The sequence below is a fragment of the Sphingobium sp. FG125 genome, from assembly GCF_057809795.1.
Map to the genome: position 1 here is coordinate 1 of NZ_JBMDKQ010000024.1, position 54,725 is coordinate 54,725.

Here is a 54,725-nt window from a genome sequence, read left to right on the forward strand (position 1 = left end):
GTCGAGAAACGTCGCGAGAAGGTTTCTCGACTTCGCTCGAAACGAACGGAGGTTGGGGAACTCACCCTGCCTTAATTGCCTAATCGCAATTGTCGTAGCCAGCATCCTCGCACTGACGGCGGCGTTCCTTGTCCGCCTTCTTGCGCGCCTTGCCATCGCGCGCTTCCTGCTCGCGCATCTTGCGGCCATAATTGCGATCGGATTCGTCCTGACTGGTCGTCGCCCAGTCCGCCGCCTGCGCACCCGCGCGCACCGGCATGGTGGCAATATCCAGCGCCGTCTTGGCGATACAGCCGGGCAGAGCCAGCAGCATCAGCGGCGCGGCCAGCATCATCATCTTGTTCATCATCAGTCCCCCGACTTGGTTCGCCGCCGTCCTGGCACAGCCGACCTTAACCGTCGCCTAATCAGGATGCCAAAGACGGCGAAGCGTGTCGCGGAAAATCAGCCGCCAATCTTGTCGGCAAAGCCCTTGCGCAGTTTAGCGAGCTTGGGCGGGATCACCGCCATGCAATAGGGATTGCGGTCGCCGACCCGGTCCCAATATTGCTGATGATAATCCTCCGCCGGATACCAGGGACCGTCCGGCTCGATTGTGGTGACGATCGGATCGTCATGGTCCGCCTGCGCCCGGACGATCGCGCCCTTCGCCTCCGCCTCCTGCTCGCGCGAGTGGGGGAAGATGGCGGAGCGATATTGGGTGCCGACATCATTGCCCTGGCGGTTCAGGGTCGTGGGATTATGCGTCGCAAAGAAAATGTCGAGCAGGTCGGCATAGCTGATGACATCAGGGTCGAAGCTGACACGGATCGCCTCGGCATGGCCGGTCGTGCCGGAACAGACCTGTTCATAGGTCGGATTGGGCTTCTCGCCACCGATATAGCCGCTCTCGACGGCGGATACGCCCTTGAGATTCTGATACACCGCCTCGGTACACCAGAAGCATCCGCCTGCGAGCGTCGCGATTCCCTGCGCCATCTGTCCATTCCTATCCATGTTGGCCACACAGATAGGAACGCTCAGGCCGCCGTTCCAGCCTCCGGCGTCAACGCCGCCGCTTTCGCCCGCTCCTCGGCCACCAGCTCCTTGCGGGACAGCTTGCCGACCAGCGTGCGGGGCAGGTTCAGCCGCACTTCGACCTCGCACACCCGTTCATGCTTGCCCAGTTGCGGATTGAGCCAGTCTTTCAGCGCCGCGCCATCAATTTGCGCACCCTCGATCAGCGTCACGAACGCCTTGGGCTGTTCGCCGCGATAATGGTCCGGGATGCCGATCACCAGCGCCTCCTTGACCATCGGATGATGATAGAGGACCGCCTCGACCTGGCTGGGAAATACCTTGAAGCCGCCGACGGCGATCATGTCCTTGAGCCTGTCGACGATGCGGACATAGCCATCCTCGTCTATTTCGCCGACGTCCCCGGTGCGGATGAAATCGCCTATAAACACTTCGGCGTCGGCGTCCGGCCGGTTCCAATAGCCCTTCATGATCTGCGGCCCGGCGAACAGCAATTCGCCTGGCTCTCCGGGCGGCGGCGGTTTGGTCGGATCTTCGCGATCCACCAGCTTCACCCGCGTCCCCGGCACCGGCTGGCCTACCGTCCCGGTCTTGTTCAGACCCTCATAGGGATTAGAACAAACGATCGGGCTGGTTTCGGTGAGGCCATAGCCTTCGATCAGCTTGGCGCCCGTCGCCGCCTCGAACCGTTGCCGCACTTCCAGCGGCAGCGGCGCACCGCCCGAAATACAGGCGCGCAGCGAGGAAAAGTCGATGTTGCGGATCGCGGGATGATCCAGCAGTGCCTGGAACATGGTCGGCACGCCGGGCAATGACGTCGCCTTGACCCGCTGCACCGCCGCCAGCACCTGCGCCGCGTCGAACCGGGGCAGCATCACCATCTCGCCCCCGTTCATCACGGTGCGGTTGAGGGTGCAGGTATTGGCGAACACATGGAAGAAGGGCAGCACCGCGATGATGCGGTCCTCCTCATTGGCGTGGGGGTCGATCGCCTGCGCCTGCCGCGCATTGGCGGTCAGATTCTGGTGGGTCAGCATCGCGCCCTTGGGCGTGCCCGTGGTGCCGCCGGTATATTGCAGCAGCGCGATGTCCCGCTCCGGGTCGATCGGCGGCACGGTGCAGTCGCCCGCATTGGCGATCAGCCGGTCATAGCGCAACACGCGCGGATCGTCCGGCAGCGGCACGGATTCGCTTGCCTTGAACAGGCGGAACAGAACGGATTTGACCGGGGGCAACATCTCCGCCACCGATCCGACGACCAGTTTCTCCAGGCTGCTATGGTCCAGCACTTGCAAGGCGGTGGGCAGCAGCGCCTTGGCCGACAGGGTGAACAGGATTTTCGTCCCGCTATCCTCGACCTGATGCTCCAGTTCGGCGGCGGTATAGAGGGGGGAGAAATTGACGACGATCGCGCCCGCGATCAGCGCGCCATAATAGGCCGCGACATAATGGGGGGTGTTGGGCAGATAGAGGCCGACCCGGTCGCCCTTGCGCACCCCCATCGCCTGCAAGCCGCAGGCGATGCGGCGGATCTGCCCGAACATCGTGCCATAGCTGAACCGTCGGCCCATGAAATCGATCATCGGCGCATCGGGGTGGGCCATGGCACTGTTAGTGACCATCTCTCCCATCGACATCGGGGCGAACGTCCGGTCCCAGACGGTGGGGTGCTGATAATGCTCCCGCCAGATTTTTTCTATGCTCTCCATGCGTGAAGTCTATGGAGAATGGCTGCTTTACGCAAGCGTCAACCACAGCAAAAAGGGCCGCGTCGGTTACCCGGCGCGACCCTTGAAAATGCTGCATTGCGGCGACTTATGGAGGGTCGCCGAATGACGCTACGGCATCACACCGCGCCCTTGTTATTGCTGAACGGATCAAGGATGGTGGCGACGCCGGAAATCAGTTCCGCCTCGCTGCGCAGAGCCTCGTCAGCGCGCCGCGCATTGTCGTCACGTTCGCGCCGCAGTTCCTCGATCAGCGCCGCACGGTCGCCATCCAGGCGCGAATCGGTCGGCGCCTCGATGCCCAGCTTCTTGGCGGTCTTGGCTACCAGCGCGTCCAGCTCGCGCTGCGAACACAGGCCCAGCGTCACCGGGTCTTTGGGCGTGATGTTGGAAATATTCCAGTGGGTCCGGTCGCGGATCGCCGCGATGGTGGTGCGGGTGGTGCCGATCAGCTTGCCGATCGCGCCGTCCGACACTTCGGGATGGTTGCGCAGGATCCAGGCGATGCCATCGGGCTTGTCCTGCCGCTTGGACACCGGCGTATAGCGCGGCCCCTTGGTACGGCGGACAGGCTCCGGGCCTTTCAGCATCTTGAGCTTGTAGTCGGGGTTCTGTTCGCCCTTGTGGATTTCGTCCATGGTGATTTCATGGGCGCGCACCGGGTCACGGCCGGTATATTTGGTGCTGGCGGTATCGTCGGCGATCGCCTGCACTTCCAGGATGTGAAGCCCGCAAAATTCCGCGATCTGGTCAAAGCTCAGAGCGCTGTTGTCGACCAGCCAGCTGGCGGTCGCATGGGGCATGAGTGGCTGGGACACGGGAACATTCTCCGGCACAAAAACGATAAGGGCCGCCCAAGCAGGGCGGCCGCGACCGTCTGGAGATAGTCGATCATCCCCGCTGGAGCAAGGAAAAGCGTCAGGCGGCGCTATCCAGCCCCAACCGGTCAATGGTGTGCAGCCCCGCCAGGAACTCGCGCGCGCTGCGTTCCCAGCTGAAGCTGCGGCCATAGGCGGCGCAGGCGGCCCGGTCGCAGCTTAGCGCCCCGGCAATCGCCTGCCCCAGATCATCCGACAGCGCGCCGCTTTCCGGGGTCACAATGTCCACCGGTCCCGTGACGGGATAGGCTGCAACCGGCGTGCCGCAGGCCAGCGCCTCGATCATCACCAGCCCGAACGTGTCGGTGCGGCTGGGAAATACGAACACATCGGCCCCGGCATAGGCACCCGCCAGCGCCTCGCCGAACAATGGTCCCATGAAATGCGCGTCAGGATAACGCCGCTCCAGCGCCGCGCGCGCCGGGCCGTCGCCCACAACCACCTTGGTGCCGGGATGATCGGTGGCGAGGAACGCCTCCAGATTCTTCTCCACCGCCACCCGTCCGACAGCCAGCATGATCGGCCGGGGCAGGTCGGCAAACAGCGCGGGCGGCGGCGCGTCAGGGGTGAAGGCGCTCAGGTCCACCCCCCTGCCCCATGGCAGCACATTGTGCAGCCCATGGGCGCGGAGCTGCGCGCGCACCGATCGGGTCGATACCAGCACCGCCTGCGCAGACCCGTGAAACCAGCGAATATAGCGCCAGAACCAGGCCGCAGGCAGGCCGGTACGCTGCGCCACATAATCGGGGAAATGGGTGTGGTAGGCAGTGGTGAATGGCACATGCTCACGCAAGCACCAGCGCCGCGCGGCCAGACAGAGCGGCCCTTCCGTCGCCAGATGTACGGCATCCGGTTGGAAGGCCGCAATCGCCTGCCCCACAACGCCTGGCCGCACCAAGGCCAGCCTTATTTCGGGATAGGTCGGGCAGGGAATGGAGCCATAAAGATCAGGCGAAATCACCCGAACCTCATGCCCCATCGCCTCCAGCTCCGCCCGGATCGTCTGGAGCGTGCGCACGACGCCATTGACCTGCGGTGTCCAGGCATCAGTGACGATCATAATGCGCATGGGATCATCCCTTCTTCACCCCATCCGTTCGTTTCGAGCGAAGTCGAGAAACGCTGGCAAAGCGCGCGGCGCTTCTCGACTTCGCTCGAAGCGAACGGACGTTATTTAGGCCGCCATCCGCGCCCGTTCGCCCTGCTCGGCCTGCGTCCGCGCGGCGATCTCGTCGGCCCAGTGCAGCACTTCCATCCGTCCGCAATCATGCTCGACCAAAGCGGTGCAGCCTTCCACCCAGTCGCCATCGTTGTAATAGGCCACCCCGCCAATCTCGCGCATTTCGGCATTGTGGATATGCCCGCACACCACCCCATCAACGCCGCGCGCGCCCGCTTCATGCGCGACCACTTCCTCAAACTGGGAAATGAAGGACACGGCATTCTTGACCTTGTGCTTGGCCATCTTGCTGAGCGACCAATAGGGCAATCCCATACGCTGCCGCACTGCATTAACGACGACATTCAGCCGCATCAGCGTGGTGTAGGCCGCGTCGCCGACAAAGGCCAACCAGCGATGCGCCAGCATGATCGTGTCGAATTCATCGCCATGCAGCACCAGCAGCTTGCGTCCGTCGGCGGTGGTGTGGATCGCCTTGCGCCGGATTTCCACGCCGCCGAAATTCATGCCGGTAAACTGACGGAACATTTCGTCATGATTGCCGGGGATATAGACGACCCGCGTGCCGCGCTTGGCCCGCTTCATCAGCCGCCACACCACGTCATTATGACTGGCCGGCCAATAAAAGCGCTTCTTGAGCCGCCACCCGTCAATGATGTCGCCCACCAGATAGATGGCGTCGCTGTCCACATTGTCGAGGAAATCGATCAGCATCGCCGCATTGCAGCCGCGCGTGCCAAGATGGATGTCGGAAATCCAGATGGTGCGAAACCGGCGACGTTCGCCCTGCGTCCGTTCGGGCACGGAAAATGGCTCTGCGCCGTCCTCCGGCAGGTCCGCCAAAAATGGCAGGCGCGTGATGGCGTTCATGATGCGATCCCCAAAGACTGATGCCCTCAGGACCGGTTCCCTACCGCCGCAATGTTACAGTTCCGAAGGGATTATGACGGAAATGCTACGGTTTGCGGGGTTTTCTGCTCCCCCTCCCGCCTGCGGGAGGGGGTTGGGGGGTGGGCCAACACACCCTCAAACCACCAGCACGATCTTACCGAAATGCTCGCCCGCATCCATCCGCGCATGCGCCTTAGCCGCGTCCGCCAGTGCAAAACGCTGATCCATCGCCGGGCGCAACTTGCCTTCCTCCACAAACGACCACACCGTCCGCACCAGTTCATCGGCCACCAGGCTCTTGAAGCCCAACGACCGGGCCCGCAGCGTCGATCCGGTGATTGTCAGCCGCCTTTGCATGATCGCGGGAATGAATATGCTCGCCTTCGCCCCGCCCAGCACCGCGATCGACACATGCCGCCCATCCTCGGCCAGGCACTCCAGGTTGCGTGGTAGATAGTCGCCGCCGACCATGTCCAGCACCGCCTGAACGCCCTGCCCGCCGGTGATGCGCTTTACCTCCGCGACATAATCCTGGGTCTTGTAATTGATCGCCTCATCCGCGCCCCACGCCTTGGCAGCCGCGCATTTCTCGTCCGATCCGCAGGTGACGATGATCTTCACGTCGAACAGGTTGCACAGGCGGATCGCCATCGTGCCGATCCCGCTGGTCCCGCCATGCACCAGCACCGTGTCGCCGCCCACCGCATAGGCGCGCTCGAACAGGTTGGTCCACACGGTAAACAGCGTCTCCGGCAGCGCCGCCGCCTCGACCATGTCATAGCCGTCCGGCACCGGCAGGCATTGCCCCGCAGGCGCCACCGCATATTCCGCATAACCCCCGCCCGCCAGCAGCGCACAGACGCGCTGCCCGACCAGCAACTCCGCCCCGCCCCCGGCCGCCACGACCGTGCCGGACACTTCCAGCCCCGGAATGTCCGAGGCGCCGGGCGGTGGCGGATATTTGCCCTGTCGTTGCAGCACATCGGGCCGGTTCACCCCGGCGGCGGCGACGCGGATCAGCACCTCGTCATCGCCCGGCACCGGCACCGCGCGCCGCTGTGGCACCAGCGCGTCAGGACCACCCGGCACGGGAATGGCAATCGCCATCATCTCGCCCGGTACGCGGTTGCCGTCGGCCATCATCGCTTCCCCCAAAAACACGCCCATGCTGCACCGCACAAAAATCGACAGACAGAACGAGCGCCCTTATTGACAGAGTGGCCCGCAGGGTCAACATTACGCTTTATGGACAAGGATGATGATCTCCCCCGCCGGGCTGACGATCCACTGGCCCGGCTGCTCGCGCAGGATCTGGACCCCTTGTCCGTGGCTGAACTGGACGCCCGCATCGCCGCCCTGAAAGCGGAAATAGTGCGCACACAAAGCAAAAGAGAATACGCCGTTAACCATAAGGCAACTGCCGAGGCGTTATTCAAGCGATGAACCCGCGCCTTGCCCCACGCACCCTTTTGACGGGTTCTACCGGGCACGGTCAGTCTGGCAATTCCGCAGGTCGGGACGCACGTCTTGATCCGGCGTCGAGCAATGCCGACATAAGGTTCGATACCGCCCTCTCATCGGGCCAGGAGTAGAACAGACATGCCCTCTTTCGCACCCGCTCTGGAAACCACCCTGCACAATGCGCTGACCCATGCGTCGGAACGCAAGCATGAATATGCCACGCTGGAGCATCTCCTCCTGGCACTGATTGATGACGAACATGCGTCGAAAGTGATGCAGGCGTGCGGCGTGGAAATCGGCGAATTGGGCGACGCGGTCACCCAATATCTCGATACAGAACTCGACAGTCTCAAGGTGGAGGGCGCGTCCGACCCCTCCCCCACCAGCGGATTCCAGCGCGTGGTCCAGCGCGCTATCCTGCACGTCCAGTCGTCCGGCAAGGATGAAGTGACCGGGGCCAATGTCCTCGTCGCGCTCTTTTCCGAACGCGAAAGCTATGCCGTCTATTTCCTGCAACAACAGGATATGAGCCGTCTCGATGCCGTGAGCTTCATCAGCCATGGCGTCGGCAAGGGTACGCCCGCGCCTGAGCGTCAGGAGACCAAGGGGGCAGCCGAAGAGGAGAAGAAGGTGCAGGACGGCAAGGGTAAGAAGGACAGCGCCCTCGATCAGTTCACCGTCAACCTCAATGAGAAGGCGGCGCGCGGCAAGGTCGATCCCCTCATCGGGCGCGCGTCGGAGGTGGACCGCACCATCCAGATCCTGTGCCGCCGGTCCAAGAATAATCCGCTCTATGTCGGCGATCCCGGCGTCGGCAAGACCGCGATTGCCGAAGGCTTGGCGCGCAAGATCATCGAGGGCGAAGTGCCTGATGTGCTGAAAGAAGCCGTCATCTACTCGCTCGACATGGGCGCGCTGCTGGCCGGCACCCGCTATCGCGGCGATTTTGAGGAGCGGCTGAAAGCGGTCGTCACCGAACTGGAAAAGCTGCCCCATGCTGTCCTGTTCATCGACGAAATCCACACCGTCATCGGCGCTGGCGCAACCAGCGGCGGCGCGATGGATGCGTCCAACCTGCTGAAACCCGCTTTGTCGGGCGGCACGATCCGTTGCATCGGATCGACCACCTACAAGGAATTCCGCAACCATTTCGAAAAGGACCGGGCGCTGCTCCGGCGCTTCCAGAAGATCGACGTCAACGAACCCACGATCGAGGATACGATCAAGATCCTCGCCGGGCTGCGCACCGCGTTCGAGGACCATCACCACGTCCGCTACACGCCCGACGCGATCAAGGCGGCGGTCGAACTTTCCGCTCGCTACATCAACGACCGCAAGCTGCCGGACAAGGCGATCGACGTGATCGACGAAGTCGGCGCGATGCAGATGCTGGTCGTGCCAAGCAAGCGCAAGAAGGTCATCACCCCCAAGGAGATCGAGCTGGTCATCGCGACCATGGCCCGCATCCCGCCCAAGACCGTGTCGTCCGACGACAAGACCGTGCTCAGTTCGCTGACCACGGACCTCAAGCGCGTCGTGTTCGGCCAGGACAAGGCGATCGAAGTGCTGTCGTCCGCGATCAAACTGTCGCGCGCGGGTCTGCGCGATCCCGACAAGCCGATCGGCAACTATCTCTTCTCCGGTCCCACCGGCGTCGGCAAGACGGAGGTGGCGCGCCAGCTTGCCTCGATCATGGGCATCCCGCTCCAGCGTTTCGATATGTCGGAATATATGGAACGCCACTCGGTCAGCCGCCTGATCGGTGCCCCTCCGGGCTATGTCGGCTATGACCAGGGCGGCCTGCTGACGGACGCCATCGACCAGCAGCCCCATTGCGTGCTGCTGCTCGACGAAATCGAAAAGGCGCACCCCGACCTGTTCAACATCTTGTTGCAGGTCATGGATAATGGACGCCTGACCGATCATCATGGCAAGACCGTCGATTTCCGCAACGTCATCCTGATCATGACCACCAATGCCGGTGCGTCGGACATGGCGAAGGAAAGCATTGGCTTCGGCGAATTCACCCGTGAAGATGTGCAGGAAGATGCGGTGAAAAAACTCTTCACCCCCGAATTCCGCAACCGCCTCGACGCCATCGTGCCGTTCGACTATCTGCCGACCGAAGTCGTCGCCCGCGTCATCGACAAGTTCGTCCTGCAACTCGAACTGCAACTGGCCGACCGCGACGTCCACATCACCCTGGACGAAGAGGCCAAGGCCTGGCTCACCAAGAAAGGCTATGACAAGCTCTACGGTGCCCGCCCGATGGGCCGCCTGATCCAGGAAAAGATCAAGCAGCCGCTGGCCGAGGAACTGCTTTTCGGCAAGCTGGTCCATGGCGGCGAAGTCCATGTCCATATGAAGGACGAAGCACTGGCCTTCGAAATCACCCCGGCAGCCCCGAAAAAGGGTAAGAAGGGCGGCAAAGCCAAGGCGAGCGAAGGCACGAAATAAGGTCGATTACCGGCGCAAACGAAAAGGGCGGCCCGCAAAGGCCGCCCTTTTTTGTGTCCGCACCCGGATCAACCCCCAACCCGTCATCCCCGCGGAGGCGGGTATCCATCTCGCGTCATACGCTGAATTGGCGATGGCAGAGGAAGTAGGGTTTGCTAACGCAATATGGGTGGGTTGGAGACAGTCGGGTTTCGGAATGGATCGAGCGACTTGCGGACATTCGATGAGAATGTAACACCCATCTTCATGCTTGGTATTTCGATCAAACTTATGGCTGCTGCTATGGCCGGTGCCATCCCAGCCAATCCGCTCAATATTCATGTTGAGTTGGTCAAACCAGAAGTCGCGGTAGCGCAGGTCGCCGCGTGCGGCATGAAGAACGTCCGTTCAAAGCTTGATGGCACTCTTCAAGAGGATGTGATCGAAGTGGGAGATGTATCCGCTTCGGAAGAACAGCTAAGGTGCGTAGCCCATGCTTCGCTGGTTTCAAGCTACTATGTGGTGTTTCCGTTGTCGGTAGAGCGGGGCTACCAGACCATGTACCAGCGCATGTCGAATGAAAAAGATAAGGCTGATGCAAAGGCTTGGTTAGAGAAGAGGGGGTTACTCTCCCGGTTGCCAACTTATGACCCCAAACATTCCGATGAGGTGGCTTTCGTTCGTGAACTCGAAGCGATGTGCGGCCCTAATGCAACTGGCACAATTAAAACCATGCATGGGATGGGCACCTTCGAAGACGACGTCGTTTCGTCAGGCAAGTTAAACGACGCAACATTTTGGTGCCTCATAAATGGCGCAGCGGCGTCGGGATACCCCTTCGGCTTCATCGGAAACGAACAGTATGGCGAAAGGCCATAGGGCAATGACCTGCTACGGAAGGTGCACAAGCGTCAGGTTTCGCTCATTGCAAAGTTGCCGATGAACGGCAATTTCTGGTCGTTAACAGTCCGTCTCCTGGTCATGCCAGGCTAGGCTTTGCAACCATCCGTATATGTCGGAAACCGTCCCCAGCAAATCCCACTGGCCCCGCCCCCACATTTCCGCCACCCTCTCTCCAACCGCACCGCCAAGGAGAGCCACGCCATGCCCACCACCCTCACCCTCTACACCAACCCCATGTCGCGCGGGCAGATTGCCCGCTGGATGCTGGAGGAGGTCGGCGCGCCCTATGAGACGATCATCCTCGACTATGCGACGACCATGAAAGCCGCCGACTATCTCGCCATCAACCCGATGGGCAAAGTCCCCGCTATCGTCCACAATGGCACCATCGTCACCGAATGCGCCGCCATCTGCGCCTATCTCGCCGACGCCTTCCCCGCCGCGAACCTCGCGCCGCCCCCGCAGGAACGCGGCACTTACTACCGCTGGCTCTTCTTCGCCGCCGGCCCGGTCGAAGCCGCCATCACCAACACGGCAATGGGCTTCGTCCTGCCCGAAGGGCGTGATCGCAGCGCGGGCTATGGCTCGCTCGACGCGGTGCTGGACACGCTCGAACAGGCGGTATCAGGCGAAACCTGGATTTGCGGCGACCAGTTCACCGCCGCCGACCTCTATGTCGGATCACAGATCGACTGGGGCCTGGCCTTCGGCACTATGCCGGAACGCCCCGCCTTCACCGCCTACGCCCAGCGCCTCCGCGCCCGCCCGGCCTATCAGCGGCAAAAGGAAATAGACGGTGCCCTGATCGCCCAGATGCAAAAATAAACCCTCCGCGTCCTCTGCGCCTCTGCGCGAAATATATTTGTTCGCGCAGAGGCGCAGAGGACGCGGAGGATGAATGAAATGCATCCTGATGCTTGGGGTTGTCATATCCAAGCACAATATCGGGTTGGAACGCAATAATCGACAAAAAGGCCCGGCGGATCGCTCCACCGGGCCTTCCCTTATCTCGCTGCCCGCGCCAATCAGTCGCGATTGCCCATGAAGCGCAGCAGGAACAGGAACATATTGATAAAGTCGAGATAGAGGTTCAGCGCCCCCATGACGACCGACTTGCCCATCATGTCCGTACCTGCGACATGCGCGTAGATGCTCTTTATCTTCTGCGTGTCATAAGCAGTCAGGCCCGCGAACAGCAGCACGCCGATGAAGCTGATGACCAAATCCATCGCGCTCGATTTCAGGAACAGGTTGATCAGGCTGGCGACCAGCAGGCCGACAACGCCCATGATCAGGAAAGTGCCGAAGCCCGACAGATCCTTCTTGGTCGTATAGCCAAACAGGCTCAGCCCCGCGAAAGCCGCTGCCGTCGCAAAGAAGGTCTGGCCGATCGACGTGCCGGTATAGACCAGGAAGATAGACGAGAGCGACAGGCCCATCACCGCGGCATAGGCCCAGAACAGCCCCTGCGCCGCCGCCGTCGACAGCCGGTTGATGCCAAAGCTCAGCACCATCACGAACACCAAAGGCGCGAACATGATGACATATTTCAGGATGCCGGGACCGCCCAGCACCTGCAACGCCAGTCCGCTCGACGCAAACAGCACCGCGACGATGCCCGTCAGCAGCACGCCGCTCGCCATATAATTATAGACCGACAGCATATAGCTGCGCAATCCGGCGTCGAACGCCGCACCCTGCGCAACGCTATTGCCGCCAAAGCCCGCAATATCGGAACGGGGATCGGACCAGTTGGCCATGAAAATTCTCCTTCGTCGGCGTCATAGTCGCCGCTGCATCCATTATCGGCTGTTATGCACCGATATTCAAGCGCTCTCGTAACCATACTGGCCAAACGCGCGGTAAAGCCTATAGTCGCCGCGTCATGCACCGCCTGTTCGTCGCCATCCGCCCGCCGGCCAGCCTCCGCGCACAGCTGCTTGCGTTGATGGGCGGGGTCGCTGGCGCCCGCTGGCAGTGTGACGATCAGTTGCACCTGACGCTGCGCTTCATTGGCGAAGTCGATCGGCATCGCGCGACCGACATAGCCTATGCACTGCGCACAATCCGCTTCGCTTCGTTCGACGCCAGCGTCTCAGGCGTTGGCGCGTTCGACCGTCGCGGCGTGATCGACACGCTCTGGGCCGGGGTGCAGCCGCGCGATCCCCTCGCCAGCCTGCATCGCAAAGTCGATCGCGCCTGTGTCGCACTTGGCCTGCCGCCTGAAGAACGGGCTTACCTGCCCCACATCACCCTCGCCCGCTTTGGCCGGACGGGCGCATTGATCGACCCCTTCCTCGCCGCCCACGCCGCGCTGACCAGCCCGCCCTTCACCATCGACAGCTTTGCCCTGTTCGAAAGCCGCCTCGGCCATAACGGCGCCAGCTATCATATCGTCGAGGATTATGGGCCAGGCAGCCCGGCCTGAACGCCGACCCTAACCCGCCGACAGCACGCCGCAGGCAATCCGCCCGCCCGCATTGCCCGCCGGGTCGCTCATATTGTCGTCGGCCTGCGCATGGATCACCACCGCCGCGCCATCGGCATCCAGCAAGGGCATCGTCCCGCTGCTGATCGTCCCGCCCGCAATGACATATTCGATTCCACCGGTGCCGTCCGTTCCCACCGTCATATTGGGCATGTCGCCCATATGCGCGCCCGCCGGATTGTCCATGCCATGCTTGCGCCCGGTCGGGTTCCAATGGCCCCCGGCGCTGGCAAAATCGGGCGCGGTACAGGTGCCGGTCATATGCACATGCACCGCATGAATGCCGGGCGTCAGCCCCTGCGCCTTGACCAGCACATGCAGCCCGTCCGCCGCTTCGGTCACGCTGGCCGTTCCGCGCGCCGATCCATCGCCTGCCATCAGCTTCGCCCCGGTCATGGGTGCAGCCGCATTCGATGAGGCTGCATCGGGCGAAGTTGTGGCACAGGCCGAAACCGCAACGGTCAGTGGCAAGGCAATCAGCATGGACACAAATTTCATGATAAACTCCAGGAGAACGGCGGACATGAAAGCGAACGCCGCAACGCTGCTTTTGTTGCCGATCTCCATCCATTTGTCATCGCCATTATACCCGGCAGAAAGCAACCGATACAGCCGGAGCCGCCTCTTATCACCCTCCGTTCGTTTCGAGCGAAGTCGAGAAACGGCAGCGCGCGGTTTCTCGACTTCCCTCGAAACGAACGAATATCGGGACAGGCACCACCAAATCATCATCGCCAACGAAAAAGGGGCCGGTCTTTCGACCAGCCCCTTCATCTGCTTTCCATCCTTGCGGACAGAAAAGTCTCTTACATGCCCGAACCCGGACCGTAGGTGATTTCCACGCGACGGTTCTGCAGTTCGCGAACGCCGTCGGCGGTTTCGACGCGGGGGTTCGATTCACCGAACGCCTGGGTCGTCATGACGCCATCGGGGATACCCTTCGAAGCCATGTAAGCCTTGACGGCGTCAGCGCGACGCTGCGACAGGCCAACGTTGTACGAGGACGAACCCGACTTGTCCGCATAACCCGCCAGCATGACCTGGGCGCTGCCGCAGTTGCTGTAGGCCGAAACCGCGTTGTCCAGGATGGTGGCGGCGTCAGGCGTGACGTCCGACTTGTCCCATTCGAAGAACACGATGTACGGTCCGGGGCTGCACTCTGCCACTGGCGGCGGAGGCGGCGGCGGGGGAGGCGGCGGGGGAGGCGGCGGCGGCGGGGGAGGCGGCGGAGGAGCAGCCGGTTCGCCGAAGTTGTAGGTCAGACCGAGCAGCAGGCTGTGGGTACGCAGCTTGGTGTCGGCGGTCGAACCGGCGGGGCCACCGATGGTGGTGTAAGCCGGGATCAGCTTGATGTCGTCCTGGTTGAAGAAGCGATACTTCAACGAAACATCGACATTGCTGGTCACCGGATAACGAACGCCAGCGATTGCCTGCCAGGCAAAGCCCGTATCGCTGTCATTGACCAGGTCGTTGGCCAGCTTGCCACGCGAAACGCCGACACCACCGCCAACGAAGCCCTGCAGGCCGTCATCGGGACCGAAGTCGAGCAGGCCGTTCAGCATGAACGACAGGGCCGAGGCCGCGCCGCCGAAGCCGCTCTTGTCGAGATCAACCTTTGCGCGCTTGTAGGCCGCTTCGGCTTCCAGACGGAAACCGCCGAAATCATAGCCGATATTGGCGTCGAAATCATAGCCCTTGTGGTAGTCAACACCAGAGATGGTGTTGCTGGCCGCACCGGCATTGCCGGGGGTGAAGGTAATGTCCTGGTCTTCGACCAGCAGCACACCGGCGTCAACGCCGACATACCAGCTGTCGTCACGTGCCATGGCCGGGGTGGCCAAAGCAGTGGTAGCAAGAGCAGCCGCGAGGGCAAGCTTCCGCATCTGAATTCCCCTTTCAAAAGTGTCACGAAGGACTGCTGAAACCCTGTATCGGGAAGAAAGTTTCATGGCAAGTCCACAAATAGTGAAACCGTTGCAAAAATAACGCAGTAGGGCTCCTCGGAACCCCCTGTGAGGCTATTTGCATGGTTCACTCAGCTAATAGCGAGACGACATGACAAGAAAAAGTAAATTCGGACAAATTTAGCTTTCGATCAGCCCATGTGTCCTTAAAGCAACGAGTATGGCCGCCAGTGTAGTGCGCGCCTCTGCGTCAATCGTTGCGCCGCCCGTTGGCGCGGCAATCGCCCCCTGCCGCCCGCCGACCACTTTCTCCCCGTCCAGATACAGCCCGTCATTCCGCACCAATGCGTCCCGCCACAGGCTTCCGTCATGAAAAAGCGCATGGCCCCTGTCCGCCACATCCATAGACAGCCCGGCACGCGGCGCCACAAAGCGCCAGCCGCCCTCGCTCCAGCTGGCAATGCATCCCTCCTGTCCGGTCCAGGCCCCACCCGCGCCAGCCGCCACGATCCAGCATTGCCCCACCGTCGGCGTCGCTGGCGGCGTCGCCACATCCGCGCTCTCAACCCTGCCGTGCAGCAGCGCGTCGATCCGCACCAGCGCCTCGTTGTGGAAAATTTCCTTCTGCGCCTGCCCTGCAAACAGCATCGGCATCGCCCATCGCACCGTCATGTCCATCCCATCGCTCCCGTCTAAAATCAAATCGTGATCCCGATCACCCCCGCCCACCCGGTCGCAAAGGTGCCGACCTGCCGCACCTCCACGCTCAGCGCGCCGTCATGCCCGGCACCACTATCCGCCGCGATCATCGCCGCGTCATAGGTCCAGCCCGGGGCCACCACCTCAGCACTGCGCACCACCACATCGCCGTCCAGCACCCGAACGACATAGCGCTCGCTCTCTTCGCCCAGCGGCACATCGCCCCCGCTGCTCCAGCGCCATCCCGCCCGGCTGCGCCGGGTCCAGCCGATCACCCAGCCACCGCCCTCCGCCCGCGCCGTCAGATGCACCGGCGCTGGCGGCATCAATGCCTCCCCCGTCACCGCCACTTCGACCGCCACCGGTTCCACATCGCCCAGCCCGATCGCCGATAGCTGCACCGTCCCGCCAACCTCACCAGCCACGCCCAGCATCGCCAGCGGCTCGACCAGCCGCTCCGCCTCGATCAGCAGGAACGCCTCGCCCGCTTCATGGTCCGCCATCGCCCACTCCGTCCCGCGCAGCCCCCGGCGCAAATCGGTCAGCCGATAGCTCGCCTCTCCCGTCTGCACCGCCGCGCCAAACTGGATCAGTTCGCGCCCGACCAGACACAGGTTCCGCCCCTGCGCCAGCGCCGCCTCATCCGCCGACAACAAGTCCATATCCGCCGCCAGCAATGTCACCAGCAGCGCGTTCTGCCCGTCCACCACCGTCACGCTACCCGGCGGCAGCGCATTATCCGCCACGCCCATCACCGCCCGCGGCGCGCTCCGGCCGATCGGCACCGCCTCGCCCGTCCCGCTCATCGCAAACAGCGCCGCGCTGCGCCAACCCGCCCCACCGCTCGCTGCCGCCAGCACCAAAGGCGCACTCGCCACCCCCTCGGTCAGGCGCGGCAGGTCCGCCAGCACAAGCGTGGTCACCCCATGCGGCGCATCCACCTGCCGCACGATTATGCCGGACGAAGCCCCGCCCGGCATCGCCCCGCCAGCCCCCGGCACCCGCCGCAGCGACAGCCGCACCGCCATCGCTTCCCATTCACGCCCCTCTATCCGCCAAAGCCCCGGCGCATCGACCACCCGCACCACCAAGCCCGGCTCCAGCCCCAGTGCCGCCCAGCCGCAACGCAGCACCATCGTCGCGCGCCCGGTCCAGCCACTCGCCAGCCGCTCGCCAGCCAGCCCCCGCGCCGCATCCGCGCCCAGCACCGCAGGCAGCTCGATCCCGCGCTCAGCCCGCCCCGGCCCCGGTCGCGTCACCCGCTGCACACCCGCCTGATAATCACGCGCCGCATCATAGTGCCGCAGCGACAGCGCCACCGGCACCCCATCCGCCGCCCCGCCGGACTGCTCGATAGCATCGACCGCCCGCCCGTTGACCCGCGCCGCCAGCGCGCCGGAACCAATCTCGTCCACGCTCTCGCCCACTGCCGCCAATGTCAGCCCCTGCAACGCCAGCCCATGCGCCTCGACCAGCGGCGTGATCGCCTCCCGCACATCCGCCCCGCTCGCCGCATAGCCCTCGACACTGGCCAGCCCGGCCCCGCCAATCCGCCCCCCGCTCACTGCCGCCGCAATCGCACCGATCGCCACCGCCCCCTCGTCCGCTTCAACCTCGAACGTCAGTGACGGGATGCGATTGCCATAATCCTCCAGCGCCAGATCCTCGAACAGGGCATAGGCGATGCCGCGATGCGCAGGCGTCTCCCCCACGCCCTGCGCCGCTGCGATCAGCGGATCGACCGGCTGATCCTCGCCACCATCATGCACCCGAAACGCCGACACCGCGCTCTTGAAGTCCCCCGCCGCCCCGCGCAGCAAATTGCCATCGGCCCAGATCCGCCCGATCGACCGGATCGCCCGCGCCGACAAAGCCACCGCAAAACTCGCCGAATAGCTGTAACTGGTCACGCTCGGCCGCCCCTTGCCGCCGCCGCTCTTGGTCTTGGTTTCGCGCAGGTCGGTTGCCCAGATCACCGTCCCGGCCACCCGCATCGTCCCGAACAATTGCGGCACCTGTGTCCCGTAACTCGAAGTTTGCACCTGCAATTCCGTCAGGCGCGACCCTTCCCGCCCCTTGGGCTTGAACAGCACGGCATGGTCAACCGCATTGCCGATCAGCGCCCCGATAGCCCCGCCGATCGGCCCGCCAATCACCGTGCCCACCGCACTCAGCACCACCGTCGCCATAAATGTCCCCCTTGAAAATCCTCCCCTTGCAGGGGAGGTGGCTGACCGCAGGTCAGACGGAGGGGTGTCGCCCTATCGGCGCGCACCTCATATCGCCCGCCACCAGCCCATCACCGGCCAGGGCGACACCCCCGGCATCTCGACCACGCGCCGCAATCCGGCATGGGCATGAATAAAGCCCCCCGGCACACAGATCATCAGATGCAGCTGCAACGGTCCCGGTCGCACCAGCGCCACATCGCCCGGCGCGCCGCCCGCTACCTGCACAAGTCCCGCCGCCCGCAGCCACCCCTCGGCCCGCCCGACATCGCCACTGCGCAACCCATAAGCACAGGGCGCATCCCGCCCCAGCGCCAGCGCTACCAGCCCGACACAATCCACCCCCGCGCTACTGCGCCCATGCAATCGAAACGGCACGCCCACCAGCGCCCGCGCCTGCTCCACCGCGCTCATGCGCCGGGATAGCGGGTCAGCAAATCCATCCCCGGCAGATAGGGTTCGCCCCGAAAATTCACCCCATTGCTAAAGCGCCCCGCGCAGGTCGCCATCTGCCGGTCGCACCCTTCCGTCAGCAGCGCCAAAGTCCCCGCCGCCACGGCAAAGGCGGGCGGATCGGCCAGCGTCACCCCGTCCGCCCCATTATCCACCACCGCCTGCACCAGCCCCGCATTGGCGCCGCCCAGCCAGCGCAATGTCCCGAACGCATAATCGCCAGCCACCAGACCGCCGACAGCAGCCTCGGCACCCTCGACAGCAGCCACCGCCACCACGCGCCGCCGCGCCGCCAGATCAACCCGGCACGCCCGGTCGCCCAGGGTCGCGCGACAATCGGGCGAGGTAGACGGCGCCACCGCCGCCCCCAGCACCGCCGCCGCGCCGATCAGTTCGGCGCTGAACGCCGCCCCCTTGCGCGCCACCGCGCCGATCTCGCCCCGCGCCAGCGACAGCCACAGGTCGCCCGGTGCCTCCCACTGCGTCAGCCATAATTCCAGCGCCGCCCCGTCCCAGCGCCCCGCCATCAAATCCGCCTCGCTGATCGCATCGCTCGACAGCGCGCCCGCCAGATCGCTATCCTCCCCTTCCAGCCCGATCCCGCTGCGCACCGCCGATGGCGTCATCCCCGGCGCGGCGCGGTAGGTCAGCCCGTCAATCACCAGATCGCGATCATGGCTCGTCAGGCCAATCGTCACCCCGTCCCGCCGCTCGATCCGCCAGCAAAAGGCCAAAGTCACCAGCGGCTGCTCCAGCGCCTCGATCATGCCCATTCGCGTATCTCCACCAGCGGCACTGACGGCGCTTCCCCCGCTGCAAAGGTGGCCCGGTTGATGTCCAGCCGGTCCTCGGCAAAGCGCACCGGCACATCAAAACGGAACCCGGCGGTCAGCAGCACGCCTTCGTCCGGCGCATCGTCAAAGGCGATGACCCCCATCCCCTCATGGCTCCACCCGCCGACCATCTCGACCCCATCCGCCGCCACCCGGATCGTCCCCGCCACCGGGCGCGTGATGACCCGCCCCTGCGCATCCTCCCCGACACCATAATAGCGCATCAACTGAAACGCGGCCTGCACCCCGTCCCCCACGCCCAGCCTTTGGTCCAGCGGTCCCGGTGCCTGCCCCATCGCCCCGCTGCGATCATCATAGGGATCGGCAAAGCGAAACCCCCGCGCCGCCCCGCGCCGCGCCCGGAAAAACGCGATCAGCGTCGATATGTCGGCTTCGGACCGCACCCCCGGCCCCGCATCGAAGGACAGCCGCGCGTCGGCCCAGTCGCTGCTCCGCCGCTCATGCCCCGACGGGCTTTCGACAATCTGCGTCGAAAAGGTCGGCGACAGGCTCGCCTCCCGCCCGATCGACAACGGAAAACTAAGATCATCAAAGGCTTGCATCCCATCCTCCCCATTGATCCTGAACGCAACAAAGCCATCGCGGCACACCTGCGGCAGCGCCCACATAAAGGTCGCTGCCGTCCCGCGCGCCACCGACGCCTGCGCCGCCGCTACAATCTCGCGCCATTGCGCCGCCTGGCTCCCCAACAGCACAAAGCCCGCCAGATAATGTTGCTCGTCAACCGGATAGCCCAGCCGCGCCGTCGCCAGTTCAATCCCCCGCGCGGTCAACCCAGGCCGCCCCTCGGTCACCCAGTCATAATCTTCCAGTTGCAGCACATCGAAGGCAGGCGAAGCCCAGCCCACCGGCATATTGGCCCGCTTGGCCTCCGGCGCGCGCGGGTCCAAAATCGTCGGCAGATAGGCCAGCAAATGCGTCACCGCCCCCGGCGCCACCGCCTTCACCGCCGCACACAAGGCCGCCGTCGATGCCGCCAGCACCGCCCCCGCCTGATCCAGCAACGCGCATTGCGCCCCGTCCAGCGGCTCCCAGATGCTCGCAATCGACACCGGACTGCCACCAAAGGCCGCCCGCGCCGCATCATCATAAATGCAGATCCGCCCATCGCCCGGAATGACCCACCACCATGGCTCACCGACCTGAAACAGGATCGGCAGATCCGCTTCCAACCCAATGAAAACAAAGGCACCAGCCACCGCCTGCAAATATCCCATCGCCCCGCCATGCGCGGGCGACAGTAATGTCGAGGGCGGCACCCACCCCGTCAGCGCCGGATCGCCATTCTCCGCCCGCTGCTTCCAGTCATTCCAGCAATGCGCGTCGAACAGTTCATAGGACAGCGACCAGATCACATCGAAGCCCAGCGCCTTCGCCCTAACGGCAAAATCCCGATGCCACGCCGCGCACGGCCCGTTCAGCACGCCCCCCGCCAGACTGACGTAAAGCCCTGCCCCAACCCGTTCGAGCCGGAAATAATGGCTCATGCCCACATAATGGTTGATCGCCCCGCGATAGCCCAGCGCATGGATTGCCGCGACCACCCGTTCGGGCGTCTGGTTGAAACAGTCATCATAGCCGGTCGCCATCGCCAGCCCATGTTCCGGCACCATGACGTCACCCACGGCCAGCACCGATCCCGCCCCGTCGCACGCCATGTCGGACAGTTCGGCCCAGCCCTCGACCGCCGCGGCAAACGGCATATCCCCCGCATCATAATCGGGCGGCACCAAAGATATGAACATCCGGTCCACATCCCCCGCCCACACCGGATCGGCCTCGCCAGGCAGCAAAAACCCGCCATCCATCGCGGCAAAATCCAGCGTAATCATCGCATCTTCCGGCCCGCCGCTCGCATAGTTCCACAGCCGCACATACCAGGCGCGCGGATTCCCCGCCGCGTCCCGCCCCTCGATCGTCAGCGTCGGCCCATGCGTCTCATCGAGCTGTCGCAGCCCCCCGCTCCGCCAGCGAAACCGCAACACGCACGCGCGAAAATCCCGTGTCGTCTCATAGGCCAGCAACGGATGGCTCCACCCGTCAGCCGCCTCCCAGATCAGCCCCGCCAGATCGCCCGACCCGTAAAAGGTCGCATCCACCCGCAGCGAGTCCGGCCCGGTCGTGACCACACTCGCCATCATCGGGCGCGGGAAATTGACGGTCCAGTGGGTCGGGGCAAAGCGCTTCATCCAGCGCACCTCCTGCCCCCGCCGCGCATCCGCCAGCCAATAGTCGATCCCGCCCATCAGCCCAGCGCCCCCCTCACCGCCCGCGCCACCTGCCGCGCACTGCGCGCCAGCAACCGTGCCTCGCTCTCCTGCCCGCGACCATTCACCGCGATGCTCACCCGCACATCCCGCGCGCCGCCACCGTTGGCGACCACCTGCCCGCTGCTCGTCGGCACGAACATCTCCGGCCCGCGTTCGCCCACCATATAGGCCCGCCCCGGCGCCACCGGCCCGCCCGTCGCCCGCCCCGGCAGCCCCAATGCCGACGTCAGCAGCGACGCGCCCAGATTGACGAGGCCACCGCCAGCACCGCCGATCGCCCCCCGCAACGCACTCGCCGCAATCTCGTCCAGCACCGACAGCGCAATCCGCTTCAAATCCTCAAAACCGAACTTGCCGGTCCGCACCGCGCGCAACAACCCTTGCTCGATCCGCCGCCCGGCCCGCTCGGCCCCCTCGCCCAGCGGTCCCTCAATCCCCGCCCGCATCGCCTCCACGTCCCGGCTCAACCCCTGCGTATCCGCCCGAACCCGCACCACCAGCGTCTCGATTTCCTCGTCCACCAGCGCCTCCCATCAAAAAAATACCTTCTCCCGGTGGGGAGAAGGATACGAAGCCTTGGCAGCGTGCTGCCTAGGCGCAGTTGGAAGAGGGGGTTCGACGCCAGATCAATCCGGGAACATCGCCCGCAACCGATCCAGAACCGCCCCATCCACCCCCGCATCCACAACCTCATCCCCCCGCGCAGCCCCCAGCACCGCCGCCAGCTCCGCGGGAGTCGCGCGCCAAAATTCATCGGGTCGCCAGCCCAGCAGCCACCCGGCCACCCCCGCCAGCCGCGCCGCACCCTGCGCAAAGCGTGTCATTTTCCCGCCAATATCTGCTGCAAAATCGCCTTCAGCACCGGCGTCACCTTCGCCAGCCCGACCGCCAGGATCGCCTCGCCCAGCGTCTCCCGGTCCATCCGGTCGCGCTCCACCAGGCAATGCCAGAACAAAGCCACCAGATCGCCCAGCGACAATTTCCCGTCCGCCGCCCGTTCCACCAGTGCGAACAGCGGACCCAGTTCCGCCTCCGCCGCCACCAGCGCGCCAAAGCTCGGCCGCAACGCCAGCACGTCCCCGCCAATCTCCAGCGCCGCCTCGCCCCGCGCCTCATTCACGCCGCTCATTCGGACACCACCGCGCCGGAGCTTTCCAGGCTCAACGCATAATTGCGCTCGCCATTATAATCCCCGGCATAGTCCAGCCGCGTCACCAGAAAGCGCCCGCGCATCCGCTCGCCGCTCTCGAAACTCAGCTCATAATCCTCGATCGTGCCCGACAGCGCATGGTTGCGAATACGCACCTCCGCCGCAGAGCCAGTGAACAACCCCGCCGCCGATACGCTGACCGATCGCACCCCCGCGCCCGACAGCAATTCGCGCCAGCCGCCCGAATCCTTGGACGTTATGTTCACCGCCTCGCCATTCACGGACAATTGCGTAGTGCGCATCCCCGCCACCGTCGCATATGTTGCCGGAATGTTGCCATCCCCGACTTTCAACAGAAACGCACTTCCCTTTTCGACGCCCATGGCGCATCCTTTCTTCCGATAAAGCGTGCAAAACGCTGGTTAAGGAGAGTCTCAATGATCTTCATCGCACCGCTCATGTTGCTGGCCGCAGCCGCTCCCGCCGATGCCGTCGGCACCGGGCGCAAAGCCTATTCCCAATGCCTGGCCGACCAGATCAAACCGGGCCTGGAAAAGAAGCTGACGCTCGGCGATTTTCAGTCCGACATGAAAAAAACCTGCGCCGCCAAGGAAGCCGCCTTCCGCAGCGCCATCGTCGCCGCCGACAAGGCCGACGGCATGTCGGAAAAAGCCGCGCAAGCCGACGCCGACGACCAGATCGCCGAATATATCGACAAGATCACCGCGGAATATGAGGATTATAACAAGCCGGGCTGACGCACAGTCGGCCAGCGGTACGCAGGGTCTGCTTCTCACCTGCAAGGGTCGTTATTGCTCAAGGAGGGAGAGAGAATGGTCTGCGAAATCGTGTCAGCGCAAAAGCAGTGAGCGATAAATCGATACAAGAGAAATTCATTCGGGAGATTTCGTTAAATCTCTTGGGTTCTCAATCGGTTTTCAAGCCTTCACATTATGGCATGGGAAAAGAACCGGCTGACCTTGTTTGGGCGGCGGGTCGCTGCGTTGCCATCATGTACATGACCTCTGGCAAATCCGACTTCGAGAAAAAGCGCAGGCACAACCATGCGCAGATGCATGGTTGGATTCGAAAGTGGCAGCAAGGACAGGTGCTTCGGGGACCGAAAACTGCTCTAAGCTACGCTGATGTCGAATACATCATTGGCATATCGATTGTTGGCGGATTCCAAAGCGGGTCAATGATAGATGACGCGCAGGTAAAGTATGGAGAATATAACCATCGACATGGAAAACAAAAGCTTTATGCTTGCGCTACAATCTCAGACTCCGTTTTTTTGCGTTTATCCAAGAGAAGTGTTGGCATCCGCGACATAGTCCATTTCTTCGATTATCTACGCGGTCGAGGGGATTTGGTGAGCGATGATGACGCTATTGCATGGATTGACCACTGGGAACAGGGGCAGGCGGCTCAGGCCCGGAATTGCTTTGGGCCGATACTGCCATCAAGTGAATCTCTAAATGAAGCTTGGCAACAGACCCGAATGTTGTTCCATGCGATAAGAACCCAGGTTATTGATGATGGATATGTGAACCAGGGGATAATGTCGGATTTATCCATGGGCGATGCAGTTTGGCTAAGTGTTGCGGAGCGCTCACTTGCTCTGCAAATCGCTCTTCCTGGAGACACCGGGCCTTTATGCCTAGGATCTAGAAGAGCAATAAATGGATATCATCTGAGCGTTTTCGTTGCCGCACATAGAGGTATACTCTTGCAAAATACGACCACTACTTTTGCAATGCCCGGAATAATAATGACGTCTTCACTAGAATTTGGTCGCGATAATCCCGTACGTCTTTTTTTGATCGGCGCGAAGTCTTTTGGTAGTGGCATTCATAGTGCGCTGGATGAGTTCCGTAGGCAGATGACCTCAGCTTAAGAATGCTACCACGCCCACACCTTTTTTCAGTGGCTTCGACCCATTTATGTGGACTGCTCACCCCTCCCACACAGCCCGCACCCGATAATCCACCACCGCCGTCCAGCCGCCGCCCTGCCGCACAGCCCGCGCCACACGCGATCGCACCAGCCGCGCCGTCACGATCCGCCACCCATCGCGCACCGCGACCCCCGCCAGCACCGGGTCGATCCGCGCGATCATCCCTGCCAGCCGCCCCGGCGTCTCGCCGCCATCATGCAGCCCGATCGTCAGCCGCAACTCGCGCCCCGCCACATCCTTGCCGCCCCAGTCCGCGCCGATACAGTCGCCGACCACGCCATAGGGCAGGCTGGCCCGCACCGGCTCGCCATCCAACAGGCCGTTCAGCCCGTCCATCAACGCGCTATCCGCCCGCAGCGCATCGATCACCGCCGCGCGCACCGCCACTTCCGCGCTCATAACCCGCCCCTTCCCGCTTCCCGCAGCGCCAGATCGCGCCACCAGCGCGCCACAAGTCCGCGCCCCGACGCCCGCACCGCATCGCCCTCAACCGCCACGACCAGCCCAGCCTCGTCCCACGCCGCCGCCACAGCCGCCCGCCGCCGCGCCGCCCGCTGCTCCACCAGCCGCGCCAGCGCCGCCCTCATCGCAACCGCATCCGTCGCCACGGGCGCCACAGCGCGCTCACCACCGCAGGCGGCGCAGCCCCGTCGGTCCCGCGCGCGGCAAAATGCTCCGCCGCCAGCCGCACGATCCCCTGCCGCAATGCTTCGGGCAGGCCGTTCATCTCACTCGCCATCCCCGCCGAATAGCGCACCAGCAACCGCCGCCGGTCGCCCGCGCGTGTCGATCGCACCCACCCCTCGCCCGCCGCATCAATGTCGATCGCATAGCCGTCGACCGGCAAGGCCACCGCCGTACCATCCACCTCCACCGCCTCGACACTCTCGATTCCCACGACAGGCCGCGCCGTCAGCCTCTGCCAGCTCCCGTCGCCCGCCACCGTCTCACGCGCGCCCCGCACGATCAGCCATTGCCCGACAAATTGCTCGCACAAGGCCGCCGCGCTCCGCAGCAACCCCGCCAGCACCCCATCCTCGCCGCTCGTCTCGATCCGCAAATAGGCTTTCAGCTCGGCCAGCGACGCCGCCAGCGCCCCGCTCTCATCCTGCGCCAGCATCAGCGTTCCTCCACCCGAAATGTCACCGACCGCTCATCCACCTGCCCATCGGACAAAGTGACCCGGTTGGTCAGCCGATACAGCCGCCCGACCACACCCCCGCTCACCCGCACGCTGGTCCGCGCCGCCTCGAAAACCGACGCCCCAACGCTCAACCCGCCCGCCTCGACCGGCGCCACGCTCCACGCACTGGCAAGGATCGTCTGCCCCGCCAGATGGGCCGACCAGTCGATGCCATGATCGATGCTGCTATCGGCATCCTTCAGATACAGGCTCATCGCTGCTTGCTCCCCACAAACAAAAAAGGGGGAAGGCAAACGCCTCCCCCCAATAAAATAGCCCCTCCCCTTCAGGTTCAAACGAGGCACGTGACTCGTTTGAAGGGTTGGGGTGGGGCCGCGTCCCACGCCCAACCTTTTCGTTTACGAAGCCGCAAACTTCATCAATTTAATCGCCTCGCTATTGGCCACAGCCCCGCCGATACGCTTGACCGCATAGAAATGCACGAACGGCTTGTTGCTGAACGGATCGCGCAAAATGCTGGTGTCGCTGCGTTCGGCGATGACATAGCCCGCCTGGAAATTGCCGAACGCGATCGACAGGCTGCCCGCGCTGATGTCCGGCATATCCTCGGCCTCGACCGTGGCAGAGGCAATCGTGGCCGACGACATGCCGGAGTGCTTTACGCCTAGGAAAAAGGTGCTTCCACTTTTAATGAGGAAACTGGAGGCTCACTATGGAAGACGGCATCAGGCAAATCTATAAGGAAACACACGCGAAGGTACTGGAGCAGGCGCTCGCTCTCCCGCTTCCAGACGCGGTGTTCAAACTCATCCAATACAATGAAAAATACCGAACGATGGGGCCACGTCCGCATTGTGATCCAATCCCACTTTCGGTTCTCCACGCAGATAATGATCCTGACGATGCAGAGGAATGGCGCGTTAGGGCGAGAAAACTCAGGAATGATGCTATTTTGGTAGGCGATGCGGCACATCGGAAGGACGGTTCCTACCAACGACTGAGAGCCGAGTTCGAAATCAAACATCCTGGATTTTTGTTCAAGACGTATGAAGACGCGGTGAGCTGGGGCATGTTCGTTACAAGGTAAAATCGCAAAAAACCGCAGTTTTGCGTGATTTTTGTTCTCTACAATTTATGCGGCTTGCTCGACCACCGGATAGCCCAGCAAGGTCGCGGGCTGCCCGGCACTCAGCGACGGCTGCCACAGAAACGCGCCATCGCTTGTTTTCATCTTGCGAATAGCGCTCAGCGTCGCACTGTTCATCACGAACGACGCCCCCTGTCGATAGGGCGCACGCAGGCTCTGCACCAGGTCGATCAGCCTGTCCTGTGGGTTCGACGCCGCAAAAGCCCCCGCCGCGCCCGACGCCACATATTGCAGCGACCCGAACGCCCGCACAGCGTCCGCTTCGTTGGTGGTCGTATAGGTCAGGAAGCCCTTGGGCTTGTCCGTGCCATTGCCGTTGACGAAGGCCGCGCCCTCCGCCACCGCAAACTCACGGGCAATCTCGCCCGCCAGCCATCCCTCGACATCGAACTGCGCATCGTCGAGCATCGCCTGCGACGCCGCCGGATTGGCGAACAATTCCCCCGACGGCGGCGCAATCTCGTTGAAGCTCGGCGTCCCCGTCTCGCCCCGCGCGCCCGTCTCGCTGGCCCAGCCCGACACGATCCCGCCAGCCGTCACCAGCTTGCGATAGCCCGCCGTCCCGGTCCGCACGACATTGGCGATCGTGCGAATGGGCGAAATGCTTTTCAGCGTCGCATCGATCAGCTGATCAATCTCCCGCGGCACCGCATAACCACCGCTTGCCCCCGAAGCACCCGAAAAGCTCTTCAGCTCCACCCCCGCTTCCTGCCCCTGCCGCAAATAGCGATCGACAAAGGCGCTACGAGCCGGATCAACCGCCCCACCCTTCACTCCATCCAATGCCGGCCGCTGCATCGCCACCCGCATCGCGCTAATATCCGCCTCCAAAGCCGCAATCCGCTCCCCCTGAAGCACCACATCAAAGCTCCCCTCCAGAGCATCCACTTGCATGTCCGTCATGTCATTCTCCCGCTAGAAAACACGAAAAAGGGCGGCCCCGATGGGACCGCCCTGAAAAAATCCTTCTCCTGTGGGAGAAGGATACGAAGCCTTACCGGCACAGCCGGTTAGGCGAAGTTGGATGAGGGGGAAGCGCCGCTTGCGTCGCTCACCCCGCAACAGCATAAAGCCCCATGCCCCTGACCCTCGCCACCGACGGCGCACATCATATCCCCGCCGCGCTCCACCCGCTCACCCTGGCCACCATCGAAGCCGCCCTCGCGACGCTACCAACCGACCGCCCCGGCCAGCGCCTGACAGCCCTCGCCGAACTCGCGCCATTTCTCGCGCCAACCGGCCCCATCGGCCGCCACGCCGTCGCCCATCTGGGCAACGCCGCAAAGCCGGTGCGCGCCATCCTGTTCGACAAAAACGAAGCCACCAACTGGGCGCTCGGCTGGCATCAGGACCGCACCATCGCCGTGCGTCAACGCATCGAAACACAAGGCTTTGGCCCCTGGACGATCAAATCCGGCCTCCAGCATGTCGCCCCACCGCAATCCCTGCTGGACCGCATGGTCACGTTGCGCCTCCATCTCGATCCGGTCGACGCCGACAATGCGCCTTTGCTCATCGCCCCCGGCTCCCACCGCCATGGTCGCATCGTGGAAAGCGATGTCCCAGCCATGGTCGATCGCTGCGGCACCTTCGCCTGCCTCGCGGCACGCGGCGACATCTGGCTCTACGCCACGCCCATCCTCCACGCCTCAGACGCCGCCGCCAATCCCCGCCAGCGCCGCGTCCTTCAACTCGACTATAGCGCCGACGCTCTGCCCGGCGGACTGGAATGGCTGGGGATATGACCGAGCAAAGCTTCTCTCTACGGGGGAGAAGGATACGAAGCCTTGCCAGCTTGCTGGCTATGCGAAGTTGGATGAGGGGGAGCTGCGCTTGCACCTCAAAATGCCTTATCCAGTCCCGCGTCTTTCAAAATGCCATTAGCTGTATGCCGCATTTTGACTCCACGATCGAATACAAAGCTGCGGCCAGTTATCGGGCTGAACCAGATCTGATGATCGCCTTTGCCCTGGCGGATGATATGACAGCCAGCATCCAGCAATAATCGCTCAATTTGCCGTCCATAGCCCCCCGACATGGATTATGCCGCAGCGACCGATAAGGGAGTATCGAATACCGGCAGGATACTGAGTGGTGGGCGGGGCATCTTGCTCTTTTGAGCACCAATATAAGGTGCCAGGATTTCCGCACTGTTCAACTCGATCAGGTCAGGCGCAACATCCTCCACCTTACGGATCAGATCATGCACCGTCTCGGCCTCAAGCCGCAATCCTGGTATATCGGACGCGGCAATATACCAACAACCGGTCTCTTCATCCTGCGCAATATGAACCTTGAGTTCGATTTTTTTTAGCACGTCAAATTCCATCCACCGGTGCCCCCGCTGCATGGTTACAAAAATCCGTTTAATTCTCGTAAGCAATTGCCTGTCGCCACGGATCATATGGCAATTGTCCCGACGCATTCAATCTGCTCCATGCGCCTGCCCCCTATGTGATTTCGACCATGCTGTCACCAAAGTTTGCAAAATGCAAACTCACAATGGCTCACCCTCCACCGCAATCACCCGCGCCCCATCCTGCATCGGATGCGTCACCAGACTCACCTCCACCAGCTCCAGCGCCAGCAATTCGCGCGGCCCCGCCCCGCGCGCCTCCCGCACGCGATACCCAAAGGACAGCCCGTCCAGCGCCCCCGTCTTCAACCCCGCTACCGCCTCGCGCCCGGCTGCGGTGCGAGCCGACACCCGCCCGATCACGCGCAGCCCCCGCGCATCCTCCTCCAGCCGCTCGACCGCGCCGATCACCTGCCCCGGCCCATGCTGCCACAGCAACGGCACGCCTGCCGCACGCACGCCACCAAAGGCGCCCGCCCGCACCACATCCCCGCCCCGGTCCACCCGGTCGAAAATCGCCGCATAGCCGGCAAAGCGCACGTCTTGAGCCATATAATCTCCGTTCGCCCTGAGCCTGTCGTAGGGCTTGCCTGAGCTTGTCGAAGGCTTCTGACCACGCTCTGCTCGGCCAAGGGCTTCGACTTCGCTCAGCCCGAACGGAACAGGCGCCACATCGCCACTCACGCCCGCACCAACCCAACCAGCCCGGTCTTGACCGCAATCCCCAGCAACACCAGCGCCAGCGCGATCCGCACCATCCAGCCGATCACCGCCCCGCGCGCCGCCTTCTTCGCGTCGCGCCAGGCGCGCAGCAGTTCGCGCAACTCCCGCACATCGCCCTCCGCCCGCCGGTCCGCCAGCCCCAGCCGCTCCAGCGCCCGCCCCGCGCCCAGCTCGCTCGCTTCCTCCACCAGCGCCCGGATCATCACCATATCCGACCCGCCCGGCGCGCCCTCGGCTTGCGCCACCAACCGCGCCAGCATCTCGCCATCCTGTTTCATGGCCTCACTCCCTCTTCCGTTCGGGCTGAGCCTGTCGAAGCCCTGCCCTTTATCTTTGCACGATGGTAGGTTACGCCATGCGCCGCCTGTTCATCCTGACCGCCGTCATCATCGCCGCGCTCGCGATATGGCTCTGGCGATCGGATTCACTCGCCATCGACGCCTGCCTCGACAGCGGTGGCCGCTGGGCCGCATCAACGCGAAACTGCGAACGCTAGGCTCCAAAAAATCTCGGCGTCCTCTGCGCCTCTGCGCGAAACCCCCTACAATCCCAACAAAGCCTTCTTCTCCTCCGCCGACAGGAAATCCGCCCCCGCCACCCGCTCCCACAAAGCCGCCCGCTCATCGCTCAGCGCCGCCACGCCATCCAGGTCCGGCTCGATCCGCAGCCCCGGCCACCAGCCGCCCAAACCCTGCCCCAGCCCCGCGCATATCTTGCCCACCAGCGGCAATATCGTCTGCCGCCACAGCGCCTTGTTCGCCTCGCGATAATTGGCGTAGCTATTGTCGCCGGGCAGCCCCATCAGCATCGGCGGTACCCCGAAAGCCAGCGCAATCTCCCGCGCCGCCGCCGCCTTCAGGCCGACAAAATCCATCTCCGCCGGTGTCAGGCTCAAAGCCTTCCAGCTCAATCCGCCCTCCAGCAGCATCGGCCGCCCCGCATTGGCCGCGCCCGCAAAGGCGATCTCCATCTCCCGCTTCACCCGCTCATATTGGTCGGGCGCCATCACCGATCCGTCACCCGGATCATAGACCATCGCCCCGCTTGGCCGCGCCGCATTGTCGAGCAGCGCCTTGTTCCACACCGTCGCCGCATTGTGGATCGCCACCGCCCCCGCCGCCGCGCCGACACAGCCCAACCCATAATGATCGTCCAGCGGATGCAGGCTTTTCAAATGCAGCACATTGGTCCGCCCCGCCCCATCTTCGGGCGACAGCCGCGTCACGCTCTCCCCGACGCGATAGAGATAGGCCGCGGGCCACCCGCGCGCATCGGCCTCCACCGACACCCGTTCGGGCCGCAGCGCAAACAGCTCGGCGGGCATCCCGTCCGCCCCACCAATCACCTGCACATAGGCATTGCCATGCAGCAGCAAATGGCAAGCCAGCGTCTCCACCAAACCCTGCCCCGCCGAAGCCCGCGCCACCAGCGCCAGCACCCGCGCGCCATCCTCCACACCCGCGACTTTCAACGCCGTCGCCCCCGCCCCCTCCGACACCAGCCGCATCGCCCGCTGCGCCACCGGATTGCCAATCACCCCGGCGCGCAACTGCGCCTCATAGCTGGCAGGCCACTCCCCCAGCGCCACCGCCCCCGTCCCCCAGGCCCGCGCCAGCACCGGCCGCACATCCGCCTGCACGGCCTTCATCCCAAAGAATTTCATGCTTGCCTCCCGCACAACAAAAAACCCTCACCCCGACGGGGAGAGGGCCAAAGCGATTTCCAATCAGATAGAATAACTGATGACCCGGAAATCGCGCTAAAACTAAAGCGAAGGTTGACGGCGAAGCCGCCTACCGAAGCTGGGAGAGGGGGAACACTCCCCTCTCACGTCAAACCAAGATAGCGCCGTTTGCTCTCAACCGCCGTTCGTTTCGAGCGAAGTCGAGAAACCGCGCGCTGCCATTTCTCGACTTCGCTCGAAACGAACGGGTCAAGGTCACGCCACTCTCCATTTACGGATTACGCCGCAACACCCGGTCGCAGGTCGAGTTCGTCCCCTCGCTCTTGCCGATCACCCGGCCCGCCAGCGCACCCGCGCCCGCGCCCAGCAAAGTCTCGCCCAAACCACCGCCCGCGATCAGCCCGACGCCAGCCCCACCAGCCGCGCCGATCACCGTACCCTTGTCGCGGCCCTTCTTCGCCTGGATCAGGCAGTAGCGCACATCGTCACGATCCCGCGGCACCGCCCGCGCCACCCGCGCCCGCTCCTTGGCGCTCAACGTCACCGCCAGCACCGGGTTCGCCACCAGCGTCGCCCCGACCAAAGCGCCCAATATCGTCACCACCTTCATCTGAATCACTCCGCAATCAAAATATGATGCGCCAAAAACGGACCAAGCTCATCGCTTGTTCCAATCCACTAGCCGACATCATCCGGCACGCGCGCGGGCCAACTTGCCCAGCTTCCCATGCCCAACCACAAAATCCACATGATCCAGTAAAGGATAAAGGGCGCCGTTACCCACGCCAGCGGATACGAGACAAGATGCACCGCCGCCCACAGCACAGCCAACACCACGAATAGATGCAAGCTCGGATAATAATCCGCGCCTCCGCCGTTTCGCGCCAGCCACCATCCTGCCCGCTTCCGCCATTCGACCGGCGGCGCATAGAGCGTAAAGGCAAATCGCAAAAAGGGATAAGTCAGCAGCAGCATGACCGGAAACGCCATGACTTCCAGGACCGGAATATAATCATTGAAACAATCGTCGAACGCACCGGCGAAAGTCCGCCCACCACAGCGCACCTGCCATTTGGCACCGGCACCAAACCAGAATATGAACGGATAGGCGATCCACAGCGGCGCACCGACTACCGCCATCCAGAACCGTTGCCGTTCGCTCATATGATGCCTCCGATCAGATGCAGGGCTATCGCATATGGCTTTTCGTCATCTCTACAACGTCATCCTGAATTTATTTCAGGATCCATCGTGCGCCAAAAGCCGCCGCTGGGGACGAGAAATGGATGCTGAGCCGAAGCCCAGCGCAGCTAAACAAGATGATATGAGATAGCCCTGCGATCAGATGATGTAACGCGCATCGAAACAAGCGCCACCCCTCAAAACCCCCGCACCCGCGCCTCACCCCTCTTCCCCAGCATCAGCTCCGTCAGCGCCCACACCAATGCATCGGCGCGATCGGGCGATCGTCCCGGCCCGACATAGCCGCCACCGGTAAGCAGCCCGCACATCTCATCCTCCAGTGCCGGAAAAGCCCCGCGATGCGCCACCCGCCCGGCCTCGTAGAGCGCCGCCACCGGTTCGGCCCGCGCCACCTTGCCGCGCGACGCATGGACCAGCTTCACCGGCAGCCTCTCGTCCGCCGCGCGCAGCACGCTTTCCACCATCGCCCCGCCATTATTCGCCTCGGCCACCACCTTGTCCGCACCATGCACGGTCGCCGCCGCTGCCACCGCCCGCGCCCATTGTTCGGGCGAGCAACCCTCGACACTCGCGTCCGCAATCACATAAGCGCGCCCGTCACCACCCACGCCCGCCACCACGATACCGCACGCATCGCCATGCGCCGACGCAGGCGGATCGACCGCTACCACCACCCGGCCCAGCGCCGCCCCATCTTGCCCGCCCGGCACATGCGCCACCCGGCACCGCTCGATCAGGTCGCGGCTCCACAAAGCGCCCTCCACCTCCTCGATCAGTTCACCGTCCAGCTCCTGCCGCCCCAGCCGCGTGCCGCCATAGCTGCGCTCCATCGCCTCGACGAAGCCGTCAGCCAGATTGGCGCGATTGTCCGCCGTCCGCCCGCGGGTCACCACCACGCTCCCCGCCGCCGCATCCGCCACCAGCCGCCGCACCAGCGCCACCGGGCGCGGCGTCGTCGTCGCCATCACCCGCGGCCGCTTGCCCAGCCGCATCGCCATCATCAGATTGTCCCACGCCCCTTCCGCAAAGGGCCATTTGGCGATCTCGTCGGCCCAGCCATGGCTGAACTGCGGCCCGCGCAGACTTTCCGGTTCCGCCGCGCCGAACAACGTCGCCACCGCACCATTCTGCCAGACCAATTTGCGCAGCGCCGGGTAAAAGACCGGGCGGCACCACCAGGGCGCAATCGCCAATATCCCCGACGCCCCTTCCACCATCACCCGCCGCGCCTCGCCCAGCGTCGCGCCGACCAAAGCGATCCGCGCCGCCGGATCAGCCTCCGCAATCCCGCGCACCCACTCCGCCCCGGCCCGCGTCTTGCCAAAGCCGCGCCCGGCCATCATCAACCAGACGCGCCAGTCACCCTGCGGCGCCATCTGCCCCCGCCGCGCCAGCCAGTCCCAGTCATGCTCCAGCGCCTCGCGGCCCGCCTCTTTCAGCAGCCGCCGCATCTTGGCCTGCTCGCGCGGCCACGCATCCAGCCACTCGATATGCGAAGTCTCCATCGCCCTCCCCTTGCCGGGGCAGCGACAGCCACGCCCCTATTTGCGCGGCGCCATGCCCCCGAACGTCACGATGCTCTCGCTTCCGTCCCTGGCCACCGCCGCCACGCCGATGAAATGATCGTCCACCACCACATCTTTCAGCAGCAATTCGGTCGCGCCTGTCACCAGCCTGCTATCGGTCCAGTCCTGCGCATCCGCCCGCCGCCAATACACATGATAGGCCGCCGCCCCAGGCACCGCGTCCCAGAAAACCCGCGTATCCATCGACAGCGCACCATCCAGCGACACGCTCGCAGGCGCCGCCGGCGCGCTGGCCAAAGCCCGCAATGCCGCGACATTCAGCGCCGTCACCTTCGCCAGATAGGGAAAGTCCATGCCGACAACCGTGTCGCCATAATCGCGCCCGCCCTCGACCCGCAAATCCTGATGCTGCCGGTCGTAATTTTCGATCCCCACCGAAAAACGCACCGCCGGATAGCCCGCCTCCAGCAGCGGGGTATGATCCCCGCCCCGCCCGAAACGGTCAGGCCGCCGCACCGCAAACACGTCCAGCCCGATCTGCGGATTGACCTCGGCAATATCGTCGATCGCCTTGGCCAGCGCCCGCGACGGCCCGTCATCCTCGCCGCCAATCCCGCGCCGGGTCAGCCCCGCCTTGGCATCCTCGGCAGAGCGTATTCCTTCGGAAAACACCCGCACCCGGTCCGCCACGATCCGCCCGTTCAGCCCGGTCGTGTTGCCGACAATATCATTGTTCAGCATCGCCCTTACCTGCCAGCCGCGCGCCCTGGCCGTATTCGCCAGCAACTTGCCACCCAGCAACCCCTGCTCCTCGCCGGACAGCAGCGCGTACACGATCGTCCCGTCAAACTTCTCACCCGCCAGCACCCGCGCCGCCTCGATCACCAGCGCGCTGCCCGACCCATTGTCATTCGCGCCCGGCGCATCGCTGGTTGCATCCATGACGTCGCTCACCCGGCTGTCGATATGCCCCGCGACGATCACCACCTGACTGGGATCACCCGTCCCGGTCTGGATCGCCAGCACATCGACAATCTCCGCGCCATTGGGCACGCGCGGCGCGGTAAAGCGCTCCGACACGCTCTCGACCTTCAGGCAGCCGCCGCACCCCTTGGAAATCCGCGCAAACTCTGCCGCCGCCCAAGCCCGCGCCGCGCCAATCCCCCGCTTGGGGTCAGTCGCCGACGACAATGTATGCCGCGTCCCGAAACTCACCAATTTTTCGACCGTCGCCTTCAAACGATCGGGGTCGGGGGCAGGTGCCTTCGCCATGGCTGATGTGGACAGCATCGACGCCGCGGCGAACAAAATCTGATTTTTCATGGACATCAATCTATCGCACCCCGGCGCCCTGTAAAGGCGGCGATTGGCAAGAGCGACAACCTCCAAATCGGATCAAACAAAAAATTCATCTGCTGCGACAGGCTTGCTAACCCTATAAAAACAGACATCGTTTCGAAATCGATTCAATCACGAAGGGAAACTCGATGCCCCACCGAATGTACGAGATCGAGCGCCACATGACAAAATTAGGCATCAGCCCGGACGTCGTCGCCCATATAATGACGGTCATCCGCAGCCACGCCAAACCCGACCTGGCCCATGATCCGAGCATCACCCCGACGGCAACCGAAGCGGAAATCGGAGAGATTGCGCGACAATTTCACCGCTTCTCGCTGCGCCGTAGCGAAGCGCTTGGTCAACCGGTGTCAGACCCTGGCTGGAACATGCTGCTGGCGCTTGTCGCGGATATGGCCGAATATCGGTCATCTTGCGTCACCTCACTATGCTATGCCAGCGGCGTCCCGATGACCACCGCGCTGCGCCACCTTGCCCGCATGGAACGCAACGGCATGATCCACCGGCGGGAACATCGTCATGATTCCAGAAAATCCATTCTGGAAGCCGCGCCCAGGACAAGGGCGGTGATGAACGACCTCATCCTCAGCTTTTGCGTCTCGCCGCCGTTCAATCTGGACGTTGGGCATAACGCATCTCCGTCGACCGCCATCCACCCGCGCAGCATCCGTCACGGCGAACTTGATCCCGACGCCCCGATGCGATCGCTCGGCCCGGACCATCCCGGCAAATCGACGCAAAACCATCGCAGGCCTGACTGATCGGCCATGCATGACTATCGGGCGTTGCGACCGTGCAAACGCCCGCTTTCCTTTTGTCCGGCGAAGAAAGTTTTAGCGGCCAGCCCCCGGACAACTACCTAGAGACCATAGCGCCACCCCGCCGCATAATCCGCTCATACCCTTCCTCCTTATGGAGACGACAGAATGAGCGAACATGGCCACGATCTCCACAGCCTGTTTCCCCACGCCATCGACCGGCTGCACCATCTCAAACTCACCGACGCCTATTTTCGCGGGCTGGCCGATCGCCATCATGATCTGGTCGGCGAAATCAGCCGGATCATAGAGGGGCTTAGCGCCGCATCGGACGCGCGGCTGGAGGATCTCAAGAAACAGCGACTGGCCCTGCTCGACACAATCGGTGCGATGATCGCGCCCGGACGCACGGTCTGACAGCGCCTCACGTCCCCGTCACCGCCCGCATCCGCTCCACTTCGGCCCGTGCGCGCCGCACCCGCCGCACCACCGCCGGGCTATCGGGTCGCTCCTTCCCCGCCGCCGTGCTCGCGCGATAGGCCAGCACCCGATCGCGATGCCGGGTCAGCAGTTGCAGCGCCAGTTTCAGGTCATGCCCGCGCTTGACCTTGCGGCTCTTCACCGCGCCTTCGCCGTCCAGCAAAATCTCCTCGCTCTCGCTGCCAAACAAGGCCTCGCGCATCAGCATCGCCTCAATCTCGGCATAGCCAATATCCATCGCCCGTTCCCAGTCGGCGGCAAAGCGGCGGTTACGCTGCCTGCGGTCATAGGCGCTTGTCCGGCTCACGCCCGCCACGCGCGCCGCCTCGCTGGTGTTGCAGGTCGTCGCCAGCGTCTGCAAAAACAGCCGCTCCTGATCTTTGGTCCAGCCATCCTTGCGCGGCGCGCGCATCTGCATCTGATCCTTGCCCGCGCTGGTCCGGCGCGCCGGTTCCAAGTCGCGCCCCTGCGCCTCCACCCCGTCCGCCATGTCTATGTCCCCCGCCCGCGCGCCCCAGGCCCAACGCAAAAAGGGCCGACCCGCCCGGATCAGCCCCTGCTGCGTCGCGCCTTGGCGACTCACATTTTTCCACTGTGCCTATCTCTGCCAGAACAGCGTGACGCTGTCAAGGGAAATGTTCCATATGGGTTAGTTTCTTGCAATCATCCCCGCCACGATCGGCGCTTCCTCAGCCAGCGCCGCGGCCACGCTGGGCCGCGCCTTCACCGCATCGACCCACGCCGCAACCCTGGGCCAGCGCGCCGCATCCAGCCCGTCCGAACAATAGGCCACATTGATGATCGGGCACGCCGCCGCAAGGTCCGCCAACGTAAAACGATCCTCGACCAGCCAGCCGCTGTCGGGCAAAACTCCCTCAACATAGTCATACAGGCGCGGCATCTCGTCAGCCTCCGCCTTGTCCGCCGCGACCAGATCCTGCGGCGCTTTCAGCGCCCTCGCCACGACCCGGTTGAAAAATATCTTCGCCCCCGCCGGCTGCACGACGGTATCGCCAAATTCCTCATACCATATCGTCCGCGCCCGCGCTTTCGGCTCAGCCGGGATCATCTCCGTGCCCGGACGCAGCGCATCCATATAGGTTATGATGGCGGTCGAATCGCACAGCAGGAAATCGCCATCCTCCAGCGCCGGAATCTTGCCGAATGGCGACCCCTTGAAATAGCCCTCCGCCCCGCGCCCGAACCCGGCTGGCTGCACCTCTACATCAATCCCCTTTTCCGCTGCATAGACGATGACCTTGCGCACAAAGGGCGACGGCCGCGCACCATGGATGATCATGCAATCTCTCCCTATCCTGCCAGCGCGGCAGCATGACAAAACAGTCTCAAAATGCAACTTTTTTATGCGTTCAGGCTCACTCGCCGCCCGCGCCAGCCCCGGCACTCACCACGGTCCGCGTATAGTCGATCCGTATCCGCACCCAGCTGCCGACCAGAACCTTGCCATTTTCGCGCGGGGGCAACACCAGAAACTGCCACGCCGCCAGCCGCACCGCGCGGGCAAAGCCAGACCCCAGCGGCGATTCGCCCAGCGTCTGGCAATTATCGACATGATAATGATCGACCGTCTTGCACGCGACCATACCCCATCCATTGGGCGGCGCATTGGCGGGCAGGAAGGGGGAAAGCTCGGCATTGGTCGGTCGCCGATACCATTCGGCGTTGAACAATTGCACACCCCCCGGCCCCTCGCCCGGCCCCGCTACCGCCGCGCTATTGCCCTGCCCCGCCGCACTCGCCCCCTGCGCCGCCTTGGGCATCCGGCCAATATCGGCCGAAGCCATCTGCTCTCGGTCCAAAGTCAGGAAGGGGAAGGGCGATGGCGGCTGCTCGGCGGGCTTTGCCACCGGCACCGGGGGCCGCACCACCGCCTGCGCCTGTTTGGGCGCCGCCGCATCCTCTTTCTCGCGCCGCTCCGCCTTGGGCGCGCGCTTCTGTTGCTCTACGCTTTTCTGTCCGGTCTCGACGTCGAACGTCACCGGCATCCGGTCCTCGACCCGCTTGGGTTCAGGCTTGGGCGCCAACGTAAACAGCGCAAGCAGCAGGATAGCGTTCAGCACCAGCGCAAACGCCATGCCGCCCGCGCGTTGCCGCAATCTGGCCCAGGAAATGGTAGAAAATGTCAAACGCGCCGACCGAACAGGACTGAAGTGGGGTCATGCCCAGACGACGCCGCGACGTCAACGCCGTCGCGTCAGACTGATCGAATGTGCCGTCGTACATTCCGGCAGGTGCGGACTTCAAAATCCTCCCCTGCAAGGGGAGGGGGACCGCCGCGTAGCGGTGGTGGAGGGGTGTCACCCTATCGTTAGGGCGACACCCCTCCGTCTGGCCTGCGGCCATCCACCTCCCCTTGCAGGCAGGGCTATCGCATATGAAAATTCCGTTCGTCCTGAGCCTGTCGAAGGACTGTCCTTTTCTTGGCGCGGACGCTCGGAACAAAGAAAAAACGGCCCTTCGACAGGCTCAGGGCGAACGGAGACTTTGCCAAATCCTTCTTCACACCAAGGGCAAATTCCATATGCAATTCCCCTGCCCTTGCAGGGGAGGATAGTCTTTGTTCAACACGCCAATATCGACATTGCAGACTGCATAATCGCCCAAAAACACGCGATCCTTCAGCACACATCTTCCTCACGCACCACCGGCCTGCTCTCGCGCGTCGCGCGCATCCGACTGGCCTTGTCCTCGACATCGCTGGTCAGCACGACATGATCGTCATGCACCTCCAGCAGCACGCCCGCGAACGGAAAGCCCTCCAGGCTCCCGGTCACGCGATAGCTTACCGAATCGCCGACCTTGAACGTCGCCGGATCGGTATTGAACTCGAACGGGCAGCCGCCCTCACCCATGCCCTGCATCTGTCTCTCCTCGATCGGCCGATCCTATCGCCACGCGCACCAACCGATCAAGCGCCGCAAAGCCCCCCACCCTCACCTATCGCCCGACCGGCAAAAGGCGCTGGCGACCGGCCTTCATCTCGGCTAGGGGTCAGGTCGAATTTCCGGTCAGGCCGAGGCGAAAATGATGTTTTTTGAGAACCGGAGCGCAGCGTGCTGCCAGCACGTGAGCACCGGAAGCGGAAAAAGGCATCATTTGCAGGCCGGCATCACCGGAAAGTCGGCCTGACCCCGCCCGATGCTGACACGCCTTTACCAATGGATGCTGGCGAAAGCCGCCCACCGCCACGCCGAACGCTGGCTGTTCGCCTTCAGCTTCATGGAATCCAGCTTCTTTCCCATCCCGCCGCACCCGCTGCTCGGCCTCATGTGCCTCGCCCGCCCGGAACGTGCGCTGCGATTCGGGGTCATCTGCACCCTCGCTTCGGTGCTGGGCGGGTTGCTCGGCTATGCGATCGGCTATTTCCTCTATGAGACGGTGGGCCAGCAACTGCTCGCCGCGCTTGGCCTGGCTGCCAAATTCCCGGTCGCGGCCTGCTATCTGCGCGAGTTCGGGGCGGAGATCATCCTGATCAAGGGCGCAACGCCGATCCCGTTCAAGCTGATCACCATCACGGCGGGCTTCATCGGCCTGCCGCTCTTCACCTTCATCTGGGCCAGCGTCCTGTCCCGCGCCTTTCAGTTCATGCTGGTGGGCTTCCTGTTCTGGAAATATGGCCGCCCGATCAAGGCGTTCATCGAAAAATATCTCGCCCTTCTGTCGGGCCTGTTCCTTGTCCTCATCGTCGGCGGCTTCATCGCTGCCTCCATGCTGACCGGCGGCCCCGGCAAGAGCGACAGTTGCAGCGCCGCCACCATGGCTACGGTCCGCTAGCCAACTAATGTCCGACCTAGTAACCCGCCATCCCCGCCTCGCCGCGCTGCTGGCGGGCCTGCTCAGCGCCACCGGTTTCGCGCCCTTAAACCTCTGGCCCGTCACCCTCGCCAGCCTCGCGCTGCTCATCCACCTGGTCCAGCACGCCCCTGACCGCCGCGCCGCCTTCACCTGTGGCTGGCTCTTTGGCGTCGCCCATTTCACCCTGGGCCTCAACTGGATCGCCCACGCCTTCACCTTTCAGGACAGCATGCCCCATTGGCTGGGCTATCCCGCCGTGGCACTGCTGTCGCTCTACCTGGCGGTTTATCCGGGCCTCGCGACGCTGGGGACATGGTGGTTAGCCCATTCCTCCCCTGCAAGGGGAGGTGGCAGGCGAAGCCTGACGGAGGGGGCGCGCACCATACACGACGCATCGCCCGAAGGCGCCCCCCCTCCACCACGCTTCGCGTGGTCCCCCTCCCCGTTCCGGGGAGGATATATCCTCCTCTTCGCGGCCCTCTGGCTGGCCACCGAATATCTCCGCGCCACCATATTCACCGGCTTCGCCTGGAACCCGCTCGGCGTCACCCTGCTCCCCACCGGCATCGCCATCGCCGCCACCCTCATCGGCACCTATGGCCTTGGCGCGCTGACGATCCTCGCGGCAGGCGCGCTCCTCCTCGCCCTCCAGCGCCACTATCGCCCCGCCGCCGCCCTCGCCGCGCCGCTCGCGCTCCTCGCGCTCTGGGGCCATCTCGCCCCCGCTCCGCCGACCCCGCCCGGCGCGCCGCGCGTCCGCATCGTTCAGCCCAATATCGGCCAGGACCAGAAATATTCGGTCGAAAACGAAGTCGCCAATTTCCGCAAGCTCGCCGCCCTCTCCGGCCAGCCCCGCCCCGCCCCGCGCCTTATATTCTGGCCCGAAGCCGCCATCCCCGCCTATCTCGACATGGAACCGGGCTGGCGCGCCCGCCTCGCCAGCCTGCTTGGCCCCGGCGACCTGCTGATGACCGGCGCGGACAAAGTCTATTTCAAGCCGGTCCAACAGGACGGTTTCATCACGCAAAAGCTCGCAGGCGCGAACAACAGCGTGTGGATTGTCACACCCGACGCCCAATTGCTCGGCCGCTACAGCAAGGCGCATTTGGTCCCCTATGGCGAATATCTGCCGATGCGGAACATCCTCGAACCGATCGGCCTCTCGCGCCTTGTCCCCGGCGACGCCGATTTCTGGCCCGGTCCCGGCCCGCAAAGCCTGCCCCTCCCCGCAACCCTCGGTCGCCCGGACCTCAAAATGGGCGTGCAAATCTGTTACGAGATCATCTTCTCAGGGCAAGTGATCGACCGCGCCAACCGCCCTGCCTTCCTCTTCAACCCCTCCAACGACGCCTGGTTCGGCAGTTGGGGACCGGTCCAGCATCTGGCCCAGGCCCGGCTGCGCGCGCTGGAGGAGGGGATTCCGATCATCCGCTCCACCCCCACCGGCGTATCCGCCATCATCGACGCGCACGGCCATGTCGTCCATGCGCTCGGCCTCAACCGCGCGGGTTTCCTCGACTCCGGCCTGCCGCCCGCCCTGCCGCCGCCCCTGTTCGCGCGGCTCGGCAACTGGGCGTCCCTCGCCTTCATGGCGCTACTGGCCGGACTGGCCATTGCCATGCTGCGCAGCAAAAGCTAATAGCCACATAAACTATTCTTTATATCGCTTTTCGGCCCAGCCGTTTATGGGAGTCCCATGCGTAACCAATTCCTCTTCACCTCGGAATCCGTGTCCGAAGGCCATCCCGACAAGGTTGCAGACCAGATTTCCGACGCCATCGTCGATCTCTTCCTGTCCAAAGACCCCGAAGCCCGCATCGCCTGCGAAACGCTGACGACGACCCAACTCGTCGTGCTGGCCGGCGAAATCCGCTGCAAGGGCGTCTATGAAGATGGCGCATGGGCACCGGGCGCGAAAGAAGAAATCGAAGCCACCGTCCGCGCCACGGTCAAGCGCATCGGCTATGAGCAGGACGGCTTCCACTGGCAGACCTTCCGCTTTGAAAACAACCTCCACGGCCAGTCCGCCCACATCGCGCAGGGCGTGGATGAAAGCGGCAACAAGGATGAAGGCGCAGGCGATCAGGGCATCATGTTCGGCTATGCCTCGGATGAAACCCCCGACCTGATGCCCGCCACCCTCTATTACAGCCACAAGATCCTGGAACGGCTCGCCCATGATCGCCACAATAAGGTGGTCGATTTTCTGGAGCCGGACGCCAAGAGCCAGGTGACGCTCGAATATATCGACGAAAAGCCGGTGCGCGCCACCGCCCTCGTCGTCTCGACCCAGCACGCCGCGGGCATGGACAATGACGACAGCCGCGCCAAGCTGCGCACCTATGTCAAGGGTGTGATGGCCGATGTGCTGCCAGAAGGCTGGCTGCCCGGCGACGACGCCATTTACGTCAACCCGACCGGCCTGTTCGAAATTGGCGGCCCGGACGGCGACGCAGGCCTGACCGGTCGCAAGATCATCGTCGACACTTATGGCGGCGCATCGCCCCATGGCGGCGGCGCGTTCAGCGGCAAGGACCCGACCAAGGTTGACCGCTCGGCCGCCTACATCACCCGCTATCTCGCCAAGAATATCGTCGCCGCCGGCCTCGCCCGCCGCTGCACGATCCAGCTGAGCTACGCCATCGGCGTCGCCGAACCGCTCTCCCTCTATGTCGACCTCCACGGCACCGGCACCGTCGAAGCCGCAGCGATCGAAGCCGTCCTGCCAACGCTCGTGCGCCTGACGCCCAAGGGCATCCGCACCCATCTCGGCCTCAACAAACCCATCTACCAAAAAACCGCCGCCTACGGCCATTTCGGCCGCACCCCCGAAGGCGACTTCTTCCCCTGGGAAAAGACCGACCTGGTGGATGCGCTGAAAGCGGCACTGGCCTGATATCCCAATGATGCAGCAAAAAGGGCGCCGCGGCATGTGCTGCGGCACCCTACCGCCTGCGCATAGAGGACAAGTCATCCCATGCTTTGCAGAGCCTCATTATGTTATTGGTTCAACTTAAAGCCCCATTGCGGATTTGAATAATCGGGAGCGACATTGACTTAAAAGCGCGCTGACCTGAGAAGCCTCTGGTCGTTGATTAATCGCAACGAATGGTGGGGGCATTTATGAATACCGAAATTGATACTTTGCCGCGGTTTGGCGCGCGGATGAGCGCAAGTCTGGACGCCATCGAAAAGGCCTATCTGCGTATTTTGCGCATGATCATTCTTGTAATTGCTACGTTAATGATCGGCTATGCGAGTTGGCTCGCGTTGTCAGGCATATACCGCACGATGCAATCACCCACGTCTGTCATCGAAGAGACCGCAACGGTCAATGCTAGCGACATCACATCTGCCGACACATCACCACAGGCCGTTGGTTTGCCAGTTGAGCAGAGCGATCCCATTGATCCTCAGGTCCGCAAATTTTACACAGCATTCGTTAGCCGATACTATAATTTATTCAGACAAAAGTTTGAGCCATATCGTCAGTCTGATGACAAGCGCCTGTCAAAGGAGGAGTTCGATGACGCATTCTTGCAAACGGGTGCTCGACTCGATGCTATAAAGAAAGGTGACTTGGACTTTTCCAAAGATAAAAGCGACCTAGAATTGCTTTTCAAAGTCATGTCGGAGAACGCGAGTTTGCCTCCCACAGTAAACCGTTTGGTCAAATATAAATCCGCCAAACGCATTGAGGTAACACGCAAGGTTCAAAAAACCCGTTCTGAAACACGGCGGGGATGGGATTCATACAGTACGGCGTGTGCCAGTTGGTATGTCGAACCTATAGGCTGTGCGACGAGTCGCCTTGTCGATGTCCCTTACACGGAAACAGTGCGGTCAATGCAGTTTCCTCAGGGAACGGAGTCCCACTCTCAACTTTTTCGGACCTTTCAGGATCGTTTTTTCTCTTTGCTTTCTGAACGCCGAGAGAGTGCAGCGAAGGACGCACAATCCAAGCGAGACGACATAATTGCGGGGCAATATACTGGAAAGGCGTCTCTGCTACTCGCGCTACAAATCGCCGGTGGATTCCTGATGCTCATGTTCTTCTTCTTGTTGATCGCAATAGAAAGGCACCAGCGCCGTCTCTCGCAACTTGCTGCTACCGTGCGTAGTACACAGAGTGAACAACAGTAAGTTTCTCGTTTTTTAATGCGATTCCAGACCTAGACCGCAATTCGCCAGACAATCCAGATCTCGTTTCTGTTCAAGCTTCACGTATTCGGAGGGAGGGTGATCAACGCCCTCCCACCCCCTTGCCCCCACTCCCCACGCCCGCTATCCGCGCACCCCATGACAGCGCATAAATCCGGCGATCCAACCACACTCAACCGCCTCTATGGCCGCCAGTCAGGCCACAAGCTGCGACAGGGGCAGCAGGAACTGGTCGATACCCTCCTCCCCGCCATCTCCGTGCCGGAAGAGGGCGACGTCACCGCCGCCTCGCTCTTCGGTTACGACCGCCCGCTCCATTTCGAGATCGGCTTTGGCGGCGGCGAGCATCTCGCCTATCGCGCCGACATGCTGCCCGATCATGGCTTTATCGGCTGCGAACCCTTCCTCAACGGCGTCGTCACCGCGCTCGGCCATATCCGCGAAGGCGCGCTCGGCAATATCCGCCTCCATATGGGCAACGCGCTCGAAGTGCTAAGCCGCCTCCCCGACGGCAGCTTGAGCTTCGTCTACCTCCTCCACCCCGACCCCTGGCCCAAAGCGCGCCATGCCAAGCGCCGCATGATGAACCCAGGCCCGGTCGCGATGATCGCCCGCAAACTCAAGCCCGGCGGCGAATTTCGCTTCGGCACCGACCATCCCATCTATCTGCGCTGGGCGCTGATGGTGATGAACGGCCATCCCGATTTCGACTGGCTGGCCAGCGATCCCGCCGACTTCCTCACCCGCCCCGGCGGCTGGCCCCAGACCCGCTACGAAGCCAAGGCCCGGCAAAAAGGCCATGAAGTCTGGTACTTCCGCTACCGGCGTAAATAAGTCCTCCCCTTTATGGGGAGGTGGCTGGCCGCAGGCCAGACGGAGGGGTGTCACCCTCTCGATAGCGCGCCACCCCTCCGGCAAACGCGCCTACGCCCGATAACTTTACCAACGTCCGTTCGTTTCGAGCGAAGTCGGGAAACCGCCATTTGCAGGCCGTCAGGGCTGAATGTCGATTGGGCCTAAAACGCCTCCGCGCCCAGCGCCATAATCACCCCCTCACCCGCCGCGATGCTCGCCGCCAGCCCGCTCGCTTGCGGCAACACCCGCCGCGCATAATAGTCCGCCACCGCCAGCTTGCCGCTATGCAGCGCCGTATCACCCGCGCCAGCCGCCACCGCCATCCGCGTCCACATCCATCCCATCGCCACCAGCGCGAACAGCCGCAGATAATCGACCGCCGCCGCCCCGGTCGCGTCCACGCCCGCCCCGCGCAACGAAGCCGTCGCCTCGCGCAACAACGCCAGCGCCTCGCCGGTCCGCACCGCAATCACCCGGTCGCCCGCCGCCGCGACATCGGCCGCGATCCCGTCGAAAAAGCCCTCGACCACCGCGCCGCCCGCCATCGGCAGCTTGCGCCCGACCAGATCCATCGCCTGCACCCCATTGGTGCCTTCGTAAATCTGCGCGATCCGCGCATCGCGGACATATTGCTCCATCCCCCATTCGCGAATGTAGCCATGGCCGCCAAACACCTGCTGCGCCTGCACCGCGCTCTCGAAACCGAAATCGGTGAAAGCCGCCTTGATCACCGGCGTCAGCAGCGCGACCAGCGCATCGGCTTGTCCCCGTTCGCCCGCATCCTCATGGCCCTTCGCCCGGTCGAGTTGCAGCGCGGTCCATCCCGCCAGCGCCCGCCCGGCCTCCACGAAGGCGCGGACATTCAGCAGCATCCGCCGCACATCGGCATGGTCGATGATCGCCACCGGCCCGCGCGTCCCGTCCGCGCTGCGCCCCTGCACCCGGTCGCGCGCATAGGCCGCCGCCTGCTGATAGGCGCCGCCTGCAATGCCCAGCCCCTGAATGCCCACCATCAACCGCTCGGCATTCATCATCGTGAACATCGCCGCCAGCCCGCGATGCGCCTCCCCCACCAGCCAGCCGGTCGCGTCGTCATAATGCATCACGCAGGTCGGCTGCGCGTGAATCCCCATCTTCTTTTCCAGCGACCCCACCGACATGGCGTTGCGCACGGTAAAGCCGCCATCGGCATCGGGCAGATATTTGGGCACCAGAAACAGGCTGATCCCCTTCACGCCGGGCGGCGCGTCGGGTAACCGCGCCAGTACCAGATGAACGATATTGCCGCCAAAATCATGGTCGCCCGACGATATGAAAATCTTGGTCCCCGCCACCGCATAGCTGCCATCGCCATTGGGCGTCGCCCGCGTCTTGAGCAGCGCCAGATCGGTCCCCGCCCCACTTTCGGTCAGCGCCATCGCCCCGGTCCATTCCCCGCTCACCAGCGGTCCCAGATAGGCGGCTTTCAAATCCTCGCTGGCATGGGCGGCAATCGCCTCGCACGCCCCGCGCGACAGGCCGGGGAACAGGCCGAAGGACAGGTTGGTCGCCGACATCATCTCGTCAAACCAGAGTTGCAGGATGAAGGGCAGCCCCTGCCCGCCATGCGCCGGGTCCGCCGACAGCGATGTCCAGCCCGCATCGGCAAAATCGCGATAGGCCTGCGCGAAACCATCGGGCGTCTGCACCGCGCCATCGACCAGACGGCTGCCTTGCTCATCACCCTCACGGTTCAGCGGATGCAGCCGCTCGGCACAGAGCTTCCCCGCCTCCTCCAGCACCGCCAGCGCCAGATCGGCGTCCACCGCCTTGCCCAACTCCGCCATCGCCCGGTCGAAACCCAGCACCTCGTTCAGCAAAAAACGATAATCGTCGATCGGCGGGACATAGCTCTGCATGACGGTTCCTCTTCTGTCGTCAGCGCATTACACCAAACATATGTTACAGTCAATTTTCTGCCACCTATGCCTGTGTACGGCTCATCGTCGGTGGCTAATCCCTCGGCTTGTGCGACGACAACAAATATCGCCACACCCCGACCAGATTGATCCCCAGCATGGCGACATTCTGCCAGCCAATCCCCTCGCTGTCCTGCGCCAGAAATCCCCACGCGATCAGCGCGATCGAACTGGTGACGAACAGCACGAACGCCCATCCCGTCACCCGTCGCCCGATATTGAGCGACACCAGCAACGCCGCCAGCACCGCCACCCCCGCGCCATAATATTGCAGCCCTGTCAGCACAGCCTCATCCATCCCACCCCAACGCCGCATCACCGGCCAAGGTTGCAGCCACGCCCCGCCCCCTCTAGGCAGGCAGCATGATCGCCAGCATTGACCCGTTCCACGCCATCGCCATCAGCCGGCAAGCCCACCGCCTCGAAGCGGCAGGGCGCTCGATCCTCCACATGGAATTTGGCCAGCCCTCGACCGGCGCGCCCGCCGCCGCCATCGCGGTGGCGCATCATGTGCTGGACACCGACCCTATGGGCTATTGGGAAAGCCAGCCGCTGAAAGACCGGATCGCCCGCCACTATCGCGACGCCTACGACCTCAGCATCGACCCCGAACGCATCTTGCTCACCTGCGGCGCATCCCCCGGCCTCGTCCTCGCCCTCACCAGCCTGTTCGCGCCGGGCGCACGGGTCGCCACCGCCCGCCCCGGCTACGTCGCCTATCGCAACACATTGAAGGCGCTCTATCTCGAACCCCTCGAAATCGCCTGCGGCCCGGCGGAACGCTATCAGATCAGCGCCGACGCGCTGGCCGCGCTCGATCCCGCGCCTGACGGCCTGATCCTCGCCAGCCCCGCCAACCCGACCGGCACCATCATCCCGGCGAAAGAACTCGCCCGCATCGCCGCCACCTGCGCCGCGCGCGGCATCGCCATCATCTCGGACGAAATCTATCACGGCCTGTCCTTCGGCGACCCGGCCCGATCGATGCTGGAATTTGCCCCGGACGCGATCATCGTCAACAGCTTCTCCAAATATTTCAGCATGGCCGGCTGGCGTCTGGGCTGGATCGTCGTGCCGCCATCGCTGATCGACGCCGCCCGCGCCCGCATGGGCAATCTCTTCCTCACGCCCCCCGTCCTCGCCCAACAGGCCGGGCTACAGGCGTTCGAGGAACGTGCCGAACTGGACGGCCATGTCGCCACCTACCGCCGCAACCGGCAATTGCTGCTCGACGCCCTGCCAGCCCTGGGCCTCGCCAGCATCGCCCCGCCCGACGGCGCTTTCTACCTCTATGCCGACATCGGCCACCTGACCAACGACAGCCTCGCCTTCTGCCACCGCCTGCTCCAGGACACCGGCGTCGCCACCGCGCCGGGCATCGATTTCGATCCGGTCGAAGGCCACCATTTCATCCGCTTCAGCTTCGCCGTCTCCACCGACCGCGTAGAGGACGCCATCGCCCGGATGGTGCCATGGTTTCAGGCTCAAGGCGGGCGTTGACGCTCTGAAATCCTCCCCTGCAAGGGGAGGGGGACCGCTGGCGTAGCCAGTGGTGGAGGGGTGTCACCCCATCGTGAGGGCGACACCCCTCCGGCTGGCCTTCGGCCATCCACCTCGCCTTACAGGGGAGGATGCACATTGATCTGAACGCAATGACAGAAGCGGAGTCTGGCCAATCAAAAGTGGTGCGGGCGGTCGGAATCGAACCGACACTCCTTGCGGAACCGGATTTTGAGTCCGGCGCGTCTACCAGTTTCACCACGCCCGCACGGCCTGGGTGCCGCCAAATGACAAAATCCGGCTCCCCCGTCCAGCCGAAAATCAGTCCGCGCCACATTCATCGCTTATCACGCCCACAACGTCCGATTTTCGCTGCATCACAGCAGAGCCGTTGCAGCATGGCCGTCGGCGCTATAGCCTCCTTGCGCTATCATCCGCGTGCGCTATAAGGGCGTCATCGTGCAGATATAGATATGTTCAACGGAGAAGGACCATCCTTTGACCGAATCGTCTGCTACGTTCCTGTTATTCGGCGCCACCGGTGATCTTGCGCGGCGCATGATCTTCCCCTCGCTCTACAATCTCCTGTCGGACGGGCTGCTGCCCGACGACTTTCTGATCGTCGCCTCTGGCCGGTCGGACATGGACGATGATGCCTTCCGCGACGATGTCGACGCGGCGCTGCGTCAATTCCTGGCCGCCGACCGCTACGACCCGCAAGTCGCCGCCACCTTCCGCACCATGATCTGCTATCAGCCGGTCGAGGCAGGCAACGCCGTCCAGTTCGCAGCGCTCGCCGAACGGATCGACGGGCGGCTGGAGCGCGGCCTCTCGGTCTATCTCTCCACCCCGCCCTCCCTGTTCGCCCCCACCGCGCAGGGTCTGGCCGACGCGGGCCTCATCACCCCGCTCACCCGGATCGCGATGGAAAAGCCGATCGGCAAGGATCTCGCTTCCTCCAAACAGGTCAATGACGGCATCGGCGCGCTGTTCGCCGAGGATCAGATTTTCCGCGTCGATCATTATCTGGGCAAGGAAACCGTCCAGAACCTGCTGGCGCTGCGCTTCGGCAATCTGATGTTCGAACCATTGTGGAACGCCACCGGCATTGATCATGTCCAGATCACGGTGGGTGAAACCGTGGGGCTGGAAGGCCGCGTCTCCTATTATGACGGCGTCGGCGCGCTGCGCGACATGGTGCAGAACCATATGCTCCAGATCCTCTCGATCATCGCGATGGAACCGCCCGCCCGCATGGACCCCACGTCGGTGCGCGATGAAAAGGTGAAGGCACTTCGCTCGCTCCGCCCGATGACCGCCGAAACGGTCAAGACCCACAGCGTGCGCGGCCAATATACGCCGGGCGCTGTCGGCGGAAAAATCGTCACCGGCTATGCCGATGAACTGGGCCAGCCATCGACCACCGAAACCTTTGTCGCGATCAAGGCGCATATCGACAATTGGCGCTGGCAGGGCGTTCCCTTCTACCTGCGCACCGGCAAGCGGATGCCCGCGCGCCAGTCCGAAATCATGATCCAGTTCAAGCCGGTGCGACACAGCATCTTCGGTCGCGACGGCCATGGATCGGGCCTTGAATCCAACACGCTCATCATCCGCCTCCAGCCCGAAGAATATATCCGCCTGACCATCATGTCGAAACGGCCCGGCCTTGAACGGCAGGTGCATCTGGACGAAGTGACGCTCGACGTGTCGCTCACCGCCGCCTTTGCCGGGCAGCGTCGCCGCATCGCCTATGAACGGCTGATCCTCGACCTGCTGGCCGGTGACGCCACCCTGTTCGTCCGCCGTGACGAGGTGGAGGCACAATGGGCGTTTATCGACTCGATCATCGACGGGTGGAAGGAAGCCAATATGAAGCCTGCCCCCTATTCTTCCGGCAACTGGGGTCCATCCTCGGCCATTGCCCTTATCGAACGTGACGGAGCCAGCTGGCATGACTGACCTCAATCCCACCATCGCCAAGGTGACGGAGCGCATCGTCGCGCGCAGCGCCAAAAGCCGCCGCCACTATCTCGACCTCATCGAACGGGGCCGGGACGCAGGCACCAATCGTGATCAGCTGAGCTGCGGCAACCTCGCCCATGCCTTCGCCGCGAGTGGTGAGGACAAGCCGGTCATCCGCACCGGCGCGGCCATGAATATCGGCATCGTCACCGCCTATAATGACATGCTGTCCGCGCATCAGCCCTATGGCCGCTATCCCGAAGCGATCAAGCTCGCTGCCCGCGAAGTCGGCGCAACGGCACAGGTCGCGGGCGGCGTCCCCGCCATGTGCGACGGCGTGACCCAGGGGCAGGCGGGCATGGACCTCTCCCTCTTCAGCCGCGACACGATCGCGCTCTCCACCGCCATCTCCCTCTCCCACGCCATGTTCGAAGGCGTCGCGTTGCTGGGCATTTGCGACAAGATCGTGCCCGGCCTGCTGATGGGCGCGCTGCGCTTTGGCCATCTGCCGACCATCCTCATCCCCGCAGGCCCGATGCCGTCGGGCCTCGCCAACAAGGAAAAGGTCCGCATCCGCCAGCTTTATGCCGAAGGCAAGGTGGGCAAGGATGAACTGCTCGAATCCGAAAGCGCCAGCTATCATGGCGCTGGCACCTGCACCTTCTACGGCACCGCCAACTCCAACCAGATGATGATGGAAGTGATGGGCCTTCACATGCCCGCCGCCGCCTTCGTCAACCCCGGCACGAAGCTGCGCCAGGAACTGACCCGCGCCGCCACCCACCGCCTCGCCAGCATCGGCTGGGACGGCGATGACTACCGCCCGCTCGGCCATTGCGTCGATGAAAAGGCGATCGTCAACGCCATCATCGGCCTGATGGCCACCGGCGGATCGACCAATCACGCCATCCATCTGCCCGCCATCGCCCGCGCCGCCGGGATCAGCATCGACTGGACCGATTTCGCCGAAATCTCCGATGCCGTCCCGCTGCTCGCCCGCGTCTATCCCAATGGCTCCGGCGACGTGAACCATTTTCACGCCGCTGGCGGCATGAGCTATATCATCCGCGAGCTGCTCGACAGCGGCCTGCTCCACCGCGACATCATGACCGTCGCGCGCGGCGACCTCACCGATTATGGCAAGGAACCGGTGCTGGAAAATGACGCGCTGCAATGGCGCGATGTTCCCGCCTCACGCGACGACAATATGCTCCGCCCCGTCTCCAACCCGTTCAGCGCCGATGGCGGCATGAAGCTGCTGGCGGGCAATTTGGGCCGTTGCGTCATGAAGGTCAGCGCCGTCGACCCCGCGCTCTGGACTATCGAGGCGCCCGCCGCGGTATTCCACGATCAGGACGATGTCCTGCGCGCCTTCAAGGCGGGCGAACTGGAACGCGACGTCGTCGTCGTCGTCCGCTTCCAGGGACCAAAGGCCAACGGGATGCCCGAACTGCACAAGCTGACCCCCGCGCTCGGCGTGCTACAGGATCGCGGCTTCAAGGTCGCGCTGGTGACCGACGGCCGCATGTCCGGCGCATCCGGCAAAGTACCCGCCGCCATCCACCTGTCGCCCGAAGCGCTGGGCGGTGGCCCCATCGGCAAGCTGCGCGATGGCGATCTCGTCCGCGTCTGCGCCCAGAGCGGCACCATCGACGCGCTGGTCGATGCCGCCATCTGGGACGCCCGCGACATCCCTGCCGCCCCGCCCCCGCCCTATGATACAGGCCGCGAACTTTTCGCCCTGTTCCGCCATCATAGCGACCTGGCCGAACAGGGTGCCTCCCCCCTCCTCGCCGCCATGGAAGCCGAGCTTTAACCCCTCACCTCCGTCATCCCCGCGAAAGCGGGGACCCATCTCCCGATCTCGCGGTTTCAGCCGTTGGCGGAAACAACAACAACAAGAATATGTTTTGAGGCGCCTGACCATGACCCATATCATCGCCGCCGACATTGGCGGCACCAATGCCCGCTTCGCGCGCGCCTCGCTCGACGATCGCGGCGTGCCGACGCTCGGCACCGTGCGCAAATATAAGGTCGCCGACTATCCCAGCCTGCAAGCCTGCTGGACCGCTTTTGTCGAAGACGACGCCGCAAGCGGCGAAGGCGACCTGCCCGACGCCGTCTCGATCGCCTTCGCCACCGCCATCGGGCGCGAAGTCATCAAGCTGACCAACTCCAGCTGGGTCATCCGCGCCGATACGCTGGCCGACGATCTGGGCGTCCGCACCGTCAAGCTGGTCAATGATTTCGAGGCGGTCGCCCATGCCGTCTCGCGCCTGCCCGACGAAAATCTCCCCCTGCTGTTCGGCGAGGACCGCCCCTTCCCCCGCGACGGCGGCGTCACCATCCTTGGTCCCGGCACCGGGCTTGGCGTGGCGATGATCGCCTATGACAATGGCCATCCCCATGTCATCGCGACCGAAGGCGGCCATCTCGACTTCGCCCCGCTCGACCAGTTGGAGGAAAAGATCCTCGCCTATCTGCGCGACAAATTCCTGCGCGTCTCGACCGAGCGGATCGTGTCCGGGCCTGGCCTCAATTATATCTACAAGGCGATGGCGACCATCGGCCATGACCGGGTCATGCTGATGGAAGACCCCGAATTGTGGCAGGCCGCGCTCGACGGCAGCGATCCCTTCGCCCGCGCCGCGCTCGAACGCTTCTGCCTCTGCTACGGATCGGTCGCAGGCGATCTCGCGCTGGCCCATGGTCCCCATGCGGTGGTGCTGGCCGGTGGCTTGACCCAGCGGATGCGCGATTTCCTGCCGCACAGCGGTTTCCACACCCGTTTCAAGGCCAAGGGCCGGTTCGAAAGCCTGATGGCGTCCGTCCCGATCCGTATGGCCATCCATGACGAGATCGGCCTGTTCGGGGCCGCCGCCGCCTACAGGGAGCAAGAAGCATGAGCAAATTGACCGTCGAAAAAGTGATGGACCTCGCCCCGGTGATCCCGGTGCTGGTGGTCGACCGGGTCGAGGACGCCCTCACCATCGCCCGCGCCCTCGTCGCCGGTGGCCTGCCCGCGCTCGAAGTCACGCTGCGCACCCCCGCCGCGCTCGACGTGATCCGCGAAATGAGCCAGGTCGAAGGGGCGGTCGTCGGCGCAGGCACCGTCCTCAACCCCGAACAGCTCGACGCCGCGATGGAGGCAGGCGCCCGCTTCATCGTCAGCCCCGGCCTCACCAAGCCATTGGGCAAGGCCGCGATTGCCGCCAAAATCCCCTTCCTGCCCGGCACCGCCACGGCGGGCGACATCATGCGCGGCATGGACATGGGCCTTACCCATTTCAAATTCTTCCCCGCCGAAACATCGGGCGGCCTGCCAGCGCTCAAAGCCCTCGCCGCCCCGCTCCACACCGCCCGCTTCTGCCCCACCGGCGGCATTACGCTCAAAAGCGCCCCGGAATGGCTGGCCCAACCCTTCATCAAATGCGTCGGCGGCAGCTGGGTCGTGCCCAAGGGTCCGGTCGATGGCGCCAAGATCGAGGAACTCGCCCGCGCCGCCGCCGCCCTCCCGCGCGGATGAAAGTGGGCGGATAACGTAGGGCGGGGCCATTGCGCCCCGCCACATCGCGCCCTAGATGCAGGCTCATG

At 63.7% G+C, this 54,725-nt stretch carries 61 protein-coding genes, 1 tRNA gene and 2 pseudogenes (1 of these 64 running past the window's edge); 23 read left to right on the forward strand and 41 right to left on the reverse strand.

Annotated elements, in window-relative coordinates; all coding sequences use genetic code 11:
• Positions 1–79: 79 nt before the first annotated feature.
• The 7 genes from ACODSR_RS18100 to ACODSR_RS18130 all read right to left on the reverse strand — a co-directional run bounded on the left by ACODSR_RS18100 (position 80) and on the right by ACODSR_RS18130 (position 6,860).
• Entirely contained in the window at positions 80–346 is a 267-nt protein-coding gene (locus tag ACODSR_RS18100) for a hypothetical protein (RefSeq protein WP_489078061.1), read from the reverse strand.
• Positions 347–444: 98 nt separating this feature from the next.
• On the reverse strand, positions 445–978 hold the full coding sequence (gene msrA / locus ACODSR_RS18105) for a peptide-methionine (S)-S-oxide reductase MsrA (RefSeq protein ID WP_489078004.1): 534 nt from the start codon (positions 976–978) through the stop codon (positions 445–447).
• A 41-nt stretch (positions 979–1,019) separates the two neighbouring features.
• Entirely contained in the window at positions 1,020–2,726 is a 1,707-nt protein-coding gene (locus ACODSR_RS18110) for an AMP-binding protein (RefSeq protein ID WP_489078005.1), read from the reverse strand.
• Between the two features lie 137 nt (positions 2,727–2,863).
• Positions 2,864–3,547: a DUF1013 domain-containing protein gene (locus ACODSR_RS18115; protein WP_119744336.1), complete on the reverse strand. Its 684-nt coding sequence runs from the start codon at positions 3,545–3,547 to the stop codon at positions 2,864–2,866.
• A gap of 115 nt (positions 3,548–3,662) precedes the next feature.
• Entirely contained in the window at positions 3,663–4,691 is a 1,029-nt protein-coding gene (locus ACODSR_RS18120; protein WP_489078006.1) for a glycosyltransferase family 4 protein, read from the reverse strand.
• 105 nt (positions 4,692–4,796) lie between these two features.
• Positions 4,797–5,672, reverse strand: coding sequence for a UDP-2,3-diacylglucosamine diphosphatase (locus ACODSR_RS18125; protein ID WP_489078007.1), 876 nt, complete (start codon positions 5,670–5,672; stop codon positions 4,797–4,799).
• A gap of 156 nt (positions 5,673–5,828) precedes the next feature.
• Positions 5,829–6,860 carry an NAD(P)H-quinone oxidoreductase gene (locus tag ACODSR_RS18130; RefSeq protein WP_489078008.1) on the reverse strand — a complete coding sequence of 344 codons (1,032 nt, stop codon included), beginning with the start codon at positions 6,858–6,860 and terminating at the stop codon, positions 5,829–5,831.
• 78 nt (positions 6,861–6,938) lie between these two features.
• Between ACODSR_RS18130 and ACODSR_RS18135 the strand changes: the two genes are divergently transcribed.
• The 4 genes from ACODSR_RS18135 to ACODSR_RS18150 all read left to right on the forward strand — a co-directional run bounded on the left by ACODSR_RS18135 (position 6,939) and on the right by ACODSR_RS18150 (position 11,318).
• Positions 6,939–7,136, forward strand: a complete 198-nt coding sequence (locus tag ACODSR_RS18135; protein WP_489078009.1) for a DUF1192 domain-containing protein — start codon at positions 6,939–6,941, stop codon at positions 7,134–7,136.
• A 156-nt stretch (positions 7,137–7,292) separates the two neighbouring features.
• Positions 7,293–9,611: an ATP-dependent Clp protease ATP-binding subunit ClpA gene (gene clpA / locus ACODSR_RS18140; RefSeq protein ID WP_489078010.1), complete on the forward strand. Its 2,319-nt coding sequence runs from the start codon at positions 7,293–7,295 to the stop codon at positions 9,609–9,611.
• Between the two features lie 210 nt (positions 9,612–9,821).
• On the forward strand, positions 9,822–10,469 hold the full coding sequence (locus ACODSR_RS18145) for a hypothetical protein (protein WP_489078011.1): 648 nt from the start codon (positions 9,822–9,824) through the stop codon (positions 10,467–10,469).
• A gap of 225 nt (positions 10,470–10,694) precedes the next feature.
• Positions 10,695–11,318 (forward strand): glutathione S-transferase family protein, encoded by a 624-nt coding sequence (locus ACODSR_RS18150; RefSeq protein ID WP_489078012.1) that lies wholly within the window; start codon positions 10,695–10,697, stop codon positions 11,316–11,318.
• A gap of 200 nt (positions 11,319–11,518) precedes the next feature.
• Here the strand turns inward: ACODSR_RS18150 and ACODSR_RS18155 are convergent, their stop codons facing one another.
• The gene (locus ACODSR_RS18155; protein ID WP_489078013.1) at positions 11,519–12,253 is read right to left on the reverse strand and encodes a Bax inhibitor-1/YccA family protein; all 735 of its coding nucleotides are present in this window, start codon (positions 12,251–12,253) and stop codon (positions 11,519–11,521) included.
• 125 nt (positions 12,254–12,378) lie between these two features.
• Between ACODSR_RS18155 and thpR the strand changes: the two genes are divergently transcribed.
• Positions 12,379–12,921, forward strand: coding sequence for an RNA 2',3'-cyclic phosphodiesterase (gene thpR / locus ACODSR_RS18160; RefSeq protein ID WP_489078014.1), 543 nt, complete (start codon positions 12,379–12,381; stop codon positions 12,919–12,921).
• A gap of 9 nt (positions 12,922–12,930) precedes the next feature.
• Here the strand turns inward: thpR and ACODSR_RS18165 are convergent, their stop codons facing one another.
• From ACODSR_RS18165 to ACODSR_RS18215, 11 genes are all read right to left on the reverse strand, one after another.
• Positions 12,931–13,479 (reverse strand): superoxide dismutase family protein, encoded by a 549-nt coding sequence (locus ACODSR_RS18165; protein WP_489078015.1) that lies wholly within the window; start codon positions 13,477–13,479, stop codon positions 12,931–12,933.
• 308 nt (positions 13,480–13,787) lie between these two features.
• The gene (locus ACODSR_RS18170; protein WP_489078016.1) at positions 13,788–14,864 is read right to left on the reverse strand and encodes an OmpA family protein; all 1,077 of its coding nucleotides are present in this window, start codon (positions 14,862–14,864) and stop codon (positions 13,788–13,790) included.
• A gap of 201 nt (positions 14,865–15,065) precedes the next feature.
• Positions 15,066–15,563, reverse strand: a complete 498-nt coding sequence (locus ACODSR_RS18175; RefSeq protein ID WP_489078017.1) for a DUF2793 domain-containing protein — start codon at positions 15,561–15,563, stop codon at positions 15,066–15,068.
• Between the two features lie 20 nt (positions 15,564–15,583).
• Positions 15,584–17,773 carry a phage tail protein gene (locus ACODSR_RS18180; RefSeq protein WP_489078018.1) on the reverse strand — a complete coding sequence of 730 codons (2,190 nt, stop codon included), beginning with the start codon at positions 17,771–17,773 and terminating at the stop codon, positions 15,584–15,586.
• An 87-nt stretch (positions 17,774–17,860) separates the two neighbouring features.
• Positions 17,861–18,226, reverse strand: a complete 366-nt coding sequence (locus ACODSR_RS18185) for an NlpC/P60 family protein (RefSeq protein ID WP_489078019.1) — start codon at positions 18,224–18,226, stop codon at positions 17,861–17,863.
• Positions 18,223–19,038 (reverse strand): DUF2163 domain-containing protein, encoded by an 816-nt coding sequence (locus tag ACODSR_RS18190; protein ID WP_489078020.1) that lies wholly within the window; start codon positions 19,036–19,038, stop codon positions 18,223–18,225. Before ACODSR_RS18190 ends, ACODSR_RS18185 begins: the two co-directional genes overlap by 4 nt.
• Positions 19,029–21,365, reverse strand: a complete 2,337-nt coding sequence (locus ACODSR_RS18195) for a DUF2460 domain-containing protein (RefSeq protein WP_489078021.1) — start codon at positions 21,363–21,365, stop codon at positions 19,029–19,031. Before ACODSR_RS18195 ends, ACODSR_RS18190 begins: the two co-directional genes overlap by 10 nt.
• Positions 21,365–21,910 carry a tail tape measure protein gene (locus ACODSR_RS18200; RefSeq protein ID WP_489078022.1) on the reverse strand — a complete coding sequence of 182 codons (546 nt, stop codon included), beginning with the start codon at positions 21,908–21,910 and terminating at the stop codon, positions 21,365–21,367. Before ACODSR_RS18200 ends, ACODSR_RS18195 begins: the two co-directional genes overlap by 1 nt.
• A 105-nt stretch (positions 21,911–22,015) precedes the next feature.
• Positions 22,016–22,213 carry a phage tail assembly chaperone gene (locus tag ACODSR_RS18205; RefSeq protein WP_489078023.1) on the reverse strand — a complete coding sequence of 66 codons (198 nt, stop codon included), beginning with the start codon at positions 22,211–22,213 and terminating at the stop codon, positions 22,016–22,018.
• Complete coding sequence (locus ACODSR_RS18210) at positions 22,210–22,518, reverse strand: gene transfer agent family protein (protein ID WP_489078024.1); 309 nt, start codon at positions 22,516–22,518, stop codon at positions 22,210–22,212. The genes ACODSR_RS18205 and ACODSR_RS18210 overlap by 4 nt, the downstream gene beginning before the upstream one ends.
• Entirely contained in the window at positions 22,515–22,922 is a 408-nt protein-coding gene (locus ACODSR_RS18215; RefSeq protein ID WP_119744352.1) for a phage major tail protein, TP901-1 family, read from the reverse strand. Before ACODSR_RS18215 ends, ACODSR_RS18210 begins: the two co-directional genes overlap by 4 nt.
• Positions 22,923–22,976: 54 nt before the next feature.
• Between ACODSR_RS18215 and ACODSR_RS18220 the strand changes: the two genes are divergently transcribed.
• Complete coding sequence (locus ACODSR_RS18220; RefSeq protein ID WP_489078025.1) at positions 22,977–23,297, forward strand: hypothetical protein; 321 nt, start codon at positions 22,977–22,979, stop codon at positions 23,295–23,297.
• Between the two features lie 107 nt (positions 23,298–23,404).
• Positions 23,405–24,436: a hypothetical protein gene (locus tag ACODSR_RS18225; RefSeq protein WP_489078026.1), complete on the forward strand. Its 1,032-nt coding sequence runs from the start codon at positions 23,405–23,407 to the stop codon at positions 24,434–24,436.
• 57 nt (positions 24,437–24,493) lie between these two features.
• Here ACODSR_RS18225 and gp17 read toward each other — a convergent pair whose 3' ends face one another.
• From gp17 to ACODSR_RS18250, 5 genes and pseudogenes are all read right to left on the reverse strand, one after another.
• Complete coding sequence (gene gp17, locus ACODSR_RS18230) at positions 24,494–24,895, reverse strand: tail completion protein gp17 (protein WP_489078027.1); 402 nt, start codon at positions 24,893–24,895, stop codon at positions 24,494–24,496.
• Positions 24,892–25,083 (reverse strand): hypothetical protein, encoded by a 192-nt coding sequence (locus ACODSR_RS18235; protein WP_489078028.1) that lies wholly within the window; start codon positions 25,081–25,083, stop codon positions 24,892–24,894. Before ACODSR_RS18235 ends, gp17 begins: the two co-directional genes overlap by 4 nt.
• On the reverse strand, positions 25,080–25,616 hold the full coding sequence (locus ACODSR_RS18240; protein WP_489078029.1) for a head-tail connector protein: 537 nt from the start codon (positions 25,614–25,616) through the stop codon (positions 25,080–25,082). The genes ACODSR_RS18235 and ACODSR_RS18240 overlap by 4 nt, the downstream gene beginning before the upstream one ends.
• A complete protein-coding gene (locus ACODSR_RS18245; RefSeq protein WP_489078030.1) occupies positions 25,616–25,894 on the reverse strand; it encodes a phage fiber-tail adaptor protein in 279 nt (92 codons plus the stop codon). The genes ACODSR_RS18240 and ACODSR_RS18245 overlap by 1 nt, the downstream gene beginning before the upstream one ends.
• Positions 25,895–26,038: 144 nt before the next feature.
• Positions 26,039–26,260 (reverse strand): annotated as a pseudogene (locus ACODSR_RS18250) (phage major capsid protein); the annotation flags it as partial.
• A 92-nt stretch (positions 26,261–26,352) separates the two neighbouring features.
• On the opposite strand from ACODSR_RS18250, the gene ACODSR_RS18255 reads away from it, so the two are divergent.
• Positions 26,353–26,727 carry a hypothetical protein gene (locus ACODSR_RS18255; RefSeq protein ID WP_489078031.1) on the forward strand — a complete coding sequence of 125 codons (375 nt, stop codon included), beginning with the start codon at positions 26,353–26,355 and terminating at the stop codon, positions 26,725–26,727.
• Positions 26,728–26,784: 57 nt separating this feature from the next.
• On the opposite strand, the pseudogene ACODSR_RS18260 reads toward ACODSR_RS18255, so the two are convergent.
• Positions 26,785–27,690: pseudogene (locus ACODSR_RS18260) on the reverse strand (phage major capsid protein); the annotation flags it as partial.
• A gap of 173 nt (positions 27,691–27,863) precedes the next feature.
• Between ACODSR_RS18260 and ACODSR_RS18265 the strand changes: the two are divergent.
• Positions 27,864–28,532: a phytanoyl-CoA dioxygenase family protein gene (locus tag ACODSR_RS18265; protein WP_489078032.1), complete on the forward strand. Its 669-nt coding sequence runs from the start codon at positions 27,864–27,866 to the stop codon at positions 28,530–28,532.
• 95 nt (positions 28,533–28,627) lie between these two features.
• Here the strand turns inward: ACODSR_RS18265 and ACODSR_RS18270 are convergent, their stop codons facing one another.
• From ACODSR_RS18270 to ACODSR_RS18285, 4 genes are all read right to left on the reverse strand, one after another.
• Positions 28,628–28,825 (reverse strand): type II toxin-antitoxin system HicA family toxin, encoded by a 198-nt coding sequence (locus tag ACODSR_RS18270; RefSeq protein ID WP_489078033.1) that lies wholly within the window; start codon positions 28,823–28,825, stop codon positions 28,628–28,630.
• Positions 28,826–28,828: 3 nt separating this feature from the next.
• A complete protein-coding gene (locus ACODSR_RS18275) occupies positions 28,829–29,191 on the reverse strand; it encodes a DUF1902 domain-containing protein (protein ID WP_489078034.1) in 363 nt (120 codons plus the stop codon).
• Between the two features lie 93 nt (positions 29,192–29,284).
• Positions 29,285–29,695, reverse strand: coding sequence for an HK97 family phage prohead protease (locus ACODSR_RS18280; RefSeq protein ID WP_489078035.1), 411 nt, complete (start codon positions 29,693–29,695; stop codon positions 29,285–29,287).
• A gap of 128 nt (positions 29,696–29,823) precedes the next feature.
• A complete protein-coding gene (locus tag ACODSR_RS18285; protein WP_489078036.1) occupies positions 29,824–30,144 on the reverse strand; it encodes a DUF6127 family protein in 321 nt (106 codons plus the stop codon).
• 77 nt (positions 30,145–30,221) lie between these two features.
• On the opposite strand from ACODSR_RS18285, the gene ACODSR_RS18290 reads away from it, so the two are divergent.
• The gene (locus ACODSR_RS18290; RefSeq protein WP_489078037.1) at positions 30,222–30,362 is read left to right on the forward strand and encodes a hypothetical protein; all 141 of its coding nucleotides are present in this window, start codon (positions 30,222–30,224) and stop codon (positions 30,360–30,362) included.
• 45 nt (positions 30,363–30,407) lie between these two features.
• On the opposite strand, the gene ACODSR_RS18295 is transcribed toward ACODSR_RS18290, so the two are convergent.
• The 5 genes from ACODSR_RS18295 to ACODSR_RS18315 all read right to left on the reverse strand — a co-directional run bounded on the left by ACODSR_RS18295 (position 30,408) and on the right by ACODSR_RS18315 (position 35,602).
• Positions 30,408–31,529, reverse strand: coding sequence for a phage portal protein (locus tag ACODSR_RS18295; protein ID WP_489078038.1), 1,122 nt, complete (start codon positions 31,527–31,529; stop codon positions 30,408–30,410).
• Between the two features lie 292 nt (positions 31,530–31,821).
• Positions 31,822–32,160 carry a hypothetical protein gene (locus ACODSR_RS18300; RefSeq protein WP_489078039.1) on the reverse strand — a complete coding sequence of 113 codons (339 nt, stop codon included), beginning with the start codon at positions 32,158–32,160 and terminating at the stop codon, positions 31,822–31,824.
• 68 nt (positions 32,161–32,228) lie between these two features.
• Positions 32,229–32,714 carry a hypothetical protein gene (locus ACODSR_RS18305; RefSeq protein WP_489078040.1) on the reverse strand — a complete coding sequence of 162 codons (486 nt, stop codon included), beginning with the start codon at positions 32,712–32,714 and terminating at the stop codon, positions 32,229–32,231.
• Positions 32,715–32,929: 215 nt separating this feature from the next.
• Complete coding sequence (locus ACODSR_RS18310) at positions 32,930–34,258, reverse strand: DNA-packaging protein (protein ID WP_489078041.1); 1,329 nt, start codon at positions 34,256–34,258, stop codon at positions 32,930–32,932.
• A gap of 36 nt (positions 34,259–34,294) precedes the next feature.
• The gene (locus ACODSR_RS18315; protein WP_489078042.1) at positions 34,295–35,602 is read right to left on the reverse strand and encodes a M28 family peptidase; all 1,308 of its coding nucleotides are present in this window, start codon (positions 35,600–35,602) and stop codon (positions 34,295–34,297) included.
• Positions 35,603–35,799: 197 nt separating this feature from the next.
• On the opposite strand from ACODSR_RS18315, the gene ACODSR_RS18320 reads away from it, so the two are divergent.
• Positions 35,800–36,399, forward strand: a complete 600-nt coding sequence (locus ACODSR_RS18320) for a hypothetical protein (protein ID WP_489078043.1) — start codon at positions 35,800–35,802, stop codon at positions 36,397–36,399.
• 165 nt (positions 36,400–36,564) lie between these two features.
• Entirely contained in the window at positions 36,565–36,813 is a 249-nt protein-coding gene (locus ACODSR_RS18325) for an HP1242/YdcH family protein (RefSeq protein WP_489078044.1), read from the forward strand.
• 7 nt (positions 36,814–36,820) lie between these two features.
• On the opposite strand, the gene ACODSR_RS18330 is transcribed toward ACODSR_RS18325, so the two are convergent.
• The 4 genes from ACODSR_RS18330 to ACODSR_RS18345 all read right to left on the reverse strand — a co-directional run bounded on the left by ACODSR_RS18330 (position 36,821) and on the right by ACODSR_RS18345 (position 39,758).
• Positions 36,821–37,459 carry a hypothetical protein gene (locus tag ACODSR_RS18330; protein WP_489078045.1) on the reverse strand — a complete coding sequence of 213 codons (639 nt, stop codon included), beginning with the start codon at positions 37,457–37,459 and terminating at the stop codon, positions 36,821–36,823.
• Positions 37,460–37,525: 66 nt separating this feature from the next.
• The gene (locus ACODSR_RS18335) at positions 37,526–38,176 is read right to left on the reverse strand and encodes a glutathione S-transferase family protein (RefSeq protein ID WP_489078046.1); all 651 of its coding nucleotides are present in this window, start codon (positions 38,174–38,176) and stop codon (positions 37,526–37,528) included.
• Positions 38,177–38,252: 76 nt separating this feature from the next.
• Positions 38,253–38,972, reverse strand: coding sequence for a hypothetical protein (locus ACODSR_RS18340; protein ID WP_489078062.1), 720 nt, complete (start codon positions 38,970–38,972; stop codon positions 38,253–38,255).
• A 543-nt stretch (positions 38,973–39,515) separates the two neighbouring features.
• A complete protein-coding gene (locus tag ACODSR_RS18345) occupies positions 39,516–39,758 on the reverse strand; it encodes a hypothetical protein (RefSeq protein WP_489078047.1) in 243 nt (80 codons plus the stop codon).
• 277 nt (positions 39,759–40,035) lie between these two features.
• On the opposite strand from ACODSR_RS18345, the gene ACODSR_RS18350 reads away from it, so the two are divergent.
• The 5 genes from ACODSR_RS18350 (at position 40,036) to trmB (ending at position 45,687) form a co-directional block, all read left to right on the forward strand.
• Positions 40,036–40,671, forward strand: a complete 636-nt coding sequence (locus ACODSR_RS18350; protein WP_489078048.1) for a YqaA family protein — start codon at positions 40,036–40,038, stop codon at positions 40,669–40,671.
• A gap of 7 nt (positions 40,672–40,678) precedes the next feature.
• On the forward strand, positions 40,679–42,331 hold the full coding sequence (lnt, locus tag ACODSR_RS18355; RefSeq protein ID WP_489078049.1) for an apolipoprotein N-acyltransferase: 1,653 nt from the start codon (positions 40,679–40,681) through the stop codon (positions 42,329–42,331).
• A gap of 57 nt (positions 42,332–42,388) precedes the next feature.
• Positions 42,389–43,588, forward strand: a complete 1,200-nt coding sequence (metK, locus tag ACODSR_RS18360; protein ID WP_489078050.1) for a methionine adenosyltransferase — start codon at positions 42,389–42,391, stop codon at positions 43,586–43,588.
• Between the two features lie 227 nt (positions 43,589–43,815).
• Complete coding sequence (locus tag ACODSR_RS18365; protein ID WP_489078051.1) at positions 43,816–44,835, forward strand: hypothetical protein; 1,020 nt, start codon at positions 43,816–43,818, stop codon at positions 44,833–44,835.
• A 156-nt stretch (positions 44,836–44,991) separates the two neighbouring features.
• On the forward strand, positions 44,992–45,687 hold the full coding sequence (trmB, locus tag ACODSR_RS18370; RefSeq protein WP_489078052.1) for a tRNA (guanine(46)-N(7))-methyltransferase TrmB: 696 nt from the start codon (positions 44,992–44,994) through the stop codon (positions 45,685–45,687).
• Positions 45,688–45,869: 182 nt separating this feature from the next.
• On the opposite strand, the gene ACODSR_RS18375 is transcribed toward trmB, so the two are convergent.
• Positions 45,870–47,606 (reverse strand): acyl-CoA dehydrogenase C-terminal domain-containing protein, encoded by a 1,737-nt coding sequence (locus ACODSR_RS18375; RefSeq protein WP_489078053.1) that lies wholly within the window; start codon positions 47,604–47,606, stop codon positions 45,870–45,872.
• 94 nt (positions 47,607–47,700) lie between these two features.
• The gene (locus tag ACODSR_RS18380) at positions 47,701–47,964 is read right to left on the reverse strand and encodes a hypothetical protein (RefSeq protein ID WP_489078054.1); all 264 of its coding nucleotides are present in this window, start codon (positions 47,962–47,964) and stop codon (positions 47,701–47,703) included.
• A 65-nt stretch (positions 47,965–48,029) separates the two neighbouring features.
• On the opposite strand from ACODSR_RS18380, the gene ACODSR_RS18385 reads away from it, so the two are divergent.
• Positions 48,030–49,166 carry a pyridoxal phosphate-dependent aminotransferase gene (locus ACODSR_RS18385; RefSeq protein WP_489078055.1) on the forward strand — a complete coding sequence of 379 codons (1,137 nt, stop codon included), beginning with the start codon at positions 48,030–48,032 and terminating at the stop codon, positions 49,164–49,166.
• A 183-nt stretch (positions 49,167–49,349) separates the two neighbouring features.
• On the opposite strand, the gene ACODSR_RS18390 is transcribed toward ACODSR_RS18385, so the two are convergent.
• A tRNA-Leu gene (locus ACODSR_RS18390) sits at positions 49,350–49,434 on the reverse strand.
• 230 nt (positions 49,435–49,664) lie between these two features.
• On the opposite strand from ACODSR_RS18390, the gene zwf reads away from it, so the two are divergent.
• The 5 genes from zwf to ACODSR_RS18415 form a co-directional block, all read left to right on the forward strand.
• A complete protein-coding gene (zwf, locus tag ACODSR_RS18395) occupies positions 49,665–51,128 on the forward strand; it encodes a glucose-6-phosphate dehydrogenase (RefSeq protein WP_489078056.1) in 1,464 nt (487 codons plus the stop codon).
• Positions 51,121–52,947, forward strand: coding sequence for a phosphogluconate dehydratase (edd, locus tag ACODSR_RS18400; protein WP_489078057.1), 1,827 nt, complete (start codon positions 51,121–51,123; stop codon positions 52,945–52,947). Before zwf ends, edd begins: the two co-directional genes overlap by 8 nt.
• Positions 52,948–53,056: 109 nt before the next feature.
• Positions 53,057–54,037: a glucokinase gene (glk, locus tag ACODSR_RS18405; protein ID WP_489078058.1), complete on the forward strand. Its 981-nt coding sequence runs from the start codon at positions 53,057–53,059 to the stop codon at positions 54,035–54,037.
• Positions 54,034–54,657, forward strand: a complete 624-nt coding sequence (gene eda / locus ACODSR_RS18410; RefSeq protein WP_489078059.1) for a bifunctional 4-hydroxy-2-oxoglutarate aldolase/2-dehydro-3-deoxy-phosphogluconate aldolase — start codon at positions 54,034–54,036, stop codon at positions 54,655–54,657. The genes glk and eda overlap by 4 nt, the downstream gene beginning before the upstream one ends.
• Before the next feature lie 65 nt (positions 54,658–54,722).
• On the forward strand, positions 54,723–54,725 hold the 5' end (the start) of the coding sequence (locus ACODSR_RS18415) for a hypothetical protein (protein ID WP_489078060.1). Its footprint extends 510 nt past the window's final position; the window shows 3 of its 513 coding nt (coding positions 1–3); the start codon lies at positions 54,723–54,725; the stop codon falls past the right edge of the window.

Excerpts from the sequence above, each read along its gene's own strand:
- ACODSR_RS18100 (WP_489078061.1), bottom strand. The coding sequence starts at position 346 with ATGAACAAGATGATGATGCTGGCCGCGCCGCTGATGCTGCTGGCTCTG.
- msrA (WP_489078004.1), bottom strand. The coding sequence starts at position 978 with ATGGCGCAGGGAATCGCGACGCTCGCAGGCGGATGCTTCTGGTGTACC.
- ACODSR_RS18110 (WP_489078005.1), bottom strand. The coding sequence starts at position 2,726 with ATGGAGAGCATAGAAAAAATCTGGCGGGAGCATTATCAGCACCCCACC.
- ACODSR_RS18115 (WP_119744336.1), bottom strand. The coding sequence starts at position 3,547 with ATGCCCCATGCGACCGCCAGCTGGCTGGTCGACAACAGCGCTCTGAGC.
- ACODSR_RS18120 (WP_489078006.1), bottom strand. The coding sequence starts at position 4,691 with ATGCGCATTATGATCGTCACTGATGCCTGGACACCGCAGGTCAATGGC.
- ACODSR_RS18125 (WP_489078007.1), bottom strand. The coding sequence starts at position 5,672 with ATGAACGCCATCACGCGCCTGCCATTTTTGGCGGACCTGCCGGAGGAC.
- ACODSR_RS18130 (WP_489078008.1), bottom strand. The coding sequence starts at position 6,860 with ATGGGCGTGTTTTTGGGGGAAGCGATGATGGCCGACGGCAACCGCGTA.
- ACODSR_RS18135 (WP_489078009.1), top strand. The coding sequence starts at position 6,939 with ATGGACAAGGATGATGATCTCCCCCGCCGGGCTGACGATCCACTGGCC.
- clpA (WP_489078010.1), top strand. The coding sequence starts at position 7,293 with ATGCCCTCTTTCGCACCCGCTCTGGAAACCACCCTGCACAATGCGCTG.
- ACODSR_RS18150 (WP_489078012.1), top strand. The coding sequence starts at position 10,695 with ATGCCCACCACCCTCACCCTCTACACCAACCCCATGTCGCGCGGGCAG.
- ACODSR_RS18155 (WP_489078013.1), bottom strand. The coding sequence starts at position 12,253 with ATGGCCAACTGGTCCGATCCCCGTTCCGATATTGCGGGCTTTGGCGGC.
- thpR (WP_489078014.1), top strand. The coding sequence starts at position 12,379 with ATGCACCGCCTGTTCGTCGCCATCCGCCCGCCGGCCAGCCTCCGCGCA.
- ACODSR_RS18165 (WP_489078015.1), bottom strand. The coding sequence starts at position 13,479 with ATGAAATTTGTGTCCATGCTGATTGCCTTGCCACTGACCGTTGCGGTT.
- ACODSR_RS18170 (WP_489078016.1), bottom strand. The coding sequence starts at position 14,864 with ATGCGGAAGCTTGCCCTCGCGGCTGCTCTTGCTACCACTGCTTTGGCC.
- ACODSR_RS18175 (WP_489078017.1), bottom strand. The coding sequence starts at position 15,563 with ATGGACATGACGGTGCGATGGGCGATGCCGATGCTGTTTGCAGGGCAG.
- ACODSR_RS18180 (WP_489078018.1), bottom strand. The coding sequence starts at position 17,773 with ATGGCGACGGTGGTGCTGAGTGCGGTGGGCACGGTGATTGGCGGGCCG.
- ACODSR_RS18185 (WP_489078019.1), bottom strand. The coding sequence starts at position 18,226 with ATGAGCGCGGTGGAGCAGGCGCGGGCGCTGGTGGGCGTGCCGTTTCGA.
- ACODSR_RS18190 (WP_489078020.1), bottom strand. The coding sequence starts at position 19,038 with ATGGGCATGATCGAGGCGCTGGAGCAGCCGCTGGTGACTTTGGCCTTT.
- ACODSR_RS18195 (WP_489078021.1), bottom strand. The coding sequence starts at position 21,365 with ATGGGCGGGATCGACTATTGGCTGGCGGATGCGCGGCGGGGGCAGGAG.
- ACODSR_RS18205 (WP_489078023.1), bottom strand. The coding sequence starts at position 22,213 with ATGACACGCTTTGCGCAGGGTGCGGCGCGGCTGGCGGGGGTGGCCGGG.
- ACODSR_RS18210 (WP_489078024.1), bottom strand. The coding sequence starts at position 22,518 with ATGAGCGGCGTGAATGAGGCGCGGGGCGAGGCGGCGCTGGAGATTGGC.
- ACODSR_RS18215 (WP_119744352.1), bottom strand. The coding sequence starts at position 22,922 with ATGGGCGTCGAAAAGGGAAGTGCGTTTCTGTTGAAAGTCGGGGATGGC.
- ACODSR_RS18220 (WP_489078025.1), top strand. The coding sequence starts at position 22,977 with ATGATCTTCATCGCACCGCTCATGTTGCTGGCCGCAGCCGCTCCCGCC.
- gp17 (WP_489078027.1), bottom strand. The coding sequence starts at position 24,895 with ATGAGCGCGGAAGTGGCGGTGCGCGCGGCGGTGATCGATGCGCTGCGG.
- ACODSR_RS18235 (WP_489078028.1), bottom strand. The coding sequence starts at position 25,083 with ATGAGGGCGGCGCTGGCGCGGCTGGTGGAGCAGCGGGCGGCGCGGCGG.
- ACODSR_RS18240 (WP_489078029.1), bottom strand. The coding sequence starts at position 25,616 with ATGCTGGCGCAGGATGAGAGCGGGGCGCTGGCGGCGTCGCTGGCCGAG.
- ACODSR_RS18245 (WP_489078030.1), bottom strand. The coding sequence starts at position 25,894 with ATGAGCCTGTATCTGAAGGATGCCGATAGCAGCATCGATCATGGCATC.
- ACODSR_RS18255 (WP_489078031.1), top strand. The coding sequence starts at position 26,353 with ATGGAAGACGGCATCAGGCAAATCTATAAGGAAACACACGCGAAGGTA.
- ACODSR_RS18265 (WP_489078032.1), top strand. The coding sequence starts at position 27,864 with ATGCCCCTGACCCTCGCCACCGACGGCGCACATCATATCCCCGCCGCG.
- ACODSR_RS18270 (WP_489078033.1), bottom strand. The coding sequence starts at position 28,825 with ATGTCGGGGGGCTATGGACGGCAAATTGAGCGATTATTGCTGGATGCT.
- ACODSR_RS18275 (WP_489078034.1), bottom strand. The coding sequence starts at position 29,191 with ATGATCCGTGGCGACAGGCAATTGCTTACGAGAATTAAACGGATTTTT.
- ACODSR_RS18280 (WP_489078035.1), bottom strand. The coding sequence starts at position 29,695 with ATGGCTCAAGACGTGCGCTTTGCCGGCTATGCGGCGATTTTCGACCGG.
- ACODSR_RS18285 (WP_489078036.1), bottom strand. The coding sequence starts at position 30,144 with ATGAAACAGGATGGCGAGATGCTGGCGCGGTTGGTGGCGCAAGCCGAG.
- ACODSR_RS18290 (WP_489078037.1), top strand. The coding sequence starts at position 30,222 with ATGCGCCGCCTGTTCATCCTGACCGCCGTCATCATCGCCGCGCTCGCG.
- ACODSR_RS18295 (WP_489078038.1), bottom strand. The coding sequence starts at position 31,529 with ATGAAATTCTTTGGGATGAAGGCCGTGCAGGCGGATGTGCGGCCGGTG.
- ACODSR_RS18300 (WP_489078039.1), bottom strand. The coding sequence starts at position 32,160 with ATGAAGGTGGTGACGATATTGGGCGCTTTGGTCGGGGCGACGCTGGTG.
- ACODSR_RS18305 (WP_489078040.1), bottom strand. The coding sequence starts at position 32,714 with ATGAGCGAACGGCAACGGTTCTGGATGGCGGTAGTCGGTGCGCCGCTG.
- ACODSR_RS18310 (WP_489078041.1), bottom strand. The coding sequence starts at position 34,258 with ATGGAGACTTCGCATATCGAGTGGCTGGATGCGTGGCCGCGCGAGCAG.
- ACODSR_RS18315 (WP_489078042.1), bottom strand. The coding sequence starts at position 35,602 with ATGAAAAATCAGATTTTGTTCGCCGCGGCGTCGATGCTGTCCACATCA.
- ACODSR_RS18320 (WP_489078043.1), top strand. The coding sequence starts at position 35,800 with ATGACAAAATTAGGCATCAGCCCGGACGTCGTCGCCCATATAATGACG.
- ACODSR_RS18325 (WP_489078044.1), top strand. The coding sequence starts at position 36,565 with ATGAGCGAACATGGCCACGATCTCCACAGCCTGTTTCCCCACGCCATC.
- ACODSR_RS18335 (WP_489078046.1), bottom strand. The coding sequence starts at position 38,176 with ATGATCATCCATGGTGCGCGGCCGTCGCCCTTTGTGCGCAAGGTCATC.
- ACODSR_RS18340 (WP_489078062.1), bottom strand. The coding sequence starts at position 38,972 with ATGGCGTTTGCGCTGGTGCTGAACGCTATCCTGCTGCTTGCGCTGTTT.
- ACODSR_RS18345 (WP_489078047.1), bottom strand. The coding sequence starts at position 39,758 with ATGCAGGGCATGGGTGAGGGCGGCTGCCCGTTCGAGTTCAATACCGAT.
- ACODSR_RS18350 (WP_489078048.1), top strand. The coding sequence starts at position 40,036 with ATGCTGACACGCCTTTACCAATGGATGCTGGCGAAAGCCGCCCACCGC.
- lnt (WP_489078049.1), top strand. The coding sequence starts at position 40,679 with ATGTCCGACCTAGTAACCCGCCATCCCCGCCTCGCCGCGCTGCTGGCG.
- metK (WP_489078050.1), top strand. The coding sequence starts at position 42,389 with ATGCGTAACCAATTCCTCTTCACCTCGGAATCCGTGTCCGAAGGCCAT.
- ACODSR_RS18365 (WP_489078051.1), top strand. The coding sequence starts at position 43,816 with ATGAATACCGAAATTGATACTTTGCCGCGGTTTGGCGCGCGGATGAGC.
- trmB (WP_489078052.1), top strand. The coding sequence starts at position 44,992 with ATGACAGCGCATAAATCCGGCGATCCAACCACACTCAACCGCCTCTAT.
- ACODSR_RS18375 (WP_489078053.1), bottom strand. The coding sequence starts at position 47,606 with ATGCAGAGCTATGTCCCGCCGATCGACGATTATCGTTTTTTGCTGAAC.
- ACODSR_RS18380 (WP_489078054.1), bottom strand. The coding sequence starts at position 47,964 with ATGGATGAGGCTGTGCTGACAGGGCTGCAATATTATGGCGCGGGGGTG.
- ACODSR_RS18385 (WP_489078055.1), top strand. The coding sequence starts at position 48,030 with ATGATCGCCAGCATTGACCCGTTCCACGCCATCGCCATCAGCCGGCAA.
- edd (WP_489078057.1), top strand. The coding sequence starts at position 51,121 with ATGACTGACCTCAATCCCACCATCGCCAAGGTGACGGAGCGCATCGTC.
- glk (WP_489078058.1), top strand. The coding sequence starts at position 53,057 with ATGACCCATATCATCGCCGCCGACATTGGCGGCACCAATGCCCGCTTC.
- eda (WP_489078059.1), top strand. The coding sequence starts at position 54,034 with ATGAGCAAATTGACCGTCGAAAAAGTGATGGACCTCGCCCCGGTGATC.